This window comes from Aliivibrio wodanis, assembly GCF_052920805.1.
Window position 1 is genome coordinate 749,729 of sequence record NZ_JBREXA010000001.1, and the last position, 57,671, is coordinate 807,399.

A 57,671-nucleotide genomic window follows, 5' to 3' on the forward strand; every position below is an offset into this window, starting at 1 on the left:
AGTGCTAGATTTTGGTCGTGATAATGGAATTACAGGTTCATGGTTAGAAACTGTGCTATCTCAAAATCCGGAGTTGCTTAATGCATGATCGCTTATTGTTAATTATTACATCAATAATAATCGTAGTTTTAATTCTGGTTATTTCCTACTTCTTAGGTGGTGATGCCATATTCCTAATTATTCTTTCAATATCAATTTGGGAGTTATCAAAAAGAATATGGTTTAAGCTCTCAAAGAAATGATTTACACATATAACAAGCAATCAACACGATTTATTACATTCGCCGTTGTAGGTTTGTCTTTGGTTTCGGTGTTTAAGACAGTAAAATTCAGCTAAGTCGTCGTAGTAATAAACATGTTATTGCGGCGATATAACGTCAACGTCTCTATTAAAAACTAACGATAATAAGTATGTTAATGAGTCTCATGACATAAGTCTACAGTTATCCTCACAGCATATATTGAACAGTTTCAATCTAAACAAGTTCATTTATAACATAATTCTGACACTGATACATTAGAGGTAAAATATTGAAAAAATTAATGTTAATTATCTTTGCTGTAATGGTCTCAATTTCGGCTGTTATTATTTTAGTCTTTGATTTGAATTACGCATCTAAAATAAGAACACGAGAAACATCAGATAATACTCTTTGGATTTATGGCCTAGATGCAAGCACTGGATTTAAAATAATAGAGAATAAACATCCATATTATATCATTAAGATTCTTCATAAAAAAAACGTAACTTGGTTCGAAGGGCTTATGATTTATAATGGTCTCTATTACGATGTCATTGAGCTAAATAAAATCACAGCCTTCGATGGTGACAATTTATACTTAAAAAACGGAGAAAACATGTCAATTCAACAAGAAGCTATCAACTTAGAAAAAGTTAATAACGTTATAGTAAAGTAAGCTACCTAGTACACTGCAAGGTTCAGGGAGTAACCTTGCCATTAACTCGGAAACACAACGCCGTAATCTCAAGTGCTAACGACCAACTTCCAAACTAATTATACTCTAAACCAAAAATGCCGAATGTAGCAAACTGTGCTATGCATTTGTTATAATAAATTTTTCTTTGAATGTATTAACTTACTCTTCTATAAACTCAACATTTGATTTCATTACACCATTTAATATTAATACACCACGCCCAACAGCAATCATCAATACTAATGACATTAATGCAGTAGAAGCTGATGCCAAATAATGACCAAAGTTGTAATCCACTAGTGTATCACTTATTGTTTTTGCTTCAGTATAATAATTTGAAGATACCATTCCAAAAAATGAAACCAATAAAAAATAGCACATAAAGTGTAAAGGTATAGTTCCCTTTAGTTACTTTCTTAACTTCTGACATAATAATCCTTATATATTCCAAATATGAAAATTTCTAAGAAGTTAATATATCAATAATAAATACACCTAAAAATAGTATAACTAAAAAGTTATTATTTATTCGATTTATATCAATATTATAGTGTAATAGTCTCAATTGACATTTACTTTCAGAAGTTAAATATATCAACAGTATAGATCTTATAGCTTCTGCATAACACGTTTGCTACCATGCAGACTTAGCTGAATTTTAACGCCTAATTACTGAAACTAAAGGCAAAACTACACTGCCGATGTAGTAAATCGTGTTGATTGCTTGTTATGTAAAATTTTACTCGTATACTCGGCCATTGTGCTTTAACCAACCATGAACATGTCTATTTCGTGGATCTTTATGAGTCCAGTGAATCACGCCACCTTTTTTATTCCATTCATATTCACCGTAAAATTGAACATTATCACCAACATTTAAGTTAGGTATTCTCGGAGCTAAATCAATATTATGAGCTACCAACAACGTTTGCTGATTATCGAGCTTTAATAAAAATCGTTGGTGTCTCGAACCTTTATTATCATCAGGTAAAATATGAACAACTTTACCTTGCCCTTTAATCTGAAGATCACTTTGATGATTTTCAAATGCTTGCTTAAGTTGGGAATCATTAGCTTGTGCATTGAAAGAAATAATGCTGAATACAGCTATTAAAAGAACTATAAAACGTTTCATTTACTCAAAATCCTCTATTTTCACATAGCGTTTGCATCTTACGAATCTCCTCATAATCTCCCATAGAAACAATAAGGTAGATGCGCATCGATATCTTTGATCTAATTAATACCGCCAAACACACATTTTAATCAATTGGACGGTACGATGAGCTATATTCAGATTCTACACCAAACCATTCAGAACCAATGCCCTACAATTCACAAAAAACATCTTAAGTTCTCTAATACTTGCTAAATACAGGGTGGTAGAACAGCTTAATAGCCGTTCAAGCAAAATGGCACTTTGATTTTCAAGCTAACAGTATTAAATACCGAAGAGCCCTCTCTATACCTCGACTTGAGCGGGAAGTTCGACGCCATCGGCGGTATCATTCAATATCAATGGGCAATGTTCGAATATCAGCGTCTCACACACAACGCAGGGCCGGAGAAATTATGAAGGGCTCCGTCAGCTCTGCAATAACACGTTGCTACTATGCACTCATATTTAAAATTGACGCCTTAAAGCTAAAAACACTCGGCAAACAGAGAATGTCGAGTGTAGTAAGCCGTATTAACTATTTTGTTAAGTGTTCATAACCTCGAATCTAAAGCAAATCGCCAGAAGACTGTACAACTATTATAAACTTAGCGTCTAAAACTAATTCATCTCGAATGATATTGGCATTAAATATTTCACTTTCTAATTTATTAACAACATCGGAAGCCAAACAAAATTTATCCATTGAGTTATGTTTGGAACTTTTAGCTACATGGGCGAGAATTTCTTTACTAACTAGATTTTCTGCAGCTCTATATAACTCATTTTTCATAAGCACTGAACTTTCAGCCGTGCCACATTCAACTTGTTTAGAAAAAAACATAGACAAAAAATCACGCTCGTTTTGAGATAATTTAGATAACTCAAATTTGATTTTTTCACGTCTTTTTTCAGATAAATACTTCTGTAACTCAATTTTAACGATGGGATTAATACCGTAGATAGAAGACTTCCTATCAACCTGATGTTTTCTTATTACGAAGTGTTGCTTCTCAAGATAATTAACGTAATACATGCCAATACTTTTATCGGAATCTATTAGCTGAATCAAGATGTCAATTTGCTCTTTCGGTAGTTGAGGTATCAGCTCACTGACATTTTCTTGAAACTTAATCCTACTACACCTTCTTTTATATAGGTTAGCGAGCCATTTGGTAACTTTAATAAACCTATTGTAACATAAGGAAAAAACCTCAATACTTAGATAAGAAAAGCTACAACACACAGGAAAAACTAGTAACGATACGTACTCATCTGAACCACCTTTTGATTTAATTAAACTTGTTACCTCACCATTAAACAAAATTAATAAGCAGCACGTTAATAATATTATGCATGCTTGTTTTATAGATATAATGGAACTCAACTTTTTTGATAACCAATCTGACATCTCTGGCATGTTTACCTCATTTAGAGCACTTAACATATAAAATGTATCTATCACTTTCCCCATACCCACCAAACAAGCTGAATATAACCTACCAACAACCAAAAAGTGATTCGTCTATTAATTCCGTACAGGTTACCAGAACAGCATCTTATTTCGCCATACTTTCTTTATAAAAAAACGCCAAATAGAGCATGTCCATTTGACGTTTAACTTATTGATACTTTAATAACTAAAACGCCATCACAATGGATGGCGTTTTCTTATCATTATCAAACTAGATTAGTTAATTCTCTTTCGATTTGTTTTTGTTTCGCTCTAGCTTACCTTCCCAATATGTTGCACCTTTAATACCTAGTTTTACTGGGTCAAACGTGTAGTTTGTTACGCCACGCTTTTGCTGATCTTCATAATCTTTCAGCGCTTTAAGTGCAGGTTTAGACATAAAGAAGATAATCAAAATACCAATAATGTTTAACCACGCCATTAAGCCTACGCCAACATCACCCATTGCCCATGCCATGTTGGCCGTTTTGATGGTGCCATAGAATACCGCTGCCATTAATACCAGTTTAAGAATAAACATCATGCCATCAATTTTCAGTGTACGACGGATATAAGCGATGTTGGTTTCTGCAATATAGTAGTAAGCAAGAATCGTTGTAAAGGCAAAGAAGAACAGTGCAAAAGCAATGAAGATTTTACCAATACCCGGCATTGTGCTTTCAATCGCCATTTGAGTGAACATTGGGCCATTCGCACCAATTGTCTCAGAAATATTTTGAACTAAGAATACACCTTCGCCACCACCATGAACATTATATGTACCTGTAATAAGGATCATAAACGCCGTAGCAGAACAAACCAATAATGTATCAATGTAGATAGAGAATGATTGAACTAAACCTTGCTGCGCAGGGTGATCAACATTTGCAGCTGCTGCCGCATGAGGACCCGTACCTTGACCCGCTTCATTAGAGTAAACACCACGTTTTACCCCCCAACCAATCGCCGCACCAAAGCCAGCCATAGGCGTAAATGCATCACCGATGATCATACCAAAGATAGTTGGTACTTCTGAGATGTTAAGTAGAATGATAACGAATGCAAGAATGATATATGCCAATGCCATGAACGGCACAACAATTTGAGTAAAGTGAGCAATACGTTTAACACCACCAAAGATGATAAAACCAAGGATGACAGAAATAACCGCGCCAGTAAGAATTTTTGCAAAACTGAACACACCAATACCCGTATCAATCATGCCACCTGTACCAAACGCGGTTTCAACTGCATTACCGATACTGTTTGATTGCACACCCGGAAGTAACACACCACACGCAAAGATAGTCGCAATGGCAAAGATCCACGCGTACCATTTTTGACCCATAGCTTTTTCAATATAGTAAGCCGGACCACCACGGAACTGGCCTTCATCTTCTTCTTTATAGATTTGCGCTAACGTTGATTCAGCGTAAGCCGTTGCTGCACCTAAGAAGGCAACAACCCACATCCAGAACACAGCACCAGGCCCACCAAAACCAATAGCCGCCGCAACGCCAGCAATATTACCCGTACCAACACGGCCAGACAGTGATACTGCTAATGCTTGGAATGAGCTGATCCCTTTATTTGATTCTTTATTTGATAACAATAAACGACACATTTCTTTAAAGTGACGAATTTGAACAAATCGAGTTTGTATAGAATAAAACAAACCAGAACCCAAGCAGAGATAAATCAGCACTGGGCTCCAAATTATGCCATTGAGAAAATCAACGATACCTTGCATATAAAATCCTTTTTAGTTTATGAAGCTGGTTTATTATTTAACCAACCATACAGTAAGATTTAACAGCAAGTTAACAACAACCTTTCTTGAAGATAGAAAAGTGTGAATCAAAGCACTTAATCATTAAAAATAGTCTAAATTTTAAAATTAAAATCTAATAACAAAATAAACAGCAGCAGTTTATTTTGTTATCAAACTAAGCCTCAATATAGTATCTTTAGCCTAGCTTCCTAAATTGTTCAGCGAGTTTAATCTGAGAAATTAAATTACTCATTAGCCCCCCATTTTCTGCTTGGCTTTCATTGACTAAAATGGACGTTGACGTTGATAGTTCCTGAGTAGATTGACTAATCGACTGAACGTTATTATTCATATCATTTGATACATTACTCATTTCTTCAACTGCCGTCGCTATTTGCATATTTTGTTCAGAGATCTCTGTAATTTCAGTTAATAATTGATTTAATTTATCTTCTGAGATCTTAGCGCTATCAATACAACCACTGGATAATCGCTCACCTTCTTCAATAGAACTCACAATATCTGTTGTACCATTACGAATTAAACTAATCACGGTTTGGATCTCAGCAGTTGACTCATGACTTTTTTGAGCTAATTGACGAACTTCATCTGCTACAACAGCAAAACCACGACCTTGTTCGCCAGCTCTTGCTGCTTCAATTGCTGCATTTAAAGCCAGTAAGTTTGTTTGCTCAGAAACTCCCTGAATAATAGTTAATACTTTCTCAATCATATTCGTTTGGATCTCAAATTCTCGAACCGAGAGAGAAGTTTGCTTTAGTTGAGCTGCTAATATATCTACAGCCTTTAATGTAGATGTTACCTCAGTCATCCCTTCTTGAACTGCTACTTTCGCTTTATCAGTGGTTGTTGCTGTATTTTGAGCATTTCTTGTAACCTCATGAGCAGTAGCGTGCATTTCATTAATCGCAGCGGCAACTTGATCTACTTCCATCGCTTGAGAATCAAGTTGAATTGACATGTTTTTTAAATTATCAAATGAATCTTCAACAGCTCCCGTTACTTGTTCGTTTGAATCTTGGATCCGCCCTGATACTGCATTGGTTTCTGAATGACACATTTTCATCGCTAATGTAATTTCTGAAATATCATCCACTCTTTTGTTATAAACAAACTCCATTAATGGATTATCAAAAACTTTACGAGCCGATTGTGCCAAAGATTCTAAACGACGAGTCATTATATAAACAGAAAAAATAGAAAGAATAAGTAATAATGGTACACCTGAATTCTGAATAAACTGTTCAAATGTAAATGAGATTAAAGCAGCTAATATAAAACATACTGATACACGCTGCCATAAACGAGTTCGAGGAAGTTTTAATCTAAAAGGTGTTTTACCCGCATTAATATCAGCATAAACCTTTTCAGCATGATCAACATACTTCCTTTCAGGACAAGTTCTAACTGATTGATATTCAATTACCTTTCCGTTTTCAGTGATCGGGGAAACAAAAGCATCTACCCAGTAATAATCACCATTGGCACAGCGATTTTTAACCATTCCCATCCATGATTGATTTTTCTTTAAATAACCCCACATATTAGCAAATGCTTCTTTTGGCATCTCAGGGTGCCTTAAAATATTATGAGGCTGCCCTAATAACTCTTCTTGAGAATACCCAGCCACCTCACAAAACTCTTTACTTGCATAGGTAATATGGCTACTTGGTTTTGTTACTGATAGTAAATTATAACTTGATGAGTATCTTACTTCCTTCTTCGATACATAATTAGAATCCATATCTTTCACCTTTCCATAGCGTTAACTGATTGTTAATTATAGTAGGAAACTATGTCTTCTTTATCAAAGAAATAAGATGATTTATTTCACAATATATAATCTTATGTATAGAATTCAATTGTTTGAAATTCAATTGTTTGAAATTCAATTAATTTGAAATTTTAACTACCATGAAATCGATTATGCTTAAAATAAGTAGAAATTAAGAGCAATATTATTAACTCGTGATCAAACAATTATTTGAATTACTATTATCTAAACGATTTTAGTTCCTGCCGGCATTAACCGTTCTGGTGTCAACAAAACACTCTCTGATTCATCTCCAGTCTCAGCACACAACAACATACATTCAGAAATTTCACCACGCATCTTTGCTTTTGATAAATTACATAATACAGTAACTTGTTTTCCAATTAACTCTTCTTCTGTGTAATAAGGAACTAAACTCGTCACGGTTTGTAAACTTTGCTCACCCACATCGATTTGCACGATATAAAGTTTATCTGCATTTTCGTGACGTTTAACGTCTGTGATTTTTCCAACACGAATATCTAATTTTGCGAAATCACCGTATGCAATTGTTTCCATTTTACTTTATCCTTAGCTTTAAATTAGTGTTAACGTTTACATTAACAGCAATATGCTACTGAGCAAGTAAATAACACTAAATATTTACTAAAATTTTAACCCGATCAAATATTTTATTTCGACCACATCACAGGATTGAACATATTATGGCAACTATTAAAGATGTTGCAAAAGAAGCAGGGGTATCTGTTGCCACCGTTTCTAGAGTGGTAAATAAATCGCCTAAAGCAAGTAAAGCTGCTATCGAATCGGTTAATACTGCAATGAAAAAATTAAGCTATCGCCCTAATGCAAATGCACGGGCGTTAGTCAATAAAAGTACCAATACAATTGGCGTTTTAGTTGCCGATGTCTCCGATCCTTTTTTTGGTGCTTTGATCAAAGCAGTTGATATTGTTGCTCGAAAAAACAATAAGCATTTATTAATTGGTAATGGATACCATGATGCAAAAACAGAAAAAGATGCGATTGAGCTTTTGATGAATAGCCAATGTGACTCTCTCATTATTCATTCCAAAGGCTTAACAGATAAAGAATTATGTTATTTTGCCGAGGAAGTTCCAGGGCTGGTCATCATTAATCGTCATGTTCCAGAACTCGCTAAACGCTGTATTTCCCTTAATAATGAATTAGGCTCTCAAATAGCAACTGAGCACATTATTAATCATGGGCATCAACACTTAGCATATATTAACTCTAACCAAAATATTGATGATTGCCACCACCGCCGTTCTGGGTACATAAAAGCATTACAAATACACAATGTAGTAATCAATGAATCATTAATTGTTGAAGGCGATCCGACAGATAAAGGCGGAGAAAGAGCAATGAATGAATTACTGAATAAGAATATTCCCTTTACTGGTGTGATTTGTTACAACGATTACATGGCGGCAGGTGCTATTTCTGCATTAGAAAAAGCGAAAATTTTAGTTCCTCAAACAGTATCAATTATGGGGTTTGATGATGGGATAATTGCAAAATATTTACACCCTAAATTAAGTACTATTCAATATCCTATTCAAGATATGGCTCAATTAGCAGCAAATTTATCCTTAGCATTAGCTAAAGGCGAGCTAAATGACAGTAAGGGTGATATTTTCACTCCTACATTAATTGAGAGAAATTCAGTTACTCACTTATAATAAATGTAACTTGCCGCCGCTAATTTATTGTTGCGGCAAGTGCTAAAGCTTTACTCTACCTTAAGATAGTCCATTATTTTATCTAAAATTAGAGACTTATTAATTGGTTTTGCTAAATAATCATCCATACCTACCTGATAGCATTTATCAATATCTTCAGTAAAGACACTGGCTGTTAATGCTATAATTGGTATCGGAGAAAAACCTTGCGACACTTCATATTGACGAATTTTCTCTGTCGCTACAAACCCGTCCATAACTGGCATCATACAGTCCATTAAAACTAAATCGAACTGATTTAAATGATCTTCGAACATATCGAATGCTTCTTTTCCATCAGTAGCTAATGACACTTCATATCCTGATTTTTTAAGGATCAGCATAACTACTTTTTGATTGATCGCATTATCTTCAACTACCAATATATGTTTCTTTTTCTCTTCATTTTCAGAAGGAGGTACTATTGCTAAAGGCTTAAAATTATATTTTTCACTACCAATCAAATTGATACGTTTTCTAGCGGTTGATTCTGCTGCTTGCTTTACAGTATTCTCAAATCTTTTTCCTAATATAGGCAATATCAGTACGCCATCAGGCTCATGATTTAAATGAATCGTCTGATCTTTCTGATGCTGACATACCACAACTGCCGTTGTCGCCGAAAGTTTATTTAATAATGCAGCATCTTCATTGCAGGGTAACAATATAGATTGACAGTAAAAAATAATATCATAGTTATTAGATAATGATTCGTAAGTTGCTGAATTCAGTTCTATATAATCAAAAGAGACTCCCCAACGGCGACACTCTTTCCCTAACAACATACAATCCTCTTGTGAAGAACCCAAAATAGCAGTGCTTAAGTTTTGAAATTTAGCATTTTTAGGGAGGTTATCTTCTTTCTCGACTTCTACATGTAAAGAGAAGTAAAAATCACAACCTTTACCTTTCACTGAATCAAGTTGTATCTCTCCACCTAATAGTTCAACTAGCTGGCGGCATATAGTTAAACCTAAGCCTGTTCCTCCAAATTGACGAGTAATCGAGCCATCTTCTTGCGTAAAGGGTTCAAAGATCTGTTGATGTTGACTGTCTGAAATACCAATACCTGAATCTTTAACGGAGAAATAAAGCACCCCACTTTGAGCTGCTTTTGGCTGATATTTTATTGATAGAACAACACTGCCCTCGTGAGTGAATTTCACAGCATTAGACATTAAATTCATTATAACCTGGCGTAAGCGATGCTCATCTAACATTACGTACTTTGGCAAATTAATATCAAGATCAATATTAAGCTCTAATTCTTTCTTTGTTGCCTTACTTAATACTACCGTAACCGTATCATAGGCAACTTCAGCAATATTAGAGCGCTGAGGAACTAACACCAAATTTCCAGATTCAATCTTAGATAGATCTAAAATGTCATTAATTAATAGTAAAAGGGCTTGAGAGGAAACATCTATCGTTTGTAGATACTCAGACTGAACAGGGGTTAAATTAGTATCAGCTAAAATATCTGACATTCCAATAATACCATTCAACGGAGTACGGATCTCATGCGACATATTGGCTAAAAATGAACTTTTTGCTTTTGTTGCTGACTGAGCTCTAACCTTTTCTATCTCTAAATATTCTGTTTTCCTATTAAAAGAAGAGATAAGGTCGCCTATTTCATCATTATAACGGTAGTTAATATCAATTAAACCACCAGAATACGTGTCATGGATCCCTTTTGATATACGTACAATAGGGCTGATTAAACTGCGATTAATAATATAGTAGCCCATGATTACACATAATAAAAGAAGAGGAACAATACTCATTTCTACTGATAATATCTGTGAGTAAATCTCATCAGCTACCGTACGATGTGAATTGATGACTTTTACTTTCCAGTTAAATCCTTCAATGTTACTTTCAACAACATACATCCCCTCTAGTACGACAAATTTATATTCTGCCAAGGTATTAGTTCCATTATGTATGCTTATACCCAACTTGTGCTTTTCAGCATGAGATTCAATTAGGCTAGTTAACCCTTCTAAAGAAATATCTATGGTTGCAACACCAACAAATTGCTCAGCATGAAAATAGGGTATTGACGCTGTGATCATCGTTTGCTGAGTAAAAGGATCAATATAAACCTCAGACCAAGAAAGTAATTTTTTATTTTGGTGAGAAACAGAGGTGTACCACGACTCTTCTTGGTAAGGAAAATCATTCGAATGATTGTATTCATGTACTTGCTGTATTTTTCCATCAGAATTCCTAAAGAAAAACAAGCTCGCTAATTTTTTTTCTGGTAATAATGTATTCGGTTCAGGCCAAATACCACCACTGATAATAATTTCTTCACTTGCTTCAAATACAGAAAAAATCATATCTCTCAAAACATCTGATGAATAACTACTATTAGCAATCCCTACCAAGCTATTTAATGTACCTAATGATCTGTTTAATGGCTCTACAACTTCGTGAGATAAAAGTTGAGTTCTTAATGTAAGATTATTCTCAAGATTTTCACGGATCGGGGGCTCGGCAACAAAATAAGTGATACTTGCAATAAGCGTAATAAGAAAGCAAACATACCCGCCTAAAGCAAGAATGCTTTTCTTCTTTAATGACATATGGTTACTCATAAACTCTCCACCACTCACTGACTAATTTTTTAGTATATCAACTAAGTATAAGTAGCATAGGATAATTAATCGTTAAAAAAGCAGTGAATTATGACTTAAAGCACATTGTATTTTAGAATAGCTCATAAAATAATATAACCCAAATCAAATAATGATAAGGGTTATCAATTAAAGTAATACCGAAAATTAGATTAAATAAACTGGTAGCATGTACTATGCCTATAGGTTTCTTCTGGGGTTAAAAATGAATTAGGGTGATCCCACTCTGGATGATTTGGTGCATCTGGCAAGAATTGGGTTTCTAATGCGATACCTGAATAATCTTGATATTCACCACCAACTCGATTCGGTGTTCCTGCAAGCCAATTTCCGGTATACAACTGCATCGCTGGTTTTGTAGTAACCACATGCATTGTGACTACGCTATCAGGAGAGGTTAAGCTTGCCGCACACTCCCCTTTTGTGCAGGTTTTATCTAGCACAAATGAGTGATCGTAACCTTTGGCGTTACCTTGATCTTTATCGAGCATGAAGTCTTGTGAGATCACTTTTGGATCAGAAAAATCAAAATTTGTGTCTTTTACTTTTTTCCATAACCCTTTTGGTATGCCAACGTCTGTTGTTGGAACATACTCACTGGCATTGATACTCAAGATATGGTCAAGAGCGAGATATTCATTGTCTGCCCCAAGCAAATTAAAATACGCATGATTGGTTAAGTTAACTGGTGTTGATTTAGTGGTTCGTCCGTTATAACTGATCACAACTTGATTATCATCAGTGAGCAGGTATTTTACGTTAACAGTTAATTCACCAGGAAACCCTTGATCGCCATCAGGAGAGACTAGGTTAAATTCAACACTATTCGGGGTTTCTTCAATCACTGACCAACGTCGTTGATTAAATCCTTCAGTACCACCATGAAGTGTATTACCTGCTTGGTTGGTATCTACTTGATATTTAGTACCATCAATTTTAAATTTACCATTAGCAATTCGATTGGCATAGCGACCTACGGTAACACCCATATAACTTGCTTGCTTCTTAAAACCAGCCATTGTCGATTGACCAAGCAAGACTTCACGCAGTTTACCTTTTACTGGTACTTTACAGCTTAACCAGGTTGCACCAATGTCCATAAACACGGCGCGCATTCCGTTTTCATTTTTAAGTTCGAATAACTGAGCAAGGCGACCATCGCTGGCCGCCTCCTGTGTCATAGTTTCGAACAATGTTGATTGTTCTGTCATGTGTATTCCTTACAGCACTTCCACTAAACCTGCACCATTTTTTGCTTGGCACACATAAATTGATTCTTTTAGGCCTGTTGCGGTTTCATATAGCTCTTCAACTGCCGCTTTAACTTCATCAACTAATACTGGTGGAACTAAAGCAACGATACAGCCACCAAAGCCACCACCAGTCATACGAACACCGCCTTCCGTGCCGATCACGTTTTTAACGATATCAACGAGGGCATCGACTTCTTTTACTGTGATCTCAAAATCATCACGCATTGAGGCATGAGACTCCGCCATTAATACAGCCATGCGTTTCATATCCCCTGACGCTAACACTTTTGCCGCTTCTTCGGTACGATCATTTTCTGTAATCACGTGACGCGCACGTTTTGCCACCATTTCATCTAATTCATGTGCTTTTTTGTTGAACTCTTCAATACTTACATCACGCAGTGCTTTTACACCAAAGATACGTGCGGCTTCTTCACATTGCTCACGGCGAGTGTTGTATTCTGAATCAACCAAGCCACGTTTTTTGTTTGAGTTAATAATAACCACTGACATATTTTCTGGCATTGATACAGCTGTCGTGTCTAATGAGCGGCAATCAAGTAACATCGCGTGGTTTTCATTACCTTCAGCTGAAACCATCTGATCCATAATGCCGCAGTTACAACCCACAAATTCGTTCTCTGCTTGCTGGCCATTTAGAGCGATTTCTGCTTGGCTGATGTTTAAGTTATACAGTTCTTTGAATGTTTGACCGATAACTACTTCTAATGCAGCTGATGAGCTAAGACCTGCACCTTGAGGGACATTACCTGAGACTGAAATATCTGCGCCTTTGAATTCAAAGCCACGACCAATTAAACATTTCACCACACCACGAATGTAGTTCGCCCACATTTTATTTTCTTGGAATGTGATCTCTTGAGTGATATCAAACTCATCCGTTTCATTGCCATAATCTACCGATACAACACGAACGATATTGTCGTCACGTTTTGCTGCTGCCACTACGGTTTGATAGTTAATAGCACAAGGCAAAACGAAACCGTCATTATAATCGGTGTGTTCACCAATTAAGTTCACACGACCCGGCGCTTGAACAATGTGTGTTGGAGCGTAAGAAAGTACTGAGTTGAATGCGTCTTTTACGTTTTGAATTAGGTTTGTCATAGTCTTGTTCTCAAATTTTGTAGGGAATTTTATCTTTAGGTTTCAGGTTTCAGGTTTCAGGTTTCAGGATTACATTGCTTAGACACTATAGTCACAACAAGTACCCCTGAATCCTTTAGCGAAGCGTCCTAGTCCCTAATCCTTATAATGCACATCACTCACATCACGCAGTTTTTGCGCGGCTTGCTCTGCGGTTAAATCTCGTTGGCTTTCCGCTAGCATTTCGTAGCCCACCATAAATTTACGAACCGATGCAGAGCGAAGCAGTGGCGGATAAAACAGTGCATGCAGTTGCCAATGTTCAACATCTGTGCCCTCTTCAAAGAAAGGCGCGTAATGCCAACCCATTGAATATGGGAATGAACATTGGAACAAATTGTCATAACGGCTGGTTAATTTTTTAATTGCTAACGCCAAATCATCACGTTGTTCATCAGTGAGTTCACTCATACGACGAATGTGTGTTTTTGGCAGTAGCATGGTTTCAAACGGCCATGCTGCCCAATAAGGTACAACAGCGATCCAGTGTTCAGTTTCTACAACCGTACGTTCACCATCTTTTAATTCTGACTCAACATAATCAACCAATAAGTTAGAACCATGTTCTTGGTAGTATTCTTTAAGGTGTTTTTCTTTACGTTCAATCTCGTTTGGTAAAAAGCTGTTTGCCCATACTTGGCCGTGTGGGTGCGGCTGAGAGCAACCCATTGTCTCACCTTTGTTTTCAAACGCTTGAACCCAAACGTACTCTTTACCTAACTCTTCAATTTGGTCATTCCACGTTTCAATCACATTACGAATTTGACCAACTGGCAGCTCTGGCAAGGTTTTGCTGTGATCTGGCGAGAAGCAAATCACACGACTTAACCCACGAACGCCTTCAGTTCTAAATAAGGGATTTGTTGATTTTGGCGCTTCTGGTGAATCCGTCATTAGTGCTGCAAAATCATTACTGAATACGTAAGTGCCTTTGTAATCAGGATTCGTATCACCTGAAATACGATCATTGGTTGGGCATAAGAAACAGCCTTTGTCGTATTGCGGTAACTCAGCCGTTGATGGTTTTTCATCTTGACCACTCCACGGACGTTTAGCACGATGTGGTGATACTAAAATCCACTGTCCTGTTAGTGGGTTATAACGACGATGTGGATGATCTACTGGGTTAAACTCAACATTTGACATGATTTTTATACTCAATTCTTTAAAATGATTCGCTAATTCAAGGGGAGACTATCTTATAATTCTCCTCCCTGAAGCCTTAAACCTGAAACCTTAGCTCTCTCAATAACCCTTTGGATTATTTGACTGCCAGCGCCATGTATCAGCACTCATTTCCATCACATTACGAGTCGCTTTCCAGCCCAATTCTTTCTCTGCTTTTTCTGTACTTGCCCAACACTCTGCAATGTCACCCGCACGACGAGGACATAACGTATAAGGAACCGGCTTACCCGATGCTTGTGCAAACGCCTCAACCATTTCTAAAACACTTGAACCTTTACCTGTGCCTAAGTTGTATATATGCAGACCTGATTTTTCACCCACGGCTTTTAGTGCGGCAATGTGTCCGTCAGCCAAATCCATCACATGAATATAATCACGAACGCCTGTACCATCTGGTGTTGGATAATCATTACCAAATACAGACAATGATTCACGACGACCAACAGCAACTTGAGCGATAAATGGCATTAAGTTATTTGGAATGCCTTGTGGATCTTCTCCCATCGTGCCTGATGGATGCGCGCCTACTGGGTTGAAATAGCGAAGTAAGGTAATGCTCCAATCATTTTCTGCATCAAACAGATCAGAGAAACACTCTTCAACCATATATTTACTACGGCCATAAGGATTGGTTGTTGCACCTGTTGGTGAGTTTTCAGTAATAGGAACAACAGCAGGATCACCATACACGGTTGCTGATGAGCTAAATACGATACTTTTTACATTTGCTTTTCGTATTGAACGAGCTAAAACTAATGAGCCATTGACGTTGTTGTCGTAATACTCTAGCGGTTTTGCAACTGACTCGCCCACTGCTTTTAAGCCTGCAAAGTGGATCACCGATGAAATAGAATGCTCAGCAAAAATACTATCTAGAAAGGCTTCATCACGAATGTCTCCCTGATAAAAGACAGGACGAACTTGAGTTAACGCTTCTATGCGATCAAGCACTGCGACTTTGCTGTTTCCCAAGTTATCCAAAATAATAGGTTCAATACCTGCTTCAATCAGTTGAATACATGTATGACTACCGATGTAGCCCATTCCGCCAGTTACTAATACTTTCACAACATTTGCTCCGTCGTTTGATTTGATTGCAGTCTATCAGTAAATATTCATGCCTTTCTGTGATCAAAAACTCAAAATGTAAACGTTTACACCGCACTTAATGCAAAAAGATAAAAGTTTTACTAAAAACTATTTTTGAGTATCAAATTTTTAATTTTTTCAGTACTATGACTAAAGAATAATTAAAAGACGTTATGGCTGGAGGATGAATGGCAACGTTAAAGGAAATAGCCAACGAAGCTGGAGTTTCATTGGCGACGGTATCTCGTGTATTAAATGAAGATCCCACGCTAAGTGTAAAAGAAGAAACTAGACGACGTATTTTTGAAATTGCTGAAAAGCTTGAGTACAAAACCAGTTCAACGCGTAAACTGGCCAGTGCCTTACCTCAAGTAGCAAAAGAACAATTACACTTTCTGGCTTTATATAATTATAAGCAAGAAACTGAAGTTAATGACCCTTACTACCTTGCGATTCGCCACGGCATTGAAACTCAATGTGATAAATTTGATATCACCTTGACCAATAGCTATGAAAGCAGCCTTGAGATTAAAAATCCTAATGTCGATGGGATTTTACTCGTCGGTCGTCAAACAAAAGAACAACTAAAAGCGATTCAAAAGATCAGTAAAAACATTGTTTATATTGACTATACTGACCATGAACAAAACTTTGATTCGGTTGATATCGACCTTGCTCGTATCAGTAAAGAAGTGATTAACTATTTCATGAATCAAGGCTATCAACGCATTGGTTTTATTGGTGGTCAAGATGATATTGATTGCTCTGATATCCGTGAAGAAGTCTTTGCTGAATATGGGCAACTGAAAGGCGTTGTATCTGAATCTGACTTATATCGTGGTAGTTTTTCAAGCTCATCTGGCTATAAACTGGCTAAAGAAATGTTAGAAACCGATTATCCTAATGCGTGGTTTATTGCCTCCGATTCAATAGCTATTGGTGTCTTACGTGCGATTCATGAAAAAGGCTTACGTATCCCTGAGGATATTGCGTTAATCAGTGTAAATGATATTCCAACAGCTAAGTTTACCTTCCCTTCTCTTTCAACGGTTCGTATTCATTCAGAACTCATGGGAAGCCAAGGAGTAAACTTGTTGATAGAGCGTCGCCGTGATGAACGAGTCATCCCAATTAGAGCCTACATTCCGAGTAAATTACGTTTACGTGACACCACTAAAAAGTAAATTACGAATATCTTTATTCTTAATAGTAAGCAGCGTTTACCTCGCTGCTTTTTTTATACCTAAATTTTAACGATTTACTCTACTCTTTTCTATTCCTGCATAATACACCATCATTTCACGCTTATTTTATCTATTTATTAATCAATTAAGGTTAATGAATTGTTTCTACAACTCTGATTAACGTTACCAAGCTCACAAACCTCCGTTCATAATGTGACCAAGTTAAAAGTAAAACAATTTACCGATTTATTTTACTAAAACTTTAGTTAATATCTTTTACCAGAGATTGATTTATTACCTATTAATAAGAACTATCGGCATCGACCGGGAGGCTACACGTGAACAATTGGGAAAACTTCTTCCGCCTTAATGAAAACAGAATGGCACCACGTGCTTACTTTTTCTCATACGATTCAGTTCAATCTGCAAAGACATTCCAACGTGAATTAAGCAGCCACTACCAGCTATTAAGTGGCCAATGGAATTTCAACTTCTTCACTAACCCATTACTTGTACCTGACGAGTTCTACTCTGAGCACATGAGCGATTGGGGCAATATTACCGTTCCAAATATGTGGCAAATGGAAGGTCATGGTGATCTTCAATACACAGATGAAGGCTTTCCTTTCCCTATTGATGTTCCTTTTGTACCAAGCGACAACCCAACAGGCGCTTACCAACGCACATTCACACTAGGTGAAACTTGGAACGACAAACAAACTATTATCAAGTTTGATGGCGTAGAAACGTACTTTGAAGTGTACGTAAACGGTAGCTACGTTGGTTTTAGTAAAGGTAGCCGTTTAACTGCTGAATTTGATATCTCTGAATTTGCACAACAAGGTGAAAACCTGCTTTCTGTTCGTGTAATGCAATGGGCTGATTCTACTTACATAGAAGACCAAGATATGTGGTGGACTGGCGGTATCTTCCGTGATGTTTACCTAGTTGGTAAAGAGCAAGTTCATGTTCAAGACATTACTATTCGCACTGATTTTGATGAAAACTATCAAAGTGCTACATTGTCTTGTAAAGCTGAATTAGAAAACCTAACAAACAGCTCAATCTCTAACTATTCACTTGATTATGCACTGTTTGACGGTAAGACCGCTGTTTCTGAAGGTTCTGTAAATTCGCTTTCTTTTGATGCGAACCATAGTGTCGATATTAACATTGATATGGAAAACCCAACGCATTGGACAGCTGAAAACCCTTACCTTTACCAATTGGTTCTTACACTTAAAGATGAAAACGGTAAAACACTAGAAATAATTCCAAACCGTGTTGGTTTCCGCGACATTAAAGTGCGTGATGGCCTGTTCTACATCAACAACAAATACGTAATGCTGCATGGCGTAAACCGTCACGATAACGACCACTTAAAAGGTCGTGCTGTCGGTATGGATCGTGTTGAGAAAGACATCGTATTGATGAAGCAACACAACATTAACTCTGTACGTACTGCTCACTACCCTAACGATCCTCGTTTCTATGAACTGTGTGATGTATACGGCTTATTTGTTATGGGTGAAACCGATGTAGAAACACACGGCTTTGCTAACGTTGGCGATTTAAGCCGCATCACCAATGATCCTGCATGGGAACTCGTATTTGTAGAGCGTATTGAACGTCACATTCACGCTCAGAAAAACCATGCATCAATCATCATGTGGTCTCTGGGTAACGAATCAGGCTATGGCTGTAACATCAAATCAATGTACGATGCAGCGAAAGCGATCGATGATACTCGTTTGGTTCATTATGAAGAAGATCGTGATGCCGAAGTGGTTGATATCATCAGTACTATGTACTCTCGTGCTCAACTAATGAATGCCTTTGGTGAACATCCACACAATAAACCACGCATCATTTGTGAATACGCACACGCTATGGGTAACGGTCCGGGCGGGTTAACTGAATATCAAAACGTGTTCTATAAGCATGACTCAATTCAAGGGCATTACGTTTGGGAATGGTGTGATCACGGCATTCTTGCTAAAGACGAAAATGGCACTGAGTTCTTAAAATACGGTGGCGATTACGGCGATTATCCAAACAACTACAACTTCTGTATGGATGGCTTAGTTTACTCAGACCAAACTCCAGGTCCTGGCCTGAAAGAGTACAAACAAGTTATCGCGCCAGTTAAAATCCAAGCGAAAGACGCAGCAAACGGCATTTTTGCGGTAGATAACAAACTGTGGTTCTCAAATCTTGATGACTACACCATTACCGCTGAGATCCGTGCTGAAGGCGAAACACTGCAAAGCACCACGCTTAAAGTAGAAGGTTTAGCTGAAAACTCAAGCCGTGATATTGAAATCGCACTGCCAGAGCTAGACGGCCGTGAAGCCTTCATTAACTTCACTGTACGTAAAGACTCTCGCACCCTGTATAGCGAAGCGAATCACGACATTGCGATTTACCAAGTTCAGTTAAAAGAAAACACAGAGCAACTGCCAGTGTTCTCTAACAGCAATGCGATTGCTCTTGATATCACAGCATCTCGTTTAGATTATGTAGTAAAAGGGTTGAACTTTGCGCTTACTTTCTCAAAAGTGAACGGTAAATTAACCTCATGGTTAGTGAATGGCGAAGAATTAATTGCAAGCTCGCCAAAACTAAACTTCTTCAAGCCAATGGTGGATAACCATAAGCAAGAACATGAAGGTCTGTGGGAGCCTGCGCATCTTCAAATCATGCAAGAGCATTTCCGCTCTATCGAACTTGATGCATCAAATGGTAAAGCTACTTTCACGGTAACCAGCATTATTGCGCCGCCTGTGTTTGATTTTGGTATGCGTTGTACTTACATTTACGAAATCAGCAAAGAAGGTCAACTAAACATTCAACTCTCAGGTGAACGTTACGGTGATTACCCTCATGTTATCCCTGTGATTGGTTTAGATCTTGGTATCAACAATGAGTTTGACCAAGTGCAATACTACGGTCGTGGTCCTGAAGAAAACTACCAAGACAGCCAACAAGCAAACATGATTGATGTGTACCAAACAACTGTAGCGAATATGTTTGAGAACTACCCGTTCCCACAAAATAACGGTAACCGTCAGCACGTTCGTTGGGCATCGTTAGCTAATCGTCATGGTTCTGGTCTGTTTGTTAAGCCTGAGCAAGATATTAACTTCAGTGCTTGGTTCTACACCAACCAAAATATCCATGAAGCACAACACACGATTGAGCTTGAGAAGAGTGGCTACATTACGCTAAACCTTGACCACAAACTGATGGGATTAGGGTCTAACTCTTGGGGCTCTGAAGTATTAGATTCATACCGTGTTTACATGGATAAATTCCAGTACGCACTGACTTTGGTTCCATTCCAACAAGGTGGTTGCTCACCAAAAGCATTGGCAAATCACACATTTACCTCAAATACGACATTCACTTCAAATACAACAGTTGAAGGCGGAGAAAAGTAATGATCATTTTAGACAACCTAGAGCAATTTAAAGTGGTATATCGTGACGGCCGTAAATGGAACCGTTGTGTAGAAGCCATTGAAAACATTGGCAATCTTAGAGATGGGGTTATGTATTCGATTGGCGATTCTTTGGTTTATATGATTGAAGATGGCGTTGCCAAAAACACCGAAAACTTTGTAGGTAATCGTCGTTATTTCGACATCCACTATTACCTAGAAGGCCGTGAAACCGTTGAAGTGGCTGATAAGTCTAACCTAGAAAGTGTTCAAGCCTATTCAGATGAAACTGACCGCGAACACCTAAATGGCAGCGGTCAAATACATCAACTTTGTGAAGGCCAAGTGGCTGTATTTGATAACAGCAAAGCGTACAAATTCCATGGCGATAATCGTGTTCGTAAAGTGGTTCTAAAAGTCACTATCGAAGACGGTTACTTCCTGAATAAGTAATAGAACAACTAGAAACAGTTTCTACATAAAAAATTAATAAAAAACGGTATCTGAAAATATATTCAGAGCCAAATAATAGGGAGAGATTGGATCGTAAATCACGACTAAATCTCTCCCACCATACCTACAATATGTGATTCATCGGAGTACCTTATGTCTACATCAACTCGTGGCACGATAGGCAAGTTCGCCTTACTGTCTATGACTTTTGCTGCAGTTTATAGCTTCAATAATATTATCAATAATAATATTGAAATCGGGCTATCTTCTGCACCTATGTTCTTTCTTGCTACGCTGTTCTACTTTGTTCCATTCTGTTTAATCGTTGCTGAATTTGTATCGCTAAATAAAAACTCGGAAGCCGGTGTTTACGCATGGGTAAAAAGTTCTTTAGGTGGCCGCTGGGCATTCATAACTGCGTATACATACTGGTTTGTTAATCTATTCTTCTTCACCTCTTTACTGCCAAGAATCATTGCTTATGCGTCTTATGCTTTCTTAGGATTTGAATACATATTTACGCCACTAACAACCGCAGTATTGAGTACGTTATTGTTTGCTGTCGCAACGCATGTATCAAACAACGGCGCGAAATTATTGGGGCCAATTACCTCAATTACCTCATCACTAATGTTGCTACTCACTTTGTCTTACATTCTTCTATCAGGTGGCGCACTTCTAGGTGGTATTGAACCAGCAGACCCAATCACAATTGAAGCAATGACGCCTTCATTTAACTGGGCATTTCTTGGTGTAATCACGTGGATTTTCATGGCGGCAGGCGGTGCTGAATCAGTCGCTGTTTATGTAAACGACATCAAAGGCGGTCACAAATCATTTGTTAAAGTGATCATCGTTGCAGGTATCTTTATCGGTGTGCTTTATTCTGTTGGTTCAATTGTTGCCAACGTATTTGTCTCTCGTGAAGAGTTGAAATTTACAGGCGGCTCTGTTCAAGTATTTGAAGGCATGGCAAGACACTTTGGTCTGTCTGAAATTATCATGAACCGCTTTGTTGGTATTGTATCGTTTACTGCAATGCTTGGTTCATTACTGATGTGGACAGCAACACCAGTTAAAATCTTCTTCTCTGAAATTCCAAAAGGTATTTTTGGTGAAAAGACGGTTGCTCTAAACAAGCAAGGCGTACCAGTACGTGCTGCATGGATTCAATTCTTAATCGTGATTCCACTAATGTTCATCCCTACATTAGCGTCTGATACGGTGCAAGATTTAATGAGTACCATCATCAATATGACGGCTGCAGCCTCTATGCTACCACCATTGTTTATTATGATTGCTTACTTAAACTTACGCATCAAACTTGACCACCTAGAGCGTGACTTTAAAATGGGATCTCGCTTTACGGGTATCACTGTAGTTTCAATTCTGATTGGTATCTTCACGGTTGGTTTCTTTGCGTCAACCTTCCCAACAGGTGGCGACATCATGACAATCATCTTCTATAACGTGGGTGGTATTGTTATCTTCCTTGGCTACGCTTGGTGGAAATACAACAAGTACGAACAATCACTAAGTAAAGAAGAACGCCTTGAAGAATCAAAGCCTGCTGTTCAATAATTCCTGTGGGAATAGTTTAATCGAGAATAATTCAAACGAATAATAAAATAACCGTATCAACCAAGCGCCCTTCATTATGGGCGCTTTTTTTGTCTAAAATAAAAACAGTACCAGAGTAGATCATCATCACACTTTGTTGATTTTTTAATCTCTATTTAATGATATATCTCACAGTAACTTTTAGTAAAACTTATTACTATAATTTTACTAAAAGTTACCTGAAATTATTAACTAAAATAATAAACTCATAATCCAAACGCAAACATATAGGGATACATTATTATGTCTGATTCTTTACGAGGGACAATTGGCAAGTTTGCCTTACTGTCGATGACTCTCGCAGCGGTATTTAACGTCCGTAACATCGTTAATAACAATATCGAATTAGGGCTAAGCTCTGCGCCCATCTTTTTACTTGCTACACTTGTTTATTTTATTCCATTCGTATTCATCATTTCTGAATTTGTCTCAGCGAACAAAGACTCTGAATCAGGCATGTACGATTGGCTAAAAAAACCATTAGGAACTAAAGCCGCTTACTTAGGCTCTTTTCTTTACTGGTTTGTAAATCTATTTTGGTTTATCTCTCTATTACCTAACGTTATCGCTTACGCCTCTTATGCAATGCTGGGTTATGAATACAGTTTCTCACCAATGGTGACTTCTATCATATCAATTGTGTTATTTGCAGGTGCAACTCATATCTCAACTAAAGGTGCATCTTGGTTAGGTAAAATTTCAGAGTTAGTGGCATACGGTGTATTTGCACTATTTGGAATTTACGTTATTGGTGCACTAATGGCTCTTGGTGGTAATCACGTTCCTGCAGAACCAATCACACTAGAAGCGATGACTCCAACTATTAACTGGGCAACACTGGGTATTATGTGTTGGATTTTCCAAGCAGCCGGTGGTGCAGAAACCGCAGCAGCCTACTTGAAAGATGTGAAAGGCGGTCAGAAGACGTTCATTAAAGTAATCATCGCCGCGGGCATCCTAATTGGTGCGATGTATGCGATTGGTTCTCTACTAGTTAACGTGTTTGTGCCTCGTGAATCTCTAACTTACGCTGGTGGTATGGTTGAAATATTTACGGGTATGGCTCAGTACTTCAACGTTTCTGAATCATTAGTTGGTCGTTTTGTTGGTATTGTATTGTTCATCGCTATGTTCGGCTCAATGATGATGTGGACTGCGGCTCCGGTTAAAATTCACTTCTCTGAAATTCCAAAAGGTGTTTACGGTGAGAAAACAACAGAACTAAATGAACATGGTGTTCCTGTTCGCGCCGCTTGGTGGCAGTTCGCTTTCGTTGTTGTGATGTTAATCGTAAATGGGTTTGGCTCTGAGTCAGTACAAGAAATGATGAACACCGCTATCAACCTAACAGCCGGTACAGCAATGCTACCACCAATCTTTATCATGGTTGCTTACTTTGTTTTCCGTCTTAAATATGACGATACACCACGTGATTTCCGTATGGGTTCTCGTAAGTTTGGTATGAGTGTCGTATCTATTCTTATAGCTATCTTCGTTGTAAGTATGACAGCATCTGCTTTCCCAACGGGTGTAGATCTTGTTAAAGCATTCTTCATTAATGTGTTTATGACCGCAGTATTCTCTGCTCTTGCATGGTGGTGGATCTCTCGCTTTGAAAAAAAACAAGCTAAAAATGCTGAATTAAAAGCAGCAACAGCAAAATAGGAAGAAATCAAATTAGCGTTTAATTTCGTACCATTCCCTAAAGCAAAAGGCACTGAATTCCCCTCAGTGCCTTTTTTATGTTTGATGTCGTTATTCCATTACTGTCTAAAATCAATCTGTATGAAATGAATATTAACTTCGTTTTACATGACATTTTTTATCTATCACATGTGGTAGCCCAGCAAACATTGCCGTTCCCCCCCACGCAATACAAGCAGCAAGACACATCATCAACGACACATTCCAGCTTCCTGTTATCTCATGCAGCAAACCAAAACAGATAGGACCCACTGCCGCAAGTAGATAGCCCATACATTGAGCCATACCAGATAATGCGGCTGCTTGATGCGCATCGTGAGTTCGAATACCAACAAACGACAAGCCTAAAATAAAACCACCACCACAACTAAAACCAAACATAATAATCCAAACAACGGTAAATTCTGGCATCATTAATAAACCACAGATACCCATAAACGCTAATGCAGACATCAATACACTTAATACTCGCTTGTCTTTCATTTTAGACATTAACGGAATAAGTATTAACGCAGGTATTGCTGTTGAAAATTGTAAAATTCCATGTAAATACCCCGCTTGGTGCTCTGAATAACCACTATCAACCAAGATAGTAGGTAACCAAGCAATGAAGATGTACATAATAAATGAGTTCAGTCCTAAGAAGGCAGTCACTTGCCATGCCGCAGCCGTTTTCCAAATATAACTGTGGCTATCAATCTGTGCAGTATCTTTGGTTGGTACCGTTCGATTACCTAGTTGTAATGACCACACTGCAATTGCAATAATAGGAAAGATAATGACGGAACCTAATGACACCGCCCAATTTGGTATAGCCGTAATACCCAAAGAGTCTGCTAAATTTAGCATTGGCATCGCAGCACTTGAGCTAATAGTCGACCCAACCCCCATCATTAATACGTAGATTGCAGTAAACGTAGTTACTTTCTTTGGAAAATCTCGCTTGAGTAAACTAGGGAGCAACACATTGCCAATAGCAATACCGATCCCAATAATACTGGTTCCTAAAAACAGCATCGGAGTTGTGCCTGCCGAACGAAGAAGAACCCCGACGGTAATCGCAATCAAAGCCATCATTAACGACGATTCCAATCCTATTTTTCGAGCTAATCCTGACGAGATAGGAGAAAAGAAAGCAAAGGCCAGCAGAGGAACCGTTGTGATCATTCCGGCTTGTGTTGCGGTTAATCCCAAATCTTTTGAAATGACATCTAAGATGGGACCAATTCCCGTAATTGGACCACGAAGATTACTCGCAATAAGTAAAATCCCAACAATCAAAAGCCCAGGGTGCGCTAGTTTTTTTCTTTTATTTTTATGTGACATATCAATCTCCTCAAATCTAGGAGCCATGATATATCTTTCGTTTATTTCTGAATTTATGTATATTGACAATAAATAACGATAAACGGTCAATCTCATGCCTAACGATTCAATGTTTTATAATTTTGATTCTGATGCGTACCCGCAAAAAGTCACAGCCCTTCGTATTAATCAAGAAGAAGAAACGGTCTTTCATCAGCATCAAAAAGGTCAATTGGTGATGCCGTTAAGTGGATTTGTCACTTGTACCATTGCCGACGCCATTTGGATGGTACCTGCAAATTGTGCCGTTTGGATCCCAAGCCAAGTTTTTCACAGTAATCGAATTTCATCAGGATCTGACGTGTGTATGCTTTTTATTGATCCCTATATAAAAGGTATCCCAGAGAAGAGCTGTACCTTGTCTATCTCCCCTTTATTGCGAGAGTCGATCATTGCGTTATCGTCAGTTGATCAAAATTACGAAACTGAAGGACGAACCGCAAGATTAGTTGAAGTACTACTCGACGAATTAACCGTAATGCCAGCTGAGCATTTTGATTTTCCAATTCCAGCTGAAACGCGCTTAAATAAAATAGCTAAAGAAATGTACGATGACCCAAGCAACCGCCGTACTGTAGGTGAATGGGCAACACGTTTTGCAATGAGTGAAAGAACATTTTCGAGATTAGTAAAACAAGAATTAGGAATGACATTTGGCCATTGGCGTAGTCAACTACATATTGTTTTAGCATTGCAAAAGCTCTCTTCTGGAGATGCTGTTCAACGTATTGCTGAAGATTTAGGCTATGAATCAGTTAGTGCTTTTATCTCTTTTTTCAAGAAAACATTAGGACGTTCACCAAAACAATACATGAAGATTAAGTAAAAACTCTCTAATAAGATCTGAGTTAGATTAGATCTTTTTACAAGTAAAAATTTAAGTAAATATAAGTAAAAATCACTTTCTATAGCTCACAGTTATCCCCCCTAAATCTACTCCGCCACCTAATATCTCGCTATCCTTCCTTTATTGATAACCTATTCCATATTACTTAAAGATTCAGATTAGCTATCAATAATGAACTTATAAAAATGAATCCCACAACAGTGAGAAAACTTAATTATGAAACCTACTTTTGCAAAGCTGTCACTACTTTCAACTCTACTTTTAGCAGCGAATGTCCATGCCATTGAAACTGATTTTTACGGAGAAATGGGCATTGGAGGTCGTACTTTCTTTGATGGTGACGACAAAGGCCGTTACAGCGACGGCACTTATATTGAAGGTGGTATTGCTATTGAAGAAGGCAACTGGTTCGGTCTAATTTACGGCGAAGGCTGGACAGTACAAGCCGATGACGAAGGTAATGCTTGGGCTACTGGTCACGGTTGGGGCGGTTTTGAAGGAGGAATAAATCGATTTTATGCTGGATATCGAACCGATGCGGGTACAGAGTTTATTGCTGGTCGCATTGACTCCTCGTTAGATGATATTCAATGGTGGGGAGATGCTACACCAGAAAATGGTTACACCTTACCTAACACACGAGATGTAAATGTAGGCATTAAGATCCGTAATGAAGTTGGGGGACTTCGTTACAGTGTTTCTGCTGCTCCTGAGTCTGATTTTTCTGAAGATGATGCATTAGTTAATTTTGGTAAATATGATGAATACGCAAATAAATACAGCTATGCCGCCTTTGTAAATGGTTATGTTCAGTATGATATTGCCGAAAATTTAACCTTGCTTGGTGGTGCTGAATTTACCGATGGCGATGGTGAGATGTACTTAATCGGGGCGGAATATAAAACCTTAGCCGCTCGAGTTTGGCATCATACCGATCAAGGTAATGACGCTAGTGAAGGTACAGAAACAGGCATTATGACCAGTGCCTATTATGAAGTAGCTAAGGGAGTTTACCTTTCTGCAGCATATAACTATGCCAATACTAAGCTTGATACAGCCGAAGATGAAACGACCTCTTACATCAATGGTGGTGTTTGGTATGAATATGCCGATGGTAAATTCGCCACAGCCATTGATACTAAATTCTTTATGGGTAACGACACTACAGAGTCGGATAACGAAATATTTATCATGCAGTACTATTACTGGTAACTGCATCACACTCTTCCTGAACTCAGCTTCATTAAATGAGACTGAGTTCACGGACAACTGTTCTATTTATCAATAACATCTACTGAGTTAAATTTACTAAAACCTTTACTAAATCAATTATAAGAATTTAATTATGAACTTAAAAATTTCTGCACTTGCTGTTGCTACTGCCTTTTTTGCTGCGGGCTGCGCACAAACTACCCCTACAGACCTTAACTCTAACGAGCTTAAAGCGGCACAATTTAAAGACGTGATTGATCGCACAGGTTCTCCTGAATATATGCGTGATTACGATTTTGATGATCACCAACGTTTTAACCCATTCTTTGACATGGGCGCTTGGCACGGTCACCTACTACCAGACAACGATGCAGGTATGGGCGGTTTCCCAGGAACAGCTTTACTTACCGAAGAATACATTAACTTTATGGCAGATAACTTTGATCGCTTAAGTGTATTCAAAGACGGTAAGAAAGTTGACTTCACAATGGAAGCGTACAGCTTACCGGGTGCTTTGGTTCAAATACTGACTTCTGACGACGTAAAAGTAGAACTAACATTACGTTTTGCGACTAACCGAACTTCATTAGTTGAAACTAAAGTCACAACTAACTCACCTGTTGAGCTTGTTTGGGATGGTGAGTTAATCGAAGGTTACTACGCAAAAGAAGAAAAACCACAATCAGATAAAACCATTGCAGAAGCGTATCCGGATTACAACCGTACTATTACCCCAACAAACGATGGGCTAAAAGTGACTTTTGGTGAAGTTCGTGCAACTTGGTCTCTACTTACTTCTGGCGAATCTGAATACCAAGTTCATAAATCTATTCCTACAACGACTACTGTTGATGGGTTGAGCTTTACATCGACAGCTAACATTGAGCAATCAACAACAATTTACACAACATACTCCCACGTATTAACCGCTGAAGAAAACCAAGCAGAACAAGCTAAAATCACAGACATTCTAGCAAATCCAAATCAATACTTAGTTGCTACTGAAAAACGTTGGGAAGAATACCTTGAGAAAGGCTTAACCAACCCAAATGCAACTCCTGAACAAGAGCGCGTTGCAGTAAAAGCAATGGAAACTCTTAATGGCAACTGGCGTGGCGCTGCTGGTGCAATGGAGTTTGATTCTGTAACACCATCTGTAACGGCTCGTTGGTTCTCTGGTAACCAAACATGGCCTTGGGATACATGGAAACAAGCGTATGCAATGGCACACTTCAACCCTGAAGTAGCCAAAGATAATATTCGAGCTATGTTTGCGTATCAAATTCAAGCTGATGATAACGTTCGTCCTTGGGATGCGGGTTTTATTCCTGATTTATTAGCCTACAACACAAGCCCTGAACGTGGCGGTGACGGTGGCAACTGGAATGAGCGAAATACAAAACCAAGCCTTGCTGCATGGGCAGTAATGGAAGTCTACAAAACCACTGAAGATAAAGCGTGGTTAGAAGAGATGTACCCTAAATTGGTTGCTTATCATGATTGGTGGTTACGTAACCGTGATAACAATGGCAACGGCGTTCCTGAGTATGGTGCTTCACGCGATAAAGCACACAACACAGATAATGGCGATATGCTATTTACGGTTGAGCGTGGGGACAAGAAAGAAGAACTTGCTGGCCTAGATAAATACCAAGAGGTTATTAAATCTGGTAACTATGATCATATCGAAATCCCAGCACAAACAGCAGCGTCTTGGGAATCTGGTCGTGATGACGCAGCAGCTTTTGGTTTTATCGATAAAGATCAACTAGATGCTTATGTTGCTAATGGCGGAAAACGCTCTGATTGGGAAGTGAAATTCGCACAAAACCGTGATAAAAACGGCACACTATTAGGCTACTCGTTATTACAAGAATCCGTTGACCAAGCAAGCTACATGTTCAGTGACAACCAATATCTAGCTCAAATGGCTGATATCTTAGGTAAAGACACTGATGCAAAAGAGTTCCGTGAAAAAGCTGATAAATTAGCAACTTATATCAATACTTGTATGTTTGATGAAGGTACAGGTTTCTTCTACGACATTCGTATTGAAGACAAACCATTAGCTAACGGCTGTGCGGGTAAACCAATTGTTGAGCGTGGAAAAGGACCTGAAGGTTGGTCACCTCTTTTCAACAAAGCAGCAACCCAAGCAAATGCTGATGCGGTAGTGAAAGTAATGAAAGATACCTCTGAATTCAATACTTACATTCCATTAGGTACGGCAGCACTATCAAGCCCTGCATTTGGCCCTGATATCTACTGGCGTGGACGTGTTTGGGTTGACCAATTCTACTTTGGTCTAAAAGGCATGGAAAGCTACGGCTACCGTGATGATGCCGTTGACATGGCGACCGCTTTCTTTGATAACGCTGATGGCCTAGTTGAAGATGGTCCTATCCGTGAAAACTACAACCCATTAACGGGCGAACAACAAGGTGCTCCAAACTTCTCTTGGAGTTCCGCTCACCTTTACATGCTATATAACGATTTCTTTACTGCTGAAAAGTAATAAACTATTTTAAATAGAAACCTTAAATAGCAAAAAGGGATATGATTAACGTCATATCCCTTTTTTATTATTTTTTGTATTCGCTGTTACTATTTCACTTTTGCTTTACAGCACTCTGGCATTGAGTGACCAGAAAGCACTAATAAACCTGCAAGAATACCTAGGTTTTTAATGAAGTTTTGCATCTCGTGCGCTCCTTCCAAACCTGAATAGTTCCAGAAGTCATGCAGCGACACATTAATCACTAGCACTAATCCAGCCAATAATAAGGCCACTATCCACGTAAAACGATTTGCTATTAATAAAATAGCAGCACCTATTTGGAAAACACCAGCAAGCCCTAATAAAACAGGTGCAAATGGCATATCATGCTTTTCCATTAATTGGATATGCATATCCCACGACACAAATTTCATTAGCCCTGGAACTAAGAAGTACAGCGCTAAAAGTACACGACCCGCAGTTAACAATATAGTGTTCACGTTACTCATCCTTAATTATCTTGATCAAACAAGTGAATTACAGTGCTGTACCATTTACAGTTAGTTTCACATCAATATTGCCTTTCACTGCATTTGAATATGGGCAAACTTGGTGTGCTGTTTTCACTAATTGTTGAGCTTGCTCTTCTTCTAGCTCTAATGTCACAGCCAATGCAACCGTTAGTGCAAAACCACCCGTTTCATTTGGACCAATACCCACTTCAGCCGATACTGGCGCTTGAGTTAACTTTATTTTCATTTCACGAGCCACGTGCAGAATCGCATTTGAGAAACACGCAGAATAACCTGCAGCAAACAATTGCTCAGGATTTGTTGCTTCACCTGTGCCGCCCATTTCTTTTGGGTAACTTAGCGCAAGATCAAGCATGTTGTCGTCTGTTGTTACTTGACCGTTACGTCCTGCTAATGCCGTTGCTTTAGTTCTGTATAGCGTAGTCATAATGATGTCCTTTAAATTAAATACGATAATAACTTGCTTTAATTGCCAACAACTAGGTTGTGCGCAATTGAATTTCCATAAGTATATGTCGATTTAGAGGTAAAAAACAAGTATATTGTGCACAATTTAGTTTTATTTTTGGTGTTTATATGAATAATAATCTTGAACAACTCACTCAAGAAGAGAGTAATACCCCTCAATTATTGCTTAAGAATCAAGTTTGCTTCTCTCTTTACAGTGCATCAAATGCCATGATAAGAGCCTACCGTCCACTACTAAACGAACTTGACCTTACTTATTCTCAATACTTAGCCATGATGGTTATTTGGGAAAGAAATGGCGTCAATGTAAAAGAGCTAGGTCAAGAACTACATCTCGATTCAGGAACCTTAACGCCTTTATTAAAGCGCCTAGAAGTGAAAGAGATCATTACCCGTCAACGCAGTACTCAAGATGAGCGTATTCGACAGGTTTTTCTCACCACTAAAGGCATTGAATTAAAGCAGCAGGCACTCTCTGTTCCTAACGCTATATTTTGTAAAAGCCAGCTAGATATAGAAGAATTACTCTTATTGAAAGCTACATGTGAAAAACTGTTAAATAATCTACAGGAATAATTTTTTCTAATATAAATCATCTTCTGATGTGAGTGATGCCCTTTATCATTCACATCTTTCATCTTTCATCTTTCATCTTTCATCTTTCATCTTTCATCTTTCAAGATGATGTAGCTCAAAAATTCCATTTATCTAGAATAGATAACACCATATAGAGAGAGCTTAATCACAAAAAACGCAAATATTAATGTAAATGATAATTGATCTCATTCCTATTAAGAGGTAGTATTCACGCGTTTTATTAATCCTCCTCATAGGTTTGCTTTATTTATGAAATTTTTAAATGTTATTTTTTGGCTATTCATTTTCTCTATGCCTGTATCTGCTACAGATAGCTTGCAGTGGCTAAGAGATGATTCACGTAGTAAAACAGATGTTTTAGATTATTTACATAACGAAAATAAACAGACTGATGCGTTTAAAGTTAGTCTTAAATCTGAAGTAAATACTTTACTAAATGAATGGCAGAATAATCAGCCTGAAAAATCAGATAAACCTTGGAAAATAAAGGGAAACAATGAGTATTCAATTACGACTCATAAAGGGCAACGTCAGCTAGTTACTCGTACTTTAGTAACAAAAAAGGTCACGCCACTATTCAATATTTCAATTCGTTCTGAAGCGTTTAACTACTATCGTTTAGGTGGATGGGCATTAAACAACAGCGGTACTGCACTAGCAATTGCTGAAGATACTACAGGATCTGAGCAATACAAGATCAGCATCGTTGATTTAAAGACCAATACAATAACTGCATTGATTGATAATACAGAGCCAAATATATTGTGGTCTAATGATGATCGTTCTTTATTTCTTATCAAGCAAGAAAAACAGACGTTGAGGCCTTTTCAGTTAATCCAATTCACATTAAGTAACTCACAAAGCCATACTGTTTCAGAAGAGACAAACCCAACTTGGCTGATGTCACTCTATCAATCAAGTGATCATCGCTATGCTGTTATTCAATCAAATAATGATAACAGCAGTGAGCAACGTTTGTTAAATTTAACTAACGGACAACTTAGTGAGCCGATAAGGCCAAGAGTTAAAGATGTTGAATACTACCTAGATCTTGCACACGACAAGGTGTTTATCAACAGCAATGTAGTCAATAAAAGATTTGCTCTTTATTCAGTATCTATTGAACACCTTTTTAACCCTGACTCCTGGAAAATCTTGTACCTACCGACAGATAAAAAGCCACTTAAGGATTTTTATTTGTTCGCTTCAGGTGCCGTTATTTCCGTTGGTGATGGTCAACAAGCTCAATTAATCTATCTTGATAATAAAGGAAAAATTCGTCATACCGAGACCATAACGACCTCTGGTCAAGTTGCTTGGGTAAGCCGTGTTGGTGACTATAATAGTAATGCATTTTATATTCGTAGCATGTCGATGATACAGCCACCTAAGTGGGAAAAAGTAAATGTGAGTACGTTAAATCGTCACCTTTATTCACAAGATAATTACCCGAATATTAATCCCTCTCATTATGTCACAGAGCAAATCCTTATTAAGCAAAATGGGGTTGAATTACCAATCACTTTGGCGTATCGAAAAGATAAATTAAGTACCAAAAGTCCTGTATTTCTTTACGGCTATGGAGCATACGGCGTCACTATGAAACCCTATTTTATGCCTCAAATCTTAAGCCTATTAGATCGTGGGGTTATCTATGCTATTGCTCATGTTAGAGGTGGCGGTTACAAAGGTGAGGCTTGGTATAACGCAGGACGTGGCATAAACAGACAACACGCTTCCGATGATTTTATTAATGCTGCAAATGCCATGCATCACTACCAGCAAGGAAGCCATGATATTTATGCTTTAGGTTCAAGCGCTGGTGGGACATTAGTCGCTACAGCCATTAATCAGCAACCGAACGCATTTAAAGGCGCGGCGCTAAATGTTCCATTTGTTGATGTCGTAAATAGTATGTCAGACACAAGCTTACCCCTCACTTTGCAGCAATACAGCGAATGGGGAAACCCAACTATTCCTGAAGAACTAGCTAGCATGAAACAAGTTGATCCCTATCTCAATATTACTCAACAAGCCTACCCTCCACTGCTAGTTCAAGTTGGGTTACATGATCGCCGAGTTCCCTATTGGGAAGGAGCTAAATACCTCTCCAAAGTGAGAGCGATGAGCACAGCTACTGCTCCTTACTTATTAGCCACTCATTTTAATCAAGGTCATTCAATGGATCGCCGAGAAGCTCTGACGCAACAAGCCTTTGAATACAGTTTTCTTTTATCTCTAACACATAATTAAAAAAGCGAGCAATTTATGAAGCTTTCTCCAGTAACAGCGGCTGTACTTAGTGTATTGGCTGCCAATTTCGTACACGCTAATTCTGAGTTAACTCACTTTGATGAAGTTGTTGTCACTGCAAACAAAGTAGATCAACCCTTATCAGAAGTCGCAGGCTCTGTGGCTGTTATTAGTAGCGAACAATTAGAACAAAAAGGCGCAACTGAATTATACGATGCACTAAACAGCGAGCCGGGTGTCAGTGTGACAGGCGGGGCGGGCAGAGCACAAAATATTACTATCCGTGGTATGACGGGTAACCGAATAGCTATCATAAAAGACGGCGTAAAATCATCTGATGGCTATGGGGCTTCAGATATTAACGACAAAGTTGGTCGCAATTCGTTCGATTTATCAACAGTGAAGTCGATAGAAGTCGTAAAAGGAGCTAGCTCATCAGTGCATGGCTCTGGTGCCATTGGTGGTGTGGTATTAATCAAAACTAAGCAGCCTAGTGATTATTTAAAAGGTAATGATTTCTACTCTGATATCTCAGGTACTTACTCTGGTATTAGCAATAAATATAAAGGCAACAGTAACGTGGCATTTCGTTCTGGCGATACTGAAAGTTTGCTAAATATCTCTTACTGGCAAGGAGAAGAAACTCGCAATTACAATCAAGATTTATATAACCGAGAACTTGATGGTATTACCGGTGGTTACACAATAAATCACTATATTGGCGAAAGTTGGATGATTAAAGCTAGAGTCGAATATTACACCGAAAATATGCAAAGAGAAGAAGGATCTAGTTCTATTCAAAAAGACGGTATCTGGCATCTTTCGCGTTTTAATGAACAACAAGACGTTCAAGAAACTAGCGCACATATCGGTGCAGAATATACGCCTTATAGCTCTTGGTTTAACAAGATGGACAGTAAGCTTTATTGGCGAGATACCAGCACAACAACAATGACAAATCGTTTAATGTGGCGTGAACGTAATAACCTGATGGAAAAGCGTCGTGAAATTAAAGACCAAAATTTCACTGACCAATTAGTAGGCTTCGATACGGACTTCAATTCAGCAGCAGAATGGTTAGATCAAGCACATACGCTTGCTTATGGTATTAGTGTTACCACAAACAGCTATGAGCGTCCTAACAGTAAATCTACTATTGATTGGAATGGCGTCAATCCGAATGGAGCAGAGCCTTTCTCACCCGCTCAAGCATACAGTTTTGGTATCTACTTACGCGATGTTGTTGAAATTCAGCAATGGACTATAACTGGTGGACTGCGTTTTGATGCTCACCGTTTGACGCCAAAGAGTTCAGACGAAATCGCAGGCTTTGATGTTAAAGAAATAAACAGTAGCGAACTGTCCCCAAGTTTATCGGCAGCTTATCAACTGACTGATAACCTTAATACTTACCTCTCTTATAGTCACGGGTACCGAGCGCCTGCTTACGATAAAGCTTATGGCTATAACAATCATGATTTCATTCCATTAACGCCTTTCCTAATTATCCCTAATATGGATTTAGAAGCAGAAACGAGTGATTCATTAGAGCTTGGATCAAAATATGATTCAGGAAGGACTCAACTTTATGGTGCTATTTTCTATCAGAAATTTGAAAACTTTATTGATGTTAAACAAATAGGCATGGACCCATCTACAGGGAACTATTTAAAGCAATATCAGAATGTAAACGGCGTAGAAACCTATGGTGTTGAGTTTACATTAGCTCACCAAATGACCCAAGAATGGGGGGTCAGTACAAAAGCAGGTTATGTCGATGGCAAAGATGGAGACGGTGAGTATATTCGCACCCTAACACCTTGGGAAGGAAGTATTGACCTCACTTACGATAATGAATCTCTGTCTGCTTATACAACATTAAATTGGGCAGCGGCAATGGATCGTGTTCCTTTATGTGCAACTGATAATGGTATCTCAGCTGATTGTGCGATGACATCTAATTGGGCAACGCTCGATCTTGGTTTGAAATATAACGTTAATAAAAATCTTAGCATCAGCACTAATATCATCAACTTATTAGATAAAGAATACATCCGCTATCAAGACGTGGCTGGAGTAATGGACTCAGTTAAAGGTTACTCTACTGAACCCGGTCGTTACTTTACTGCTAATGCAAAGTACATTTTTTAAGGAATGACCATGAAAAAAACTCTTTCTTGCTTGATTACTTTATTATGTGTATCTCATGCCAGTGCTGCTGAATGGGATTACCCAGAAAATGCCATTACAATAACTCAGTCCCAAGAGGCGAAACAATATCTCCTAAACACTTATCCTGAGCACGGGGATTATCGTCTACGCTACACAACTACATCAACACTTGGTAAGCACTATAATTTTGATGTTTGGATCGAAGGACAATATAAACATCAAAGAAGTATGGTGCTATCAACCAATAATGATGGTCGTATTGTGCGCATATTTAAGAGCTTAACTGATACTGTTTTAAATAGTGGCAAACCAACGACAGCAGCTGAACTTGAGGCTCCGAGATCGTTAAAAGCAGTGACTCCTCCAAGTTTGCCTTCAGGTCACTTAGTTAATGCAGAGCTGAATGTGTTTGATCCTGATTTACGAAGCATGCTGAGATCTCCAGCTCCCAGTTCGCAAATGATGGATATAAGTGAGTCTTCACTTACCCCTCAATATGTATCAAAAATCAGTGAGGTTTTATTCTCAAATGGGCACTATTATTTAAGTAATTCACGAGTAAGGCAAGTAGATGCACTTGCCTTAGTTACCCCGACTTCAAGTCATCAGGCTAAAAAACACACTCTTAAAGAAAAAGAAGATAACAATGGTATGCTGCCTCAAGAGGGTGTTGCTACTTTTTCCTCTCTTGATGAACTAAGTACCACCACAATAAATGATGCAAACTTCCCTCAAATAATGGCATTTAGTCATCTTGACTTATCTGTTAGATATATTGAATCACTTGGATTCAATATTTTTCAGAAACCGATTGATTTTGATGCCCGTGGATTATCTGCTAATAATTCAACTTACTACTATGGTGCTAAAGCCATATTGCTAGGTATCGGTGGAGGCTCTCCTGATGCTCTTGATGCAGATGTAATTTTGCATGAATTAGGGCATGGCATTCATTATCATATTATTCCTGATTGGGCTTATGGTCATACCGGCGCAATTGGTGAAGGCTTTGGGGATTATTGGGCTGGAAGTTACAGCTATCGACAACAGTTTCGTAATGCTAATAGCTCTGGCCAAGAGTTTGAAATTGATACCGTATTCAACTGGGATGGTTATTTTGGCAATAAACGAAATACTCGTAGTTTATGGAACCAAAGAGCACGTTACTTTAAACGCGCTGAATACCGTGCTCACGAAAGTGTTGCAGGAGAATTGGGAGATGAATTATGGTCTACACCGCTATTTCAATCATTAAAAAATAGCGTTTCACTCTATGGCGACTCTGCGTTTACTGAGTTCGATACTATTGTTTTAGAGTCGATGTACGGCCTTGGTCGTGGACTGAAAATGCATGATTTGGCAGAAAGTATGGTGTTTGTCGCTAAGACTCTTTATCCAGAAAAAAAATATGCTCAAATTCTCACTGAAAAATTCAAACATCATGGATTATTACTTGCACCTTTTAAACAAGAATTTGCTAGCCGATACATTGGAGAAAGCCAAAAGATTCACTCAACACTCTACCCTACAGAGCGTCAAGCCAGTGTTTCTGGAGAGGTTACCCTAAATGGTAAGAGCAAGAATGTCATTGATAGTGATCTATTCGATAAACTCGATCTAAATCTTGATCTACCTTCTTCTGCAACCTGTGGTGATTCTTTTGAAGTTTCAACTCAATTAACGTATCAATATAACCCCTCTTTATTACTTAAAGATTGGAAAAATAAACGTTCATTGATCAAAGGAGTACCTGTATTTACCACAGATTTCCTTGCGGTTAATTCACATATTCCAGATGCAACTGTTGATAATTCTGGACGTCCAATTGCAGGGTTAAAAACGGTTAATTTCACCGTTACTGACCGTGACGGTATTGTTGATGACAGCTTTGGAGTATACCTCAACCTAAATCACAATAATTTACTCGATCTTACGGTGACCTTAATTTCTCCACGCGGTACTCGCGTTATCTTGTTAAATCATCAAGACACCAATCTGACAACGATAAACGATTATTTCACTTTAAAGCATGATGAGATATTACAAACGTTTAAAGGAGAGCCTAGCTGGGGAACATGGCGACTAGAATTAGCTGATTTAAATCCAAATGATTCAGGGAAACTAATTCGTTGGGGGGTTGGTGCAATTAGCTCTTACCAATGCGATCAAACATCACCAACCACAACAAATGCTTCCTCTGGCGGTAGTTTATCTTTCGCTTCCTTATTTTTACTTATTCTAATTTGGGGCGGTCGTCGACTGTCTTTCAAATAACAATTTTATATATTCACTCACAATAAGAAGATACCATTATGAAATACCAATTAACTTTACTCGCTGCCACTTTGGCATTAACCGGCTGTGGGGGCTCAGATTCATCTGATACCTCTATCCCAAACTACACCGTTTCTGGCTCTATTATTAGCCCAAACATTGCACCAGAAAGTAAAGTTTGTGTTGATATGAACCAAAATCTACAATGTAACGCAAACGAGCCAAGTTCAATCGCGGATGCTGAAGGAAAGTTCACAATTACCGCTACTCATAAAAATATCGTCGCTCTTCCTTTATTAGCGGAAATACGAAACTCATTACCAACAGACTCTAATAATACAACTAGCCAATACGCTTATATTGCAGCTCCAGGACTTCAGAAAGCCACTGGAAATAAAATTAATGGTATTACTTCATTATTAGTTGGTCATATGGCAACTGGTATGACAGTAAAAGAAGCCAGTACAGAGTTAGCCTCTCAGTTATCAGCACAAGGGATCACTCTACCAAGTGACCTACTAGATAACCTAAACCATTCAGAACTTATGATTTTAGAACAAAATGCTATCACTGTATTGCAAGGCACTGAACAACAAAACCGAACAAGTTTATTTACCTTATTAAGTGCCAATATTAGTAATCACCAAAAAGAATTGGTTACTCATTTACTTAGCAATACAGAAGCTGCCACCCTAATAACAGAGTTAAACCAAATAACAAAAAGTGGCGGTCGATTGAATGATACAGGATCTGTACTGTATTTCACCGATGAAGATAATACAAAAAACGTTACAACATCTCCACCTAGTTTCCCTGGTCAAGATGCCGCTTTTGGACTTGATCAAACAGAAAACGATCCCAAACAAGGTAACAGCTTTATCTTGACTAAAATTGACAGTAAAGGAAACAAAGTCTCTGACACTGCAACGGAATGGAATTGTGTACTAGATGAACGTAGCGGCTTAGTCTGGGAAGTGAAATCATCGGAGCAATCTTCAATTCAATATAAAGATCGTATGTTTGCTTTAGAGCTAGACAACTTCACACCTTTTAGTACAGATGTTGATCTAGCAACCTGTAATACTGAAGGCGATTCAATATGTTCAACCAAAGATTATGTCGAGCACATTAATAGCATCAAATTATGTGGAAAAAGTGACTGGCGTTTACCAAGGTTCCACGAACTATATAATCTTATTGATTTTGGTGAAACAAAAACAAATGAAGGCAATAAACCTTACGGTCTAAGCGCTAATTACTTCCCTAATCAACCAAAAGGTCATCCTGAGATTGAAGAAGGTAATGTATGGATTCAAACCACTAATTATAATATTTTCTCACCTTATATTTACCCTGGTTCTGTTTACATAAATACAATTAATTTATTGGGCCACAACCGTGGCAGCGTCGGTAATGTAGAGGTTTATTCGAACCTGGCTCCAAGTGATATCGGCGAATCCTATATATACCCAACTCGTTTAGTTTCTGCACAAGGCAATTAATCATGAAAAATTTTATCATCATTACATTTATAGCTCTTTTCTCTTCTCTTGCATTAGCACAAGAATGCAGTATCGATCTTTCTCGTTCAGCACCAAATGCTCGCTATACTCCTGAGCAAAATGGTACAGTCAAAGATCATTTAACAGGACTTACTTGGATGCGCTGCCCTGTAGGTAAAGAATGGAATAGTTCAGATCAAATATGTGAAGGCACGACTGATATTTATTTTTGGCAAAGCGCACTAACTATGGTGGAAGCAATTAATGATGTAAACGGCAACCATAAACTGCACCAATTTGCAGGAATTACAAAATGGAGAATGCCTAATATTAAAGAATTGATATCTCTAAAAGAAATTGCATGTCATAGTCCAGCAGTTAATACGACAGTCTTTGATAACGCATTTAATTATGAAGTAGGTGATCTAGCCAGCTATATTTGGAGTAATACACCAGTAAGTAATGGTGAAGAAGTATATAGCTTTGAGACAGTAAATGCTGAAATCATCTCATACAATCCAGCTCAACATAAGTTAAGTGTATTATTGGTTGCTGAATAATCCTACCTAGCAAATCACCTTATCTCATTCAATTTTGAGGTAAGGTGCCTTTTATATATAGATAATCATACCAATAATTCAATATCACCTCCCTATTTAGCACCTTTTAATATTTGCATTTTGATGTTTGACAAGTAAACTGCAAATACAGATGTACATAAATCGAGAATAACAATGAAAAAGATCACAATTGCGCTTGCACTACTTATTGGTTTAACTGGTTGTCAGGCGACTCAACGCCAAAATGCAACAACAGGTGAAACAGAAACTAATTCTGCAACTAAGGGCGCGCTTGCGGGTGTTCTTGCTGGTGTTGCTATCGGTCTTGCGACTGGTGATGATGCAGATGAGCGTCGTAAAAACGCCTTGATTGGCGCAGCAGCTGGCGGTGCAGTTGGTGCTGGTGCTGGCTATTATTTTGACCAACAAGAACAAGCACTACGTAATGAGCTAAAAAGCTCTGGTGTTCAAGTTGAACGTGTTGGTGAAAACGAACTAAAATTAATTATGGATAATGGCATTGGTTTCCAATCAAGCTCTTACCAATTAGATTCAAGTATTTACAGAACATTAAATGGTGTTGCTCGTATTTTAGTTGAATACCCTGATACTGCACTTCAAGTTAATGGTCACACAGATAGTTCTGGTAATGAAACTAAAAACCAAACACTATCAGAGCAACGTGCTGATTCTGTTCGTACTTACCTAGTAAGACAAAACGTTGCTGCGGGCCGAATTAACGCACGTGGCTACGGTGAGCGTTACCCAGTTTGTGATAACTCAACATCACAAGGCCGTGCATGTAACCGCCGCGTAGAAATCACAATCTTACCGCTGAAATAGTATCTCTTTCATTTATTAGGTAATCCTAATTTAACAAAGTTGATATTACAATAGACGATAAAACCAAAAAATATGTATAAATATACAGTTGTTTATTGGTTTTCACTATCGCCTGTTATAGAATAAAAAATCCCCATGATGCTAGTTGTCATGGGGATTTTTATTTAACATGGAATTGAACATCTCAACGGTACTTATTGAATCGTTTCTTTTAACTTCCCAATGAGAAAGTCTTTTCCCGTGATTACCGTTTCTTGTAGCTGTTTGAAGAGCTCTGTATCCATAATATTTTGAACTTCATCGCTGTAATTCATCCCAATATAAATCCCAAGGACAATAAACAGTAATGCAAAAATTTTAAACATAATTATTTTTCTCTATTAATTCAGCGTTTATCTTACAAAAGAATTCTTTAAAAACCTATGGCAAATTTTAGTACTCATTTTAATACCGCCGCTTTAGTCTCTGGCTTAGCATCAGCCGCATTACTTTCAGCAAACCACATCGAACTCAATACGGCTTTATGGCTTTGGTTTTTAGGTACTATTGGCGGCTTATTACCTGATATTGATTCTGATAACTCCACCTCTTTGGATATTATCTTTAACCTCTTTACTATCAGTATAGTTTTGCTCAGTATTCGCTATTTCACTAGTGATGCCATTGATGAAAGACAATTTCTATTACTTATTGGTATGCCTGTAATGATTCATCTTATTATCAAGTATGGTATTCGTAATATTTTTGAGTGGCAAACTATTCATCGTGGTATCTGTCATTCTTTACTTTTTCTCTTTTTTTGCGGCTTAGTAACAACCGATATTATCTGGTTTACCTTAGATGCTGATGTTGCTCATAAAGAATTTATCGCTTGGCTTTCTGGCATGTTTGTTTTTAGTGGGGGGATTGTCCATTTGGTTCTCGATGAGATATACAGTGTTGATTTAGCCAACGTGAGAATTAAACGATCATTTGGCTCAGCCTTAAAGTTCACTGACTTTTCTAATCAGCCCCTCACCCTCTGCTTTACACTCATGAGCTCTGCTCTATTTTGGTTTGCTCCTCCTATTGAATCAACGATTCTTGCTTTAAAAAACTGGCAATTTTTTAAACTATGGTGAGCTATAAAGCACTAATAAAAAAGCACAAGAGCCATTCATATGACTTTTGTGCTTTTATCTCTATCTATAATAGATAATTTATTACGTTTTAAAGTAATAGCAATCACAGTAAGTAAGTGATCAGTAATTTACTACGATTGGTATAAGTACTACACTTTAAAACGATCAACAAGTTCAGAAAGTTCATTCGCTTTCTGGTTTAGTATTACACCACCCGCTCGGTTCTGACTTGCTAACTCTGCAGACTCTGAACTTTTATCAGAAACAGATACAATACGCTCTGAGATTTCTTGACCAACGATACTTTGCTCTTGTGTAGCCGTTGCAATCAATGAGTTCATTTCCATGATCGTATTTACTGATGCTAGGATTTGGCCTAAAGATTCAGAAGCAGCCACTGCTTTATTTACCGTCAGTGTACTGAAGTTCTTGCTTGATTCCATTACTTGAACGGCTGAATCTGAGCCTGATTTTAGAGCTTCAATACGTTGGTGAATTTGCGCTGTACTTTCTTGAGTTCGGCTCGCTAATTTACGAACTTCATCCGCAACTACGGCAAATCCACGCCCTTGCTCACCAGCCCTTGCCGCTTCAATCGCCGCATTCAGTGCTAGTAAGTTCGTTTGTTCCGCAATATCTTGAATTACAGATAAGGTGCTTGCGATATTTTGAACATCGCCTTCTAGTTTAGTAATAACATCACTTGCTTCATCTAATTCAGCAGCCAACGTTTTTACTGACTCAGAAGCTTCATTTACCGTTTGCATGGCAACTTGCGCATTAGTATCCGCATCTTGAGCTGAATGCGCCGCTTGCTCTGCATTTGATGAAATCTCATGAGATGAGGTTGTTAACTCAGTCATTGCAGTTGCAATTTGCTCTGTCTCTGAACGCTGATTCGTTACCACTGCATTTACTTGAGCTGAACGCTCAGACATATTTGATGTTTCCGCAACAATATCGTGACTTACATGAGAAACATTAGAGATAATTTTATGCAATGACTCAACAAATAAATTAAAGTTATTACTTAGTTGATTAAACTCAGGCACTGTAAACTCAGGCATACGAGCGGTTAAATCTGCATCACCAGAGGCAAATGATTTAATTGATTCATCGAACTTTTGAATCGGAGCCATAATACTTTTATTAATATAGAAACCTAAGACTGCAACAGCAAAAATAATTAATAAAGTAAATAAAGCAATAGCTTGCATACTGCTAGCCAATTGCTCATCACTCATGGCTTTCATTTTATTAACAACAGCATCAACATCATCTGTGTAAAAACCTGTACCAACAACCAAGTCCCACTTAGAGAAATATACACTATAAGCAAGCTTAGGCAGCGCAACATTTTGATTTAATTTTGGGTAGTAGTACGTTGAATACCCTGAACGATTTTTTGCAGCAGTGATAATATCTTGAATAAGGTAATTGCCTTTTTTATCTTGTAAGTTCCACGCATTATCACCAACACCTTTACTTGATGTACCTAGTAATACGCGAACGCCATTTGATTTAAAACCAAATAAATAACCTGTATCAGCAAATTTAACTGGTTTAAGTGAAGCAATAACATCTTCTTCTGTTGCATTTTTCTTTTCTAAATGACCCAACTCAGAAGAAACAATATCCAGATAAGATTTTAACTCTGTTCGCTTCATGTCCATCATTTGCGAACGAGTCATGTCCATTTGCGCTTGATTTAAAGCGTTGGTTTCTTTGTAAGTCATCGCCATAATTAAGACTGACGTTAATACAATAGGTAAAATTGCAAGCAAATATAACCTTGCCTTGATCGATAAATTCATTCCTTTCCCCTCAGGTGTACTACATTGTTAATAAGCTAAAAAAATTAACAATTATTATCCATGTTAATAGCCTAGCAATTTTCATACCATGAAATTATAAGTACTTTGATTTTCCTATCTTTAATCATAGACGAATAAATGACAATTCGGTTGAAAAATTATTATTTTCGCTTAGTATGTTTAATCAAACATTTAATGAGTACTTTTTTTGAGTTTTTCTTTACTACAATACAAGCGGCAACCTATCGCTTCATGGTCACTAGTTTTAGTGAGTATTGTACTATTGGTCTGTTTTTCTCAGAACCTTGGCTTATCAACTGCTTGTCCTTTGTCGTCTCAACCTGACAATGTAGAACAAATCCATCTCTCCAATTCAGAACAAACCGCAAGTGATGATGCTTCACAATGTAATAGTAGTGAACATTTAGTCAACGCCCACACTGTACATCTCGATTTTGCTATTCCTATGTTTATCTTAGCCCTTGTCATTATAGCGGCAATCCTTAAACAAGCGGGAACAACGTATTTCTTCACAGAACCTATCACCTCTTATGGCGTGCGGCGGCATTTGGCCTTCTGCACCTTTCGAGAATAAACATACCGTAAGTACTTATATCTTTCTTATATAATTATTTTCGGAGTAACACTGTGTTTAAAATTCAGCAATTTAAAATAGTGAGCGCATTACGTTTAGCTATTCTTTTAACGTCAACACTCTTGTTGTCGGCATTTTCGGTATCTGCACAACCCATCACAACAGGCTGGTTAACCCATCCTGATCATCCTCCAGCACAAGTTCGTTTTATGCTAACGGGTGAAGTCGATGAAGAGAACAATCAAGCCCGAGGTTTACTCGAAGTAAAGCTTGATGGTGAATGGAAAACCTATTGGCGATCACCTGGTGAGGGGGGCGTTTCACCGGTACTCGATTGGAGTAAATCAACCAACCTTTCTAAGGTAGATTGGTATTGGCCTACCCCTGCTTATTATGAGCAATCAGGTTTAATGACGCTTGGCTACAAGCATGATGTTATTTTCCCTATGGAGCTAACCGTTGATGATATTACCAAACCCGTTAGTTTCTTAGGTAAGTTGACCCTGCCAACCTGTACCAATATTTGTGTCTTAACAGAGTATGATTTGGAATTACCTCCTATCAATCTCACAGACATTGAAACGAATGCAGATGCTCAACATTTGTACCAGCAAGGGTTTTCAAACGTACCAACAGCAAGTGATGCAATTACCATCGTGGCTGCCTATTTTAATAAGGTATCGCAACAATTACACCTTAAATTACGCCAAGATACGGGTTGGGATAAACCACAGATCCTCATTGATGGCAGCGAAATTACCGATGACTATTTCTCCCAACCATCAATAGACATTAATGGTAACGACGTAACCGCGACTTATAAGGTGACTAACTGGTTAGGCGAAACAGACTTAGTCGGCAAAGCTATTTCGATTACCGTGTCTGATGCCCTTTTCTCTCATGAGTTGAAGGCGGTTATCGATGACAAACCTTTTGCACAAACGGCATCAACAAGCTTATTAACAATGATAGGCTTTGCGCTGTTTGGTGGTTTAATTCTTAATATTATGCCGTGTGTCTTGCCCGTATTAGGCATGAAACTGAACAGCATGGTGGCATCTTCTCAAGCGAGTAAACGCTCAATTCGCTTGCAGTTTCTTGCCTCTGCCGCCGGAATATTAACCTCATTTTGGTTATTAGCGGCTGGATTACTTATCTTAAAGTTCACAGGCAGTGCCATTGGATGGGGAATTCAATTCCAGAGCCCTATTTTCATTGGTTTTATGGTTATAATAACCGCCTTATTCACGGCTAATTTATTTGGTGTATTTGAAATTCAATTACCAAGTCGTTTTTCGACTTCTCTTGCAAATAAAGGGAATGATTCAACTATTGGGCATTTTGTTCAGGGGATGTTTGCAACCTTACTCGCAACCCCATGCAGTGCACCATTTTTAGGAACCGCGGTTGCCTTTGCATTAGGGGCAAGTACCGTTGAAATGTTGATGATATTCACTTTCTTAGGTTTAGGAATGGCACTACCTTGGTTGGTTTTTTCTTTGTTTCCCCGTCTCGTTTCATTTATGCCAAAACCGGGCATATGGATGAATAAAGTCAAACTCATTTTTGGCCTCATGATGTTAATCACCACATTGTGGCTACTGAGTTTACTTACGCCATTTATTGGCGGGTTATCAGCAACCATTCTTGGATTATTACTCAGCATTTACTTACTGTATCAAATAGGTAAAACACAAGGTAAAAATACCGTTATCGCGATTATTGCCATCATTGTATTTGCAAGTAGTGCTGCGCTGATTGTTGGTAGTATGACGACCAAGCATTGGGCTACACCGATTGAGGACAACCTTGCTTGGCAGCCATTAAATGAGCACGCCATTGATGAATACGTTAAACAAGGAAAAACGGTTTTTGTCGATGTAACGGCTGATTGGTGTATTACTTGTAAGGCCAATAAAATCGGCGTTATTTTGCAAGATCCTGTGTATTCAGTATTACAACAAGATAATGTCATTACCATGAAAGGGGACTGGACGCATCCAAGCGATAAAATCACCAATTACTTAAAAAGTCATCAACGATTTGGAGTACCTTTGAATGTAGTTTATGGCCCTAACGCACCTCAAGGATTATCGCTGCCAGTGTTATTACGCAGTGAGGATATTATCCAAGCAATAGAATATGCAGGGAGAACACCATAATGACTCAGGAGTCGGTAAATGAAAAGAAACCAAAGAATTCTAAAGCAGATGTGATCAAATTTGTTAAGGAAATAGCAAAACTAGCTTTCTTTATTATCTTACTTGTTTCCGCTATCGATTTTTGGCGCAGTAAAGATATGCCATCAGAATCAATACCAGAGCTATCAATAAATACGATCAATGGAAATTGGGTTGATATAGAAAAAATGAGCCACAATGAACCGGTTTTACTGTATTTCTGGGGTACATGGTGTCCTATCTGCAACGTTGTTAGCCCTAGCGTCTCTTGGTTAGCAAATGATCATCAAGTCGTGTCTGTTGCTATTACCTCTGGTGATAATAAACGATTGTCACAATTCATGAATTACAAGGAATACGAGTTTCCAGTAATCAATGATTCAACAGGACAGATAAGTAAAGAATGGGGAGTCACTGCGACCCCTTCAATTGTCATTATTAGTAATGGCAAAGTATCTTCTATTACAACCGGTGCTACGACTCCATTTGGTCTGTGGCTACGTTTATTTTTCGCTTAAGGTTATCTCATGAAATCACTACTATTATCAGCAACAATTACAGCAACTCTGCTTTTATCTCCGCTCGTTTCCGCACAGAGCGTAACAACAGCTCAAGAACAACAATTAACTGAGATCACTAGCTTATTACGTCAAAACCCAGAGTTAATTGAAGGTTTACATACCAATTTAAGTCAATACCTTGATGGACAAAAATCATTAGACTCTATCTTAAAAACCAATCACGATTATTTATATAACAACCCACAGCAACCCTATTTTGGCGCTGAAAACCCTAAGTTAACTATTATTAATTTCACTGACTATAACTGCCCATATTGTAAGCGCTTAGAATCGGGATTAGTTGAAGTAATTAAAAAACATCCAGAGATCCGCGTTGTAAATATTCTACTTCCATTCCAACAACGTATGATCCCAGAACTAAAAACCAATACAGCATGGTACGCATTAAATGTATGGGAAAATGATCGTTCTAAATTTGCCGAAGTTCACCGTTTAATGATGGCAAAACCATCACGACATGACAGCACATCAGTAATGAAAATTGCCGATTTAACTCAGACCCAAAAAGAATTGACACCAAATCCAAAAAAAGAAGAGTTGGTTGAAAAAAATGAAAAGATCTTTAGCCAACTTGGGCTTAGAGGAACACCAAGCTTAATCATTGGTAATGAAATTATCCCAGGATTTATACCTCAAGAAGATTTAGAAACAATAATCACAGAGCAACTTAATCCATAAAAACACGAAAGCCGTTACATCAACACGTAACGGCTTTCTCTTTGTGCTCGATAACTGTTTGATGTTATCTATTACATAAACTTTGGTGTAAATTCAACCGGTTCTTCCACGACTAAATTCTGTTGAATAAAGACCTCAAACTCTTTTACAGGTAACGGTTTACTAAATAGATACCCTTGGCCATATTCACATCCTTTGCCTAAGAGAAAACTGAGGTGTTCATCCGTTTCTATTCCCTCTGCCACCACGGATAAGTCCATGCCGTGTGCAATAGAGATTATCGCATTAATAAGTACTTCATCACGGGCAGTACCAATTCGGTTTACAAAAGAACGATCTATTTTTAATCGATTCAATGGCAAATTTGAAAGGTAGCTTAGGCTAGAATAACCAGTGCCAAAATCATCTAAAGCAATAGAAACACCTAACGCTTTAATTCCACTAATTCGATCCAATATCTCACTGCCACTGTCCAATAATGCACTTTCTGTTACTTCAACAATAAGATGTTTAGGCTCTACTTTATAAGTCATTAATGCATGGCTGACTTTATAGACGATATCCGCGTCATTCAATTGCAAAGCAGACATATTGACCGATACTTTAGAAATATCTAATCCTTCAGCATGCCATACAGAAATTTGGCGAATTGACTCTTCTAATACCCAGTGCCCTAACTGATGGATAAAACCTGTCTCTTCAGCCAAAGGGATAAACTTATCTGGTGGAATAAGGCCTTTTTCTGGATGGTTCCAACGGATCAGTGCTTCTGCTGCATCAAAGGATGACGTCCTGTGATTCAAAATAGGTTGATAGTAAAGCTCAAACTCTTCATTTATTAATGCCGCTTTTAGCTCATGCTCTAAATCAAATCGTAAACGTTCTTGCTCTTCCATTTCTGTACTATAAATATAGGTATCAGACTTTGAATGTCGCTTAGCGTAATGTAAGGCAATACCCGCTTGGCGTAACACCTCTTCTGCGCTATATATGAATTCTGATGTCTTAGAAATACCACAATGAATATAGCTAACGTGGTTTACATCTCCCAATTTAATTGGTTCACAGAAAATTGAACGCAATGTATCTAATCGTGAATTTATCTGTAAATCATCATTAAAAGGCAGTAAATAGATAAATTCATTTCCGCTTAATCGAGCAAAAAACTCCCCCTCCCTAACTTGCTTTTCTATATGTTTAACTAGCGTTTTTAGTAAATGATCCCCGAGCTTATGACCATAGTGATCATTAACGAATTTAAAGCCTTTAATATCAATATGCAGTAAAGAGAAGTGACTCTTATGCTCAATTTTTATGTCTAAATTACGAATAAAAGCATAACGATTAGGTGCTCCGGTTAGAGTATCAAAACGGGCTTGATGTTCAATTTCTTGCTGATATTCTACCTGCTTAGTAATGTTTTCAACTAAGCCAAGAATACCAATCAGATTATCGTGGTCATAAATTGCAGATAGCTTCCATTTCAAAACTACCACTTCACCCGATTGATTTCTAAACGAACTTTCACAATGAGCTTGCTCACTATGACCCGCACTCATCTTTTCAAGCTCAAGACTCATATTAGAAAAATAGTCACCAACGATACCTTTAGTTTCAGTAATATTAGTTCCAATTAGTGTTTCTGCATCAATAGAAAAAATGGAGTGACACATTTTAGACCAACGGCTAATGTTCAGGTTTGGGTCCCACTCCACTACGCCATACGTTGAATTATCAAGTAAATTGTTTATTCTTTTATACGCACCACTTAATCGTTTCTCTTTATCAATCAACTCACCCTCTATCATTTCTTGCTCTTGCAGAACAAATTCAAAATGCTGAGATAATAAGGTTAATTCATTAGTCTTCTCTGAGGATTGTCCATTCTTGCTTTCAACATACTTTCTAGTGCTAGAAAGTAATTGTCGAACAGGAGAAAGTACACTTTTATTTAAACCAAAAAATAAAACAAAAAAGAAAAGAAAACTACAGATAATAAACAGCACAACATTACGAAGAAAGGTATAGATCACCCCTTCGTAAACGTGTTCAATCGGTAAAGCGACTACCATGGTCATGTTATGGTTAAATCGCTGAGGAAGTAAATTAATGCTAAGTGCTAAACGACGAATACCATCCTTGCCAACGACCTCTGTAATACTGTCGTTAAAAACATCACCTTCAATAAATACATCTTTTAGGCTAGTAATATTTTGTTGTGGGAGCGCTAGAGATTGAAAGAAAGAAATATAACGATGTTCATCATAAACAATAACAACAGAATCATCAGGAAGAGTGAGTTTCGACACTTCTTCTCTCCATCGTTCAAAATCAGTTACCGCAACGACAGCCGCAATACTGTTATTATTTTGATCTAATACTGGGTAAGCAAAATTCAATGACGTCTGCTGAGTCGCTCTATCCGTTTGGAATTCACTCATAGACAAACGTTGTTCGTTAATCGCTTCTTGAAAGTACAAACGGTCTGCCACATTTACTTTTTTTGTAAGTGGTGTTGCATTACATAATAAATCGCCATTTGCCAAAGGAACCCCTAAATTACTTAGTTCCTTATGTAATTTCAATGCTTTTGAGATAATGCTGTTACACGCTTGACTTGACGGTGCTTGCAATTCACTAAACTGACTCAGCTCTTTTAACACCTTCTGAATTTCAACAATCGCCTCAATATGCTCACTTGCCAATGCGTCGACAGTGGCTCTGACTTCATTTTGGATTAGCTGCTTTTCAGTTCGATATTCATACCAAATATTAAGTGAAATGATGATAGCGGCAGGAAGTAGGGCAAGAATTAAATTAAATAATACTCGACTTCTTAGTGATGAAATAAAGTGCATACTAAAACCTTAAAAGCAACGAACCTCTAACATACCATACATTATTCTTAATATGATACTTATCAATACATCCTTGTGCTTACTGTCACAATTTATAGACTCATCTATACTATACAGAAGTCAACTTATTCAAAATTAATTCTGTAGTTTCTATTTATTTTTCTAAAAAAATTAAGTACCCTCAGTTAGGTGTAACATTCCATTAACAGCGAGCATGCGATATGGAACGAAATAATAAAAGACCAATTATTGTCACCGTGATTCTTTCCTTATGTCTAGCTGCCTGTGTTGCTTTGTATGAAGAAATTGGGTTTGAGTCTTATTCCGATTTGATTTTCGAAGGACTAACTCTCATTTTGTTAGTTTATATCAGCCTAACTGCTTACCGTTTTTTTAAATCTTACTCTTTTTTAATGATTGGAGTTTCTTTACTCATATTTAACAAAGGCTATGACTTATTAACTGAGTTTCCAATAATTGAAAAACATGCCGACCATTGTGAAGTTATTGATACCATTTTAGATGACGGGTCTCTCTTTGCAGCTTTTTTCTGTATTGCTATTGGTATTACTCGCATGGTTCAAGATCTTGCAAAACAAAGCATGAAAGATGAATTAACAGCTCTCTATACCAGAAAAAAACTGCCTCAAGTAAAACTTGATATGTTTGATTTGATTTATTTTGATTTAAATGATTTGAAAAAAGTTAATGATCTAAAGGGCCATCAAGTCGGTGATCTAATGATTATTCGTTTTTCTCAAGTATTAAGAAAAGCCTGTCTAGATCGAGAGATGGCTTTTCGTATCGGTGGTGATGAATTCGTCGTCACTACCCATAAAAATCGCGCAACTGATTTTATTAATGACATATATAAACAACTTGCTAATGAACCCATTACGTTTGCCTATGGCGTAGAAAGCACCAGCAAAGATGATATAGAACACGCTCTTATTAGAGCAGATAAGCATATGTATGACATGAAACAAAAACAAAAGAAAAAAAAGAGCACCTCAAGTGCTCAAATTTTATATCGCTAAGTTTAAAAAAATAATGCTAAGAATTTAATACAAAAAAGTGATTCACAGGCCCACGTCCCTTACCAATACTCAACTCATCCGCATGGATAATCGCTTGAGTAATGTATTGCTTACCTAACGCAACGGCAGCCAGTAATTCATGACCTTGCGCTAAATACGAAGCAATTGCTGACGATAACGTGCAGCCTGTGCCGTGTGTATTGCGAGTTTCAATGCGGGGTGTCGATAAACGCTCTATAGAATCAGATAAAATTAGCAAATCGGTACTGTTTTCATCCTTTTCTAAATGCCCGCCTTTTAGCAATACTGACTTAGCACCTAATTGACGAAGTTCATCGATCATTCCTGTCATTTCGACTTCACTTTCGGGTATTTTCGCGTTAATTAATGCTGCTGCTTCTGGTAGGTTTGGGGTAATAACATCAGCAAGGGGAAGCAGTTCAGATTTAAGGCTTTCAATAGCAGAGGATTGCAGAAGAAGGTCACCACTAGTTGCAACCATAACAGGATCAACGACTAAATATTGTGGCGTGTATTGTTTTATTTTTTCCGCAACAGAGTGGATTATATTAGAGTCACTCAGCATGCCCACTTTAACGGCTACGACATTTAAATCAGAGAAAACAGCATCAAGTTGCTGCTCAACAAATTCACTGCTGATTGGATAAATACTCATAACGCCTTGCGTATTTTGAGCGGTTAATGCGGTAATCACAGAGCAAGCATAACTGCCTATTGCAGAAATCGCTTTGATATCGGCTTGGATGCCAGCACCACCACCACTGTCAGATCCAGCAATGGTTAATACAATGGGTGTTTTTACTATAGGCATACTTATTTTCCCTAACTAACGGTCAGGAAAAACAGTCATAGTGAGAATAAAATACGTATAGACGCGAGATCTCACCAAAAGAAACGGATCGAAAAGATCGTATCAAAAGGACCATTAGTTCCCTACGCCAGTACTAACTGAATCAGGTTCAACGGGTTCGCTATTGCGATCTCAGCCTATTGGCTCCCCGACTAATGCCGACATACTATCATTAATCGATTTGTAAATAGTATGCTTTTTATAAGAATGCTAACTAGAGTTAACTAATTCTCAACTTATGAACTCAATTTGGATCCTAATTGAGCAATAATGGTTTTACGCATATCAGAAAGCTTAGGCGCTTCTCCGGCTTGCCATGGTAATGGACGCATTAGATTCATGGTTCTTAATCCAAAACGTGCCGTTAATAAGCCGATACCTAACCCTTGTGCCGCTCTGGTTGATAACTTACCCGCCAACCCAGTAGAAAGCATATCAACACCAACATCCGTCACCATTTCGGTTGCACCGGCAAAAGCCATGTTTTGCAGCACCATTTTAAACAAGCGTAAACGTCCCCAATAACCCAACTCAACACCATAAACTTGAGATACTTGTTCGATTAATCGAATGTTACGCCACGCAACCAACAACATATCCACCACGGCTAATGGGCTTAATGCCACCATTAACGCTGATTCACCAGCATGCTTGCTGATTAAGGCTTTTGCTCGTTTATCTTGCTCTGAAACCACCATAGAATCATACATTTCAAACACTTCAGCGTTGTTATGATGTGATTCAATGCTATTCTGCCAACGTGTATATTCTGCAGTATTTGTCGTTAATCCTTTCTTAGCTAACGCTTCACAAAACGGTTTTGCCTGACCAATACCATTACCTTCAGCTAATTCAGCCACTTGGTGTTGGATCTCTGCTCGATTTTTTAGTTTTCGTAATGTCCACAATTCACGACCTATCGCGCTTACACCCATCACCGCCGCTAAACTAATTAATCCAGCCCACCCCAATGACAGAAAATCAGCCGATTGAATTGCGGTAATGACATGATCAATACTTTGCCACACTGTTAAACCAAGAAATCCACCAATCAGTGTTTTAATACTCCAATGGGTTTTCTTTTTTATTAATGGCGTTTCAATATCCACACCATCAAGTTCCTCTTCTTCTATAGATTGAGGAACAAACTTAACGTTTTCTTCAAATAATTTTTGAGTATTCAGAGATTCAATCGGCTCTTGTTCTTGGTGATACTCCTTTCCTTGATGTAACGCTTGTGACTGAAAAATACGTTGTTTCTTTAATTCACTCATACTAATTTATCTCCTAATAAGAACTGCATCGCTTTATCCATTCGGATGTGTTGCAGTGGCTTATCACTTTCATTATTCAGAGGTTGAAAGCTCATAAAATTAAAGGGCTTTGTTTCCCAATAGGCTTTCGTTGGAATACGTTGCGGAACTTCACCCGGGAACATCATCATCGGCTGTTGCTCTGAATTAACACCTGAAATTGCCGCAAACAATTCACCGTCCTCATCTATCATTCCTGCGGTGGTTGCTTGAATTGAAGCAATGCTCATACATTCCATTTTAATGCCTTCATACGCAGTTTCTTGCCATGTTTGATGGATCATCTGCTGTAATAAAGACACCATATTTGGATGCTGTTCAGGAGTAACGTGATCTGCTTTGGTTGCAGCAAACAATACCTTATCAATTTTCGGTGAAAATAGACGCTTAAGCATTGAGCTTTTGCCATATTGGAAACTATGCATTAGCTGATCAACCGCTTGGCGCATATCGTTAAACGACTGCTCCCCAGCATTTAATGGTTGTAAACAATCCACCAATACGATTTGACGATCAAAATGCCTAAAGTGTTCGTTATAAAACTTCTTCACCACATGTTGTTGATAATGTTTATAGCGTTTTTTTAGCACTGCAATATTCGAGTCTTTACTTGCCTTTGATAATTCATCTTCGGTGTATTTATGCAAAAACATAAATGGGAAAAACTGTAATACGGGCGCTCCAGCCAACTCTCCAGGTAGAACAAACCGTCCCGGTTGCACCCAATGTAACCCCTTAGCATCTTTACAAGTATGGAGATATTGAGTAAATAGTTCTGCAATATAAGCAAGTTGCTTCTCATCAACAGGGGCTAATGGGTCTAATTTTTGTGCTTCCTCTAACCATATTTCAGAGAGTATTTTCCTGTGCCCCGTTAAGCTCACTTGTTGTTGCTTTGACCACTCAAGATAGTCCATATCTAATAACGGCAGATCTAATAACCACTCACCAGGATAGTCAACAATATCAACATGCAGGGTTGAACTATCTTGTAAGTGTTTTAGCAAACCTGATTTTGGTTTAAATTTTATGGCTAAACGTAATTCACTAACATCACGAGTTGGTTTTGGCCACATTGGCGGCTCTGATAATAATGATTCCATACCATCATCGTAAGTAAAGCTTGGGACCGAAAGGTTAGATTGGGAAACTCGTTTTGCACCAATCATGCGCCCTTCTCGAGTGACTGACAATAAAGGTAATTTATCACTTGAGGCTGCGTGTAAGCACTGATTAACAAAAGAAGTAATAAACGCAGTCTTCCCTGCACGAGATAATCCAGTAACCGCTAATTTAACGTGGCGATCCATACTACGATTGACAAATTTATTCATTTCTTTGGTTAATCTGCTCATTACGATTCTCTTTTTATTCTTTTTCTAAAAACACAAATGGAGTGTACAGAACCAATTCTGAACACTCCATGAACAAGATTTACATTAAGATTAAAGATTACGAAACTCTCGACGAACCTTATATTCAGAAGAGGTCACATATCCTTCCATTCGACGAATTTTTTCTTCCATTCTCGCCATGTCTTGATCTACTCGTTTAATTACTTCTGATGGTGATTGGCCAGCTTGCCATGGTTTACTTTTGACTGTGTGCTCACGACTTTCTTCAGCGCGATAGTACATTTCAACTGGGGCTTTATCTAAAAAAAGCATAGCTGCAAAGTACGCTAACATAACTAGAAAACCAGCACTAAACAGAGCGGCAGATACAACCAGAATACGTACTATCCATGGTTCAATACTAAAGTACTGAGCAATACCTGCACACACACCACCAATTTTTCCATTTCGAGTATCGCGATATAACTCTTTATTAGCCATTAGCGCTCCCTCCAACTTGGGGATTCTGCGTCCAGGATTTTCTCTAAAGTTTCCACACGACGCTGCATTTTATCCGCACGTTCTGTCATTGTTTTAAGTAACTGCGTATCTTCCTGCGACAAACCTTGTGCTGTTTTCCCTTTGCTTCGGTAATGTAAAAACAGCCATAACGGTGCCACAAAAATAAAAAATATAACCAAGGGGAAAGCAAAAAATCCGCTCATTGTTGTCTCCTTAAATGCAATTAAACATAGACATTATAGATGAATCTATTATGCGTCTTTCTTCATTTGTTCTTTTAAACGCTCTAATTCTTTTTCAATCTCATCTTGAGCTTGTAGCTCTGCAAATTCTTGTTCTAAAGAGTTGCTTTTCCCTACAGAGTAGCTGTCTGCTTGAGCATCTAATTCATCAATGCGACGTTCATACTGCTCAAATTTCGCCATTGCTCGCTCTGTTTTACCAGAATGTGTTTGAGCTTTAATGTCATTTCTATGCTGTGCTGTTTGCTGACGAATAACTAATGCTTGCTGACGAGCACGTGTCTCTGTCAGTTTAGTCTCTAGTTCAGTTAATTCTGTGGTCAACTTCTCAATACCTTCTTCAACCAGAATAAATTCCGTTTTTAAGCTTGATAGCACATCTTGCACTTTTTGCTTTTCAATTAGTGCTGAACGAGCAAGATCTTCGCGTTGTTTAATCAGAGCTAAACTTGCTTTCTCTTGCCAATCTGTCACTTGAGCTTCAATTGAACCAATCTTACGTGTTAATTCCTTTTTATCTGCAATCGCCTTTGCTGAAGCAGTACGAACCTCTACTAAGGTGTCTTCCATTTCTTGAATAATCAAGCGGATCATCTTTTCTGGATTCTCTGCCTTATCTAGCAATGAAGTTACATTAGCATTAACGATGTCTGCAAAACGTGAAAAAATACCCATAATTTATTCCTCTTTAATAATAGTGATAACAATATGTAGTTATCTCATTCATATATTTTAAAACTTACTATGACTATTACACAATGCATGCCAACTTTTCACTATATAAAAATCAACAACTTATAAAAAGTT

The 57,671-nt window shown here is 38.0% G+C and carries 47 protein-coding genes and 1 riboswitch (1 of these 48 cut by a window edge); of the genes, 24 read left to right on the forward strand and 23 right to left on the reverse strand.

Annotated elements, in window-relative coordinates:
- On the forward strand, positions 1-88 hold the 3' portion of the coding sequence (locus tag ACU5DF_RS03550; RefSeq protein WP_446711802.1) for a hypothetical protein. The gene continues 176 nt to the left of window position 1, outside the view; only the last 88 of its 264 coding nucleotides appear in the window; the start codon falls outside the window, past its left edge; the stop codon is at positions 86-88.
- A 443-nt stretch (positions 89-531) separates the two neighbouring features.
- Positions 532-918: a hypothetical protein gene (locus ACU5DF_RS03555; protein ID WP_446711803.1), complete on the forward strand. Its 387-nt coding sequence runs from the start codon at positions 532-534 to the stop codon at positions 916-918.
- Positions 919-1,098: 180 nt separating this feature from the next.
- On the opposite strand, the gene ACU5DF_RS03560 is transcribed toward ACU5DF_RS03555, so the two are convergent.
- The 6 genes from ACU5DF_RS03560 to ACU5DF_RS03585 form a co-directional block, all read right to left on the reverse strand.
- Positions 1,099-1,236, reverse strand: a complete 138-nt coding sequence (locus ACU5DF_RS03560) for a hypothetical protein (RefSeq protein ID WP_446711804.1) — start codon at positions 1,234-1,236, stop codon at positions 1,099-1,101.
- Between the two features lie 442 nt (positions 1,237-1,678).
- A complete protein-coding gene (locus tag ACU5DF_RS03565; RefSeq protein WP_045103693.1) occupies positions 1,679-2,074 on the reverse strand; it encodes a DUF3465 domain-containing protein in 396 nt (131 codons plus the stop codon).
- A gap of 589 nt (positions 2,075-2,663) precedes the next feature.
- On the reverse strand, positions 2,664-3,515 hold the full coding sequence (locus tag ACU5DF_RS03570; RefSeq protein ID WP_446711805.1) for a hypothetical protein: 852 nt from the start codon (positions 3,513-3,515) through the stop codon (positions 2,664-2,666).
- A 274-nt stretch (positions 3,516-3,789) separates the two neighbouring features.
- Complete coding sequence (locus tag ACU5DF_RS03575; RefSeq protein WP_446711806.1) at positions 3,790-5,298, reverse strand: alanine/glycine:cation symporter family protein; 1,509 nt, start codon at positions 5,296-5,298, stop codon at positions 3,790-3,792.
- 217 nt (positions 5,299-5,515) lie between these two features.
- Positions 5,516-7,084, reverse strand: a complete 1,569-nt coding sequence (locus ACU5DF_RS03580) for a methyl-accepting chemotaxis protein (protein WP_446711807.1) — start codon at positions 7,082-7,084, stop codon at positions 5,516-5,518.
- Positions 7,085-7,339: 255 nt separating this feature from the next.
- On the reverse strand, positions 7,340-7,672 hold the full coding sequence (locus ACU5DF_RS03585; protein WP_045103689.1) for a tRNA-binding protein: 333 nt from the start codon (positions 7,670-7,672) through the stop codon (positions 7,340-7,342).
- Between the two features lie 146 nt (positions 7,673-7,818).
- Between ACU5DF_RS03585 and ACU5DF_RS03590 the strand changes: the two genes are divergently transcribed.
- Entirely contained in the window at positions 7,819-8,817 is a 999-nt protein-coding gene (locus tag ACU5DF_RS03590) for a substrate-binding domain-containing protein (RefSeq protein WP_446711808.1), read from the forward strand.
- Positions 8,818-8,867: 50 nt separating this feature from the next.
- On the opposite strand, the gene ACU5DF_RS03595 is transcribed toward ACU5DF_RS03590, so the two are convergent.
- The 5 genes from ACU5DF_RS03595 to galE all read right to left on the reverse strand — a co-directional run bounded on the left by ACU5DF_RS03595 (position 8,868) and on the right by galE (position 16,174).
- Complete coding sequence (locus tag ACU5DF_RS03595) at positions 8,868-11,459, reverse strand: ATP-binding protein (protein ID WP_446711809.1); 2,592 nt, start codon at positions 11,457-11,459, stop codon at positions 8,868-8,870.
- Between the two features lie 191 nt (positions 11,460-11,650).
- Complete coding sequence (gene galM, locus ACU5DF_RS03600) at positions 11,651-12,709, reverse strand: galactose-1-epimerase (RefSeq protein WP_446711810.1); 1,059 nt, start codon at positions 12,707-12,709, stop codon at positions 11,651-11,653.
- A gap of 9 nt (positions 12,710-12,718) precedes the next feature.
- Positions 12,719-13,879, reverse strand: a complete 1,161-nt coding sequence (gene galK, locus ACU5DF_RS03605; protein WP_446711811.1) for a galactokinase — start codon at positions 13,877-13,879, stop codon at positions 12,719-12,721.
- A gap of 135 nt (positions 13,880-14,014) precedes the next feature.
- Positions 14,015-15,064, reverse strand: a complete 1,050-nt coding sequence (locus ACU5DF_RS03610; RefSeq protein ID WP_446711812.1) for a UDP-glucose--hexose-1-phosphate uridylyltransferase — start codon at positions 15,062-15,064, stop codon at positions 14,015-14,017.
- 99 nt (positions 15,065-15,163) lie between these two features.
- Entirely contained in the window at positions 15,164-16,174 is a 1,011-nt protein-coding gene (gene galE, locus ACU5DF_RS03615; protein WP_446711813.1) for a UDP-glucose 4-epimerase GalE, read from the reverse strand.
- Positions 16,175-16,383: 209 nt separating this feature from the next.
- Here galE and ebgR point away from each other — a divergent pair, with 209 nt between their 5' ends.
- The 5 genes from ebgR (at position 16,384) to ACU5DF_RS03640 (ending at position 24,556) form a co-directional block, all read left to right on the forward strand.
- Positions 16,384-17,379: a transcriptional regulator EbgR gene (gene ebgR / locus ACU5DF_RS03620; RefSeq protein ID WP_446701763.1), complete on the forward strand. Its 996-nt coding sequence runs from the start codon at positions 16,384-16,386 to the stop codon at positions 17,377-17,379.
- A gap of 338 nt (positions 17,380-17,717) precedes the next feature.
- Positions 17,718-20,819 (forward strand): beta-galactosidase subunit alpha, encoded by a 3,102-nt coding sequence (gene ebgA, locus ACU5DF_RS03625; RefSeq protein ID WP_446711814.1) that lies wholly within the window; start codon positions 17,718-17,720, stop codon positions 20,817-20,819.
- Positions 20,819-21,271: a beta-galactosidase subunit beta gene (locus ACU5DF_RS03630; protein ID WP_446711815.1), complete on the forward strand. Its 453-nt coding sequence runs from the start codon at positions 20,819-20,821 to the stop codon at positions 21,269-21,271. The genes ebgA and ACU5DF_RS03630 overlap by 1 nt, the downstream gene beginning before the upstream one ends.
- A gap of 153 nt (positions 21,272-21,424) precedes the next feature.
- Positions 21,425-22,852, forward strand: a complete 1,428-nt coding sequence (locus tag ACU5DF_RS03635) for an amino acid permease (protein ID WP_446711816.1) — start codon at positions 21,425-21,427, stop codon at positions 22,850-22,852.
- 282 nt (positions 22,853-23,134) lie between these two features.
- Positions 23,135-24,556, forward strand: coding sequence for an amino acid permease (locus ACU5DF_RS03640; protein WP_446711817.1), 1,422 nt, complete (start codon positions 23,135-23,137; stop codon positions 24,554-24,556).
- 132 nt (positions 24,557-24,688) lie between these two features.
- Here the strand turns inward: ACU5DF_RS03640 and ACU5DF_RS03645 are convergent, their stop codons facing one another.
- Positions 24,689-25,921 (reverse strand): MFS transporter, encoded by a 1,233-nt coding sequence (locus ACU5DF_RS03645; protein ID WP_446711818.1) that lies wholly within the window; start codon positions 25,919-25,921, stop codon positions 24,689-24,691.
- A 94-nt stretch (positions 25,922-26,015) separates the two neighbouring features.
- On the opposite strand from ACU5DF_RS03645, the gene ACU5DF_RS03650 reads away from it, so the two are divergent.
- The 3 genes from ACU5DF_RS03650 (at position 26,016) to ygjK (ending at position 30,534) form a co-directional block, all read left to right on the forward strand.
- Complete coding sequence (locus tag ACU5DF_RS03650) at positions 26,016-26,786, forward strand: AraC family transcriptional regulator (RefSeq protein ID WP_446711819.1); 771 nt, start codon at positions 26,016-26,018, stop codon at positions 26,784-26,786.
- A 237-nt stretch (positions 26,787-27,023) separates the two neighbouring features.
- Positions 27,024-28,019 (forward strand): protein YgjJ, encoded by a 996-nt coding sequence (gene ygjJ / locus ACU5DF_RS03655; protein WP_446711820.1) that lies wholly within the window; start codon positions 27,024-27,026, stop codon positions 28,017-28,019.
- Positions 28,020-28,152: 133 nt separating this feature from the next.
- Entirely contained in the window at positions 28,153-30,534 is a 2,382-nt protein-coding gene (ygjK, locus tag ACU5DF_RS03660; RefSeq protein WP_446711821.1) for an alpha-glucosidase, read from the forward strand.
- Positions 30,535-30,623: 89 nt separating this feature from the next.
- On the opposite strand, the gene ACU5DF_RS03665 is transcribed toward ygjK, so the two are convergent.
- Positions 30,624-31,016, reverse strand: coding sequence for a DoxX family protein (locus ACU5DF_RS03665; protein WP_446711822.1), 393 nt, complete (start codon positions 31,014-31,016; stop codon positions 30,624-30,626).
- Positions 31,017-31,053: 37 nt separating this feature from the next.
- On the reverse strand, positions 31,054-31,476 hold the full coding sequence (gene ohr / locus ACU5DF_RS03670; protein ID WP_446711823.1) for an organic hydroperoxide reductase Ohr: 423 nt from the start codon (positions 31,474-31,476) through the stop codon (positions 31,054-31,056).
- Positions 31,477-31,625: 149 nt separating this feature from the next.
- Here ohr and ohrR point away from each other — a divergent pair, with 149 nt between their 5' ends.
- The 7 genes from ohrR to ACU5DF_RS03705 all read left to right on the forward strand — a co-directional run bounded on the left by ohrR (position 31,626) and on the right by ACU5DF_RS03705 (position 41,718).
- Complete coding sequence (ohrR, locus tag ACU5DF_RS03675) at positions 31,626-32,093, forward strand: transcriptional regulator OhrR (RefSeq protein WP_446711824.1); 468 nt, start codon at positions 31,626-31,628, stop codon at positions 32,091-32,093.
- Between the two features lie 270 nt (positions 32,094-32,363).
- Complete coding sequence (locus tag ACU5DF_RS03680) at positions 32,364-34,367, forward strand: prolyl oligopeptidase family serine peptidase (RefSeq protein WP_446711825.1); 2,004 nt, start codon at positions 32,364-32,366, stop codon at positions 34,365-34,367.
- Between the two features lie 15 nt (positions 34,368-34,382).
- Positions 34,383-36,518, forward strand: a complete 2,136-nt coding sequence (locus ACU5DF_RS03685) for a TonB-dependent hemoglobin/transferrin/lactoferrin family receptor (RefSeq protein WP_446711826.1) — start codon at positions 34,383-34,385, stop codon at positions 36,516-36,518.
- 9 nt (positions 36,519-36,527) lie between these two features.
- Positions 36,528-38,813 carry a proprotein convertase P-domain-containing protein gene (locus ACU5DF_RS03690; RefSeq protein WP_446711827.1) on the forward strand — a complete coding sequence of 762 codons (2,286 nt, stop codon included), beginning with the start codon at positions 36,528-36,530 and terminating at the stop codon, positions 38,811-38,813.
- Positions 38,814-38,851: 38 nt separating this feature from the next.
- Positions 38,852-40,315, forward strand: a complete 1,464-nt coding sequence (locus tag ACU5DF_RS03695; RefSeq protein ID WP_045103670.1) for an Lcl domain-containing protein — start codon at positions 38,852-38,854, stop codon at positions 40,313-40,315.
- Between the two features lie 2 nt (positions 40,316-40,317).
- Positions 40,318-40,875 carry an Lcl C-terminal domain-containing protein gene (locus ACU5DF_RS03700; RefSeq protein ID WP_446711828.1) on the forward strand — a complete coding sequence of 186 codons (558 nt, stop codon included), beginning with the start codon at positions 40,318-40,320 and terminating at the stop codon, positions 40,873-40,875.
- Between the two features lie 174 nt (positions 40,876-41,049).
- Positions 41,050-41,718 (forward strand): YiaD family glycine zipper/OmpA-like lipoprotein, encoded by a 669-nt coding sequence (locus ACU5DF_RS03705; protein WP_045103668.1) that lies wholly within the window; start codon positions 41,050-41,052, stop codon positions 41,716-41,718.
- A 194-nt stretch (positions 41,719-41,912) separates the two neighbouring features.
- Here ACU5DF_RS03705 and ACU5DF_RS03710 read toward each other — a convergent pair whose 3' ends face one another.
- The gene (locus tag ACU5DF_RS03710; RefSeq protein WP_099047778.1) at positions 41,913-42,083 is read right to left on the reverse strand and encodes a hypothetical protein; all 171 of its coding nucleotides are present in this window, start codon (positions 42,081-42,083) and stop codon (positions 41,913-41,915) included.
- A gap of 57 nt (positions 42,084-42,140) precedes the next feature.
- Between ACU5DF_RS03710 and ACU5DF_RS03715 the strand changes: the two genes are divergently transcribed.
- A complete protein-coding gene (locus ACU5DF_RS03715) occupies positions 42,141-42,839 on the forward strand; it encodes a metal-dependent hydrolase (protein WP_446711829.1) in 699 nt (232 codons plus the stop codon).
- A gap of 149 nt (positions 42,840-42,988) precedes the next feature.
- Here ACU5DF_RS03715 and ACU5DF_RS03720 read toward each other — a convergent pair whose 3' ends face one another.
- Entirely contained in the window at positions 42,989-44,653 is a 1,665-nt protein-coding gene (locus ACU5DF_RS03720) for a methyl-accepting chemotaxis protein (RefSeq protein ID WP_446711830.1), read from the reverse strand.
- A gap of 208 nt (positions 44,654-44,861) precedes the next feature.
- Here ACU5DF_RS03720 and ACU5DF_RS03725 point away from each other — a divergent pair, with 208 nt between their 5' ends.
- Genes ACU5DF_RS03725 through ACU5DF_RS03740 form a run of 4 tightly spaced genes read left to right on the forward strand, consistent with a single transcriptional unit; the run spans position 44,862 to position 48,687 of the window.
- The gene (locus ACU5DF_RS03725; RefSeq protein WP_446711831.1) at positions 44,862-45,248 is read left to right on the forward strand and encodes a hypothetical protein; all 387 of its coding nucleotides are present in this window, start codon (positions 44,862-44,864) and stop codon (positions 45,246-45,248) included.
- Between the two features lie 53 nt (positions 45,249-45,301).
- Positions 45,302-47,410 carry a protein-disulfide reductase DsbD family protein gene (locus ACU5DF_RS03730; RefSeq protein WP_446711832.1) on the forward strand — a complete coding sequence of 703 codons (2,109 nt, stop codon included), beginning with the start codon at positions 45,302-45,304 and terminating at the stop codon, positions 47,408-47,410.
- Positions 47,410-47,946 (forward strand): protein disulfide oxidoreductase, encoded by a 537-nt coding sequence (locus ACU5DF_RS03735; protein ID WP_446711833.1) that lies wholly within the window; start codon positions 47,410-47,412, stop codon positions 47,944-47,946. The genes ACU5DF_RS03730 and ACU5DF_RS03735 overlap by 1 nt, the downstream gene beginning before the upstream one ends.
- A gap of 9 nt (positions 47,947-47,955) precedes the next feature.
- The gene (locus tag ACU5DF_RS03740; RefSeq protein ID WP_446711834.1) at positions 47,956-48,687 is read left to right on the forward strand and encodes a DsbA family protein; all 732 of its coding nucleotides are present in this window, start codon (positions 47,956-47,958) and stop codon (positions 48,685-48,687) included.
- Between the two features lie 71 nt (positions 48,688-48,758).
- Here the strand turns inward: ACU5DF_RS03740 and ACU5DF_RS03745 are convergent, their stop codons facing one another.
- Entirely contained in the window at positions 48,759-51,545 is a 2,787-nt protein-coding gene (locus ACU5DF_RS03745; RefSeq protein WP_446711835.1) for an EAL domain-containing protein, read from the reverse strand.
- 221 nt (positions 51,546-51,766) lie between these two features.
- Here ACU5DF_RS03745 and ACU5DF_RS03750 point away from each other — a divergent pair, with 221 nt between their 5' ends.
- Positions 51,767-52,582 carry a GGDEF domain-containing protein gene (locus tag ACU5DF_RS03750; RefSeq protein WP_446711836.1) on the forward strand — a complete coding sequence of 272 codons (816 nt, stop codon included), beginning with the start codon at positions 51,767-51,769 and terminating at the stop codon, positions 52,580-52,582.
- A 16-nt stretch (positions 52,583-52,598) separates the two neighbouring features.
- Here ACU5DF_RS03750 and thiD read toward each other — a convergent pair whose 3' ends face one another.
- From thiD to pspA, 6 genes are all read right to left on the reverse strand, one after another.
- Positions 52,599-53,414, reverse strand: a complete 816-nt coding sequence (gene thiD / locus ACU5DF_RS03755; RefSeq protein WP_446711837.1) for a bifunctional hydroxymethylpyrimidine kinase/phosphomethylpyrimidine kinase — start codon at positions 53,412-53,414, stop codon at positions 52,599-52,601.
- Positions 53,415-53,516: 102 nt separating this feature from the next.
- A riboswitch (TPP riboswitch) is annotated at positions 53,517-53,614 on the reverse strand.
- A 75-nt stretch (positions 53,615-53,689) separates the two neighbouring features.
- Positions 53,690-54,727, reverse strand: coding sequence for a YcjF family protein (locus ACU5DF_RS03760; protein ID WP_446711838.1), 1,038 nt, complete (start codon positions 54,725-54,727; stop codon positions 53,690-53,692).
- The gene (locus tag ACU5DF_RS03765; RefSeq protein ID WP_446711839.1) at positions 54,724-56,121 is read right to left on the reverse strand and encodes a YcjX family GTP-binding protein; all 1,398 of its coding nucleotides are present in this window, start codon (positions 56,119-56,121) and stop codon (positions 54,724-54,726) included. Before ACU5DF_RS03765 ends, ACU5DF_RS03760 begins: the two co-directional genes overlap by 4 nt.
- Before the next feature lie 90 nt (positions 56,122-56,211).
- Positions 56,212-56,601, reverse strand: coding sequence for an envelope stress response membrane protein PspC (gene pspC / locus ACU5DF_RS03770; RefSeq protein ID WP_045103658.1), 390 nt, complete (start codon positions 56,599-56,601; stop codon positions 56,212-56,214).
- Positions 56,601-56,825 (reverse strand): envelope stress response membrane protein PspB, encoded by a 225-nt coding sequence (gene pspB / locus ACU5DF_RS03775; RefSeq protein ID WP_045103657.1) that lies wholly within the window; start codon positions 56,823-56,825, stop codon positions 56,601-56,603. Before pspB ends, pspC begins: the two co-directional genes overlap by 1 nt.
- A gap of 48 nt (positions 56,826-56,873) precedes the next feature.
- On the reverse strand, positions 56,874-57,539 hold the full coding sequence (pspA, locus tag ACU5DF_RS03780) for a phage shock protein PspA (RefSeq protein ID WP_446711840.1): 666 nt from the start codon (positions 57,537-57,539) through the stop codon (positions 56,874-56,876).
- Positions 57,540-57,671 lie beyond the last annotated feature (132 nt).

What these genes read in the sequence shown, in the direction of transcription:
- ohrR (WP_446711824.1), top strand. Translation starts at nt 31,626, where the DNA reads ATGAATAATAATCTTGAACAACTCACTCAAGAAGAGAGTAATACCCCT.
- ACU5DF_RS03695 (WP_045103670.1), top strand. Translation starts at nt 38,852, where the DNA reads ATGAAATACCAATTAACTTTACTCGCTGCCACTTTGGCATTAACCGGC.
- ACU5DF_RS03635 (WP_446711816.1), top strand. Translation starts at nt 21,425, where the DNA reads ATGTCTACATCAACTCGTGGCACGATAGGCAAGTTCGCCTTACTGTCT.
- ohr (WP_446711823.1), bottom strand. Translation starts at nt 31,476, where the DNA reads ATGACTACGCTATACAGAACTAAAGCAACGGCATTAGCAGGACGTAAC.
- ACU5DF_RS03710 (WP_099047778.1), bottom strand. Translation starts at nt 42,083, where the DNA reads ATGTTTAAAATTTTTGCATTACTGTTTATTGTCCTTGGGATTTATATT.
- ACU5DF_RS03580 (WP_446711807.1), bottom strand. Translation starts at nt 7,084, where the DNA reads ATGGATTCTAATTATGTATCGAAGAAGGAAGTAAGATACTCATCAAGT.
- pspA (WP_446711840.1), bottom strand. Translation starts at nt 57,539, where the DNA reads ATGGGTATTTTTTCACGTTTTGCAGACATCGTTAATGCTAATGTAACT.
- ACU5DF_RS03750 (WP_446711836.1), top strand. Translation starts at nt 51,767, where the DNA reads ATGGAACGAAATAATAAAAGACCAATTATTGTCACCGTGATTCTTTCC.
- ebgR (WP_446701763.1), top strand. Translation starts at nt 16,384, where the DNA reads ATGGCAACGTTAAAGGAAATAGCCAACGAAGCTGGAGTTTCATTGGCG.
- ygjK (WP_446711821.1), top strand. Translation starts at nt 28,153, where the DNA reads ATGAACTTAAAAATTTCTGCACTTGCTGTTGCTACTGCCTTTTTTGCT.
- ACU5DF_RS03745 (WP_446711835.1), bottom strand. Translation starts at nt 51,545, where the DNA reads ATGCACTTTATTTCATCACTAAGAAGTCGAGTATTATTTAATTTAATT.
- ACU5DF_RS03720 (WP_446711830.1), bottom strand. Translation starts at nt 44,653, where the DNA reads ATGAATTTATCGATCAAGGCAAGGTTATATTTGCTTGCAATTTTACCT.
- ygjJ (WP_446711820.1), top strand. Translation starts at nt 27,024, where the DNA reads ATGAAACCTACTTTTGCAAAGCTGTCACTACTTTCAACTCTACTTTTA.
- ACU5DF_RS03760 (WP_446711838.1), bottom strand. Translation starts at nt 54,727, where the DNA reads ATGAGTGAATTAAAGAAACAACGTATTTTTCAGTCACAAGCGTTACAT.
- ACU5DF_RS03590 (WP_446711808.1), top strand. Translation starts at nt 7,819, where the DNA reads ATGGCAACTATTAAAGATGTTGCAAAAGAAGCAGGGGTATCTGTTGCC.
- ACU5DF_RS03715 (WP_446711829.1), top strand. Translation starts at nt 42,141, where the DNA reads ATGGCAAATTTTAGTACTCATTTTAATACCGCCGCTTTAGTCTCTGGC.
- ACU5DF_RS03685 (WP_446711826.1), top strand. Translation starts at nt 34,383, where the DNA reads ATGAAGCTTTCTCCAGTAACAGCGGCTGTACTTAGTGTATTGGCTGCC.
- pspB (WP_045103657.1), bottom strand. Translation starts at nt 56,825, where the DNA reads ATGAGCGGATTTTTTGCTTTCCCCTTGGTTATATTTTTTATTTTTGTG.
- galM (WP_446711810.1), bottom strand. Translation starts at nt 12,709, where the DNA reads ATGACAGAACAATCAACATTGTTCGAAACTATGACACAGGAGGCGGCC.
- ACU5DF_RS03575 (WP_446711806.1), bottom strand. Translation starts at nt 5,298, where the DNA reads ATGCAAGGTATCGTTGATTTTCTCAATGGCATAATTTGGAGCCCAGTG.
- ACU5DF_RS03690 (WP_446711827.1), top strand. Translation starts at nt 36,528, where the DNA reads ATGAAAAAAACTCTTTCTTGCTTGATTACTTTATTATGTGTATCTCAT.
- thiD (WP_446711837.1), bottom strand. Translation starts at nt 53,414, where the DNA reads ATGCCTATAGTAAAAACACCCATTGTATTAACCATTGCTGGATCTGAC.
- ACU5DF_RS03700 (WP_446711828.1), top strand. Translation starts at nt 40,318, where the DNA reads ATGAAAAATTTTATCATCATTACATTTATAGCTCTTTTCTCTTCTCTT.
- ACU5DF_RS03630 (WP_446711815.1), top strand. Translation starts at nt 20,819, where the DNA reads ATGATCATTTTAGACAACCTAGAGCAATTTAAAGTGGTATATCGTGAC.
- ACU5DF_RS03595 (WP_446711809.1), bottom strand. Translation starts at nt 11,459, where the DNA reads ATGAGTAACCATATGTCATTAAAGAAGAAAAGCATTCTTGCTTTAGGC.
- ACU5DF_RS03645 (WP_446711818.1), bottom strand. Translation starts at nt 25,921, where the DNA reads ATGTCACATAAAAATAAAAGAAAAAAACTAGCGCACCCTGGGCTTTTG.
- ACU5DF_RS03570 (WP_446711805.1), bottom strand. Translation starts at nt 3,515, where the DNA reads ATGCCAGAGATGTCAGATTGGTTATCAAAAAAGTTGAGTTCCATTATA.
- ACU5DF_RS03765 (WP_446711839.1), bottom strand. Translation starts at nt 56,121, where the DNA reads ATGAGCAGATTAACCAAAGAAATGAATAAATTTGTCAATCGTAGTATG.
- ACU5DF_RS03735 (WP_446711833.1), top strand. Translation starts at nt 47,410, where the DNA reads ATGACTCAGGAGTCGGTAAATGAAAAGAAACCAAAGAATTCTAAAGCA.
- ACU5DF_RS03680 (WP_446711825.1), top strand. Translation starts at nt 32,364, where the DNA reads ATGAAATTTTTAAATGTTATTTTTTGGCTATTCATTTTCTCTATGCCT.
- galK (WP_446711811.1), bottom strand. Translation starts at nt 13,879, where the DNA reads ATGACAAACCTAATTCAAAACGTAAAAGACGCATTCAACTCAGTACTT.
- ACU5DF_RS03640 (WP_446711817.1), top strand. Translation starts at nt 23,135, where the DNA reads ATGTCTGATTCTTTACGAGGGACAATTGGCAAGTTTGCCTTACTGTCG.
- ACU5DF_RS03610 (WP_446711812.1), bottom strand. Translation starts at nt 15,064, where the DNA reads ATGTCAAATGTTGAGTTTAACCCAGTAGATCATCCACATCGTCGTTAT.
- pspC (WP_045103658.1), bottom strand. Translation starts at nt 56,601, where the DNA reads ATGGCTAATAAAGAGTTATATCGCGATACTCGAAATGGAAAAATTGGT.
- ACU5DF_RS03705 (WP_045103668.1), top strand. Translation starts at nt 41,050, where the DNA reads ATGAAAAAGATCACAATTGCGCTTGCACTACTTATTGGTTTAACTGGT.
- ACU5DF_RS03740 (WP_446711834.1), top strand. Translation starts at nt 47,956, where the DNA reads ATGAAATCACTACTATTATCAGCAACAATTACAGCAACTCTGCTTTTA.
- ACU5DF_RS03650 (WP_446711819.1), top strand. Translation starts at nt 26,016, where the DNA reads ATGCCTAACGATTCAATGTTTTATAATTTTGATTCTGATGCGTACCCG.
- ACU5DF_RS03585 (WP_045103689.1), bottom strand. Translation starts at nt 7,672, where the DNA reads ATGGAAACAATTGCATACGGTGATTTCGCAAAATTAGATATTCGTGTT.
- ACU5DF_RS03565 (WP_045103693.1), bottom strand. Translation starts at nt 2,074, where the DNA reads ATGAAACGTTTTATAGTTCTTTTAATAGCTGTATTCAGCATTATTTCT.